General features: G+C 56.3%; 49 protein-coding genes (1 of these 49 only partly in view). 19 read left to right on the forward strand and 30 right to left on the reverse strand.

Going from position 1 to position 57,671, the window contains the following annotated elements; translation table 11 throughout:
* The 6 genes from U2949_RS09235 to U2949_RS09260 form a co-directional block, all read right to left on the reverse strand.
* On the reverse strand, positions 1–1,153 hold a 1,153-nt coding region (locus tag U2949_RS09235), incomplete at its 3' end, for a retention module-containing protein (RefSeq protein WP_321287288.1).
* 175 nt (positions 1,154–1,328) lie between these two features.
* Entirely contained in the window at positions 1,329–1,943 is a 615-nt protein-coding gene (locus U2949_RS09240) for a response regulator transcription factor (RefSeq protein WP_026484848.1), read from the reverse strand.
* Between the two features lie 108 nt (positions 1,944–2,051).
* Positions 2,052–3,338: an HlyD family type I secretion periplasmic adaptor subunit gene (locus U2949_RS09245; protein WP_230940577.1), complete on the reverse strand. Its 1,287-nt coding sequence runs from the start codon at positions 3,336–3,338 to the stop codon at positions 2,052–2,054.
* Between the two features lie 71 nt (positions 3,339–3,409).
* Positions 3,410–5,593 (reverse strand): type I secretion system permease/ATPase, encoded by a 2,184-nt coding sequence (locus U2949_RS09250; protein WP_338129240.1) that lies wholly within the window; start codon positions 5,591–5,593, stop codon positions 3,410–3,412.
* A complete protein-coding gene (locus U2949_RS09255) occupies positions 5,577–5,798 on the reverse strand; it encodes a hypothetical protein (RefSeq protein WP_022983326.1) in 222 nt (73 codons plus the stop codon). The genes U2949_RS09250 and U2949_RS09255 overlap by 17 nt, the downstream gene beginning before the upstream one ends.
* 43 nt (positions 5,799–5,841) lie before the next feature.
* Positions 5,842–7,359 carry a TolC family outer membrane protein gene (locus U2949_RS09260; protein WP_080655586.1) on the reverse strand — a complete coding sequence of 506 codons (1,518 nt, stop codon included), beginning with the start codon at positions 7,357–7,359 and terminating at the stop codon, positions 5,842–5,844.
* Between the two features lie 849 nt (positions 7,360–8,208).
* On the opposite strand from U2949_RS09260, the gene U2949_RS09265 reads away from it, so the two are divergent.
* From U2949_RS09265 to cysG, 12 genes are all read left to right on the forward strand, one after another.
* A complete protein-coding gene (locus U2949_RS09265) occupies positions 8,209–9,636 on the forward strand; it encodes an NAD-dependent succinate-semialdehyde dehydrogenase (protein ID WP_026484844.1) in 1,428 nt (475 codons plus the stop codon).
* Between the two features lie 106 nt (positions 9,637–9,742).
* On the forward strand, positions 9,743–10,396 hold the full coding sequence (locus U2949_RS09270) for a TetR/AcrR family transcriptional regulator (RefSeq protein WP_009462459.1): 654 nt from the start codon (positions 9,743–9,745) through the stop codon (positions 10,394–10,396).
* Positions 10,397–10,596: 200 nt separating this feature from the next.
* Positions 10,597–12,942: an acyl-CoA dehydrogenase gene (locus tag U2949_RS09275; protein ID WP_321287291.1), complete on the forward strand. Its 2,346-nt coding sequence runs from the start codon at positions 10,597–10,599 to the stop codon at positions 12,940–12,942.
* A complete protein-coding gene (locus U2949_RS09280; protein ID WP_022983329.1) occupies positions 12,939–14,234 on the forward strand; it encodes an acetyl-CoA C-acetyltransferase in 1,296 nt (431 codons plus the stop codon). Before U2949_RS09275 ends, U2949_RS09280 begins: the two co-directional genes overlap by 4 nt.
* A complete protein-coding gene (locus U2949_RS09285; protein ID WP_321287294.1) occupies positions 14,231–16,174 on the forward strand; it encodes a 3-hydroxyacyl-CoA dehydrogenase NAD-binding domain-containing protein in 1,944 nt (647 codons plus the stop codon). Before U2949_RS09280 ends, U2949_RS09285 begins: the two co-directional genes overlap by 4 nt.
* Positions 16,175–16,299: 125 nt before the next feature.
* Positions 16,300–17,625: an OmpP1/FadL family transporter gene (locus U2949_RS09290; protein ID WP_026484840.1), complete on the forward strand. Its 1,326-nt coding sequence runs from the start codon at positions 16,300–16,302 to the stop codon at positions 17,623–17,625.
* Between the two features lie 9 nt (positions 17,626–17,634).
* Positions 17,635–18,153 carry a DUF4442 domain-containing protein gene (locus tag U2949_RS09295; protein WP_026484839.1) on the forward strand — a complete coding sequence of 173 codons (519 nt, stop codon included), beginning with the start codon at positions 17,635–17,637 and terminating at the stop codon, positions 18,151–18,153.
* A gap of 19 nt (positions 18,154–18,172) precedes the next feature.
* Positions 18,173–18,745, forward strand: coding sequence for a chalcone isomerase family protein (locus U2949_RS09300; protein WP_026484838.1), 573 nt, complete (start codon positions 18,173–18,175; stop codon positions 18,743–18,745).
* A 23-nt stretch (positions 18,746–18,768) separates the two neighbouring features.
* Positions 18,769–20,433, forward strand: a complete 1,665-nt coding sequence (locus tag U2949_RS09305; protein ID WP_257723271.1) for an AMP-binding protein — start codon at positions 18,769–18,771, stop codon at positions 20,431–20,433.
* Positions 20,434–20,587: 154 nt separating this feature from the next.
* On the forward strand, positions 20,588–22,420 hold the full coding sequence (locus U2949_RS09310) for an assimilatory sulfite reductase (NADPH) flavoprotein subunit (protein WP_026484836.1): 1,833 nt from the start codon (positions 20,588–20,590) through the stop codon (positions 22,418–22,420).
* Positions 22,421–22,431: 11 nt separating this feature from the next.
* Positions 22,432–24,141 carry an assimilatory sulfite reductase (NADPH) hemoprotein subunit gene (cysI, locus tag U2949_RS09315; RefSeq protein ID WP_026484835.1) on the forward strand — a complete coding sequence of 570 codons (1,710 nt, stop codon included), beginning with the start codon at positions 22,432–22,434 and terminating at the stop codon, positions 24,139–24,141.
* A 1-nt stretch (position 24,142) separates the two neighbouring features.
* Positions 24,143–25,597 (forward strand): siroheme synthase CysG, encoded by a 1,455-nt coding sequence (cysG, locus tag U2949_RS09320; RefSeq protein ID WP_321287301.1) that lies wholly within the window; start codon positions 24,143–24,145, stop codon positions 25,595–25,597.
* A gap of 327 nt (positions 25,598–25,924) precedes the next feature.
* On the opposite strand, the gene U2949_RS09325 is transcribed toward cysG, so the two are convergent.
* From U2949_RS09325 to U2949_RS09345, 5 genes are all read right to left on the reverse strand, one after another.
* The gene (locus U2949_RS09325; protein WP_321287381.1) at positions 25,925–26,674 is read right to left on the reverse strand and encodes an ABC transporter permease; all 750 of its coding nucleotides are present in this window, start codon (positions 26,672–26,674) and stop codon (positions 25,925–25,927) included.
* Positions 26,675–26,751: 77 nt separating this feature from the next.
* The gene (locus tag U2949_RS09330) at positions 26,752–27,948 is read right to left on the reverse strand and encodes an ABC transporter substrate-binding protein (protein WP_321287304.1); all 1,197 of its coding nucleotides are present in this window, start codon (positions 27,946–27,948) and stop codon (positions 26,752–26,754) included.
* 10 nt (positions 27,949–27,958) lie between these two features.
* Complete coding sequence (locus tag U2949_RS09335; protein WP_257723275.1) at positions 27,959–28,768, reverse strand: ABC transporter ATP-binding protein; 810 nt, start codon at positions 28,766–28,768, stop codon at positions 27,959–27,961.
* Positions 28,765–29,856: an acyl-CoA dehydrogenase family protein gene (locus U2949_RS09340; protein ID WP_321287307.1), complete on the reverse strand. Its 1,092-nt coding sequence runs from the start codon at positions 29,854–29,856 to the stop codon at positions 28,765–28,767. Before U2949_RS09340 ends, U2949_RS09335 begins: the two co-directional genes overlap by 4 nt.
* Positions 29,841–30,401: a carboxymuconolactone decarboxylase family protein gene (locus U2949_RS09345; RefSeq protein ID WP_009462432.1), complete on the reverse strand. Its 561-nt coding sequence runs from the start codon at positions 30,399–30,401 to the stop codon at positions 29,841–29,843. The genes U2949_RS09340 and U2949_RS09345 overlap by 16 nt, the downstream gene beginning before the upstream one ends.
* 129 nt (positions 30,402–30,530) lie before the next feature.
* Between U2949_RS09345 and U2949_RS09350 the strand changes: the two genes are divergently transcribed.
* The gene (locus U2949_RS09350; protein WP_257723277.1) at positions 30,531–31,499 is read left to right on the forward strand and encodes an AraC family transcriptional regulator; all 969 of its coding nucleotides are present in this window, start codon (positions 30,531–30,533) and stop codon (positions 31,497–31,499) included.
* A 376-nt stretch (positions 31,500–31,875) separates the two neighbouring features.
* On the opposite strand, the gene rpsQ is transcribed toward U2949_RS09350, so the two are convergent.
* The 17 genes from rpsQ to rpsL form a co-directional block, all read right to left on the reverse strand.
* Complete coding sequence (gene rpsQ, locus U2949_RS09355) at positions 31,876–32,151, reverse strand: 30S ribosomal protein S17 (protein WP_009462428.1); 276 nt, start codon at positions 32,149–32,151, stop codon at positions 31,876–31,878.
* 1 nt (position 32,152) lies between these two features.
* A complete protein-coding gene (gene rpmC / locus U2949_RS09360; RefSeq protein ID WP_003803032.1) occupies positions 32,153–32,344 on the reverse strand; it encodes a 50S ribosomal protein L29 in 192 nt (63 codons plus the stop codon).
* A gap of 9 nt (positions 32,345–32,353) precedes the next feature.
* Positions 32,354–32,770, reverse strand: coding sequence for a 50S ribosomal protein L16 (gene rplP / locus U2949_RS09365; RefSeq protein ID WP_003803033.1), 417 nt, complete (start codon positions 32,768–32,770; stop codon positions 32,354–32,356).
* A 3-nt stretch (positions 32,771–32,773) separates the two neighbouring features.
* On the reverse strand, positions 32,774–33,547 hold the full coding sequence (gene rpsC, locus U2949_RS09370) for a 30S ribosomal protein S3 (RefSeq protein WP_321287323.1): 774 nt from the start codon (positions 33,545–33,547) through the stop codon (positions 32,774–32,776).
* A 9-nt stretch (positions 33,548–33,556) separates the two neighbouring features.
* Positions 33,557–33,886 (reverse strand): 50S ribosomal protein L22, encoded by a 330-nt coding sequence (gene rplV, locus U2949_RS09375; RefSeq protein ID WP_009462426.1) that lies wholly within the window; start codon positions 33,884–33,886, stop codon positions 33,557–33,559.
* A gap of 3 nt (positions 33,887–33,889) precedes the next feature.
* A complete protein-coding gene (gene rpsS, locus U2949_RS09380) occupies positions 33,890–34,165 on the reverse strand; it encodes a 30S ribosomal protein S19 (RefSeq protein ID WP_003803039.1) in 276 nt (91 codons plus the stop codon).
* Between the two features lie 12 nt (positions 34,166–34,177).
* A complete protein-coding gene (gene rplB, locus U2949_RS09385; RefSeq protein ID WP_003803041.1) occupies positions 34,178–35,005 on the reverse strand; it encodes a 50S ribosomal protein L2 in 828 nt (275 codons plus the stop codon).
* A 1-nt stretch (position 35,006) separates the two neighbouring features.
* Complete coding sequence (gene rplW / locus U2949_RS09390; RefSeq protein ID WP_003803043.1) at positions 35,007–35,303, reverse strand: 50S ribosomal protein L23; 297 nt, start codon at positions 35,301–35,303, stop codon at positions 35,007–35,009.
* Positions 35,300–35,920 (reverse strand): 50S ribosomal protein L4, encoded by a 621-nt coding sequence (gene rplD, locus U2949_RS09395; protein ID WP_009462425.1) that lies wholly within the window; start codon positions 35,918–35,920, stop codon positions 35,300–35,302. Before rplD ends, rplW begins: the two co-directional genes overlap by 4 nt.
* Before the next feature lie 3 nt (positions 35,921–35,923).
* Positions 35,924–36,598: a 50S ribosomal protein L3 gene (gene rplC, locus U2949_RS09400; RefSeq protein WP_003803046.1), complete on the reverse strand. Its 675-nt coding sequence runs from the start codon at positions 36,596–36,598 to the stop codon at positions 35,924–35,926.
* A 240-nt stretch (positions 36,599–36,838) separates the two neighbouring features.
* The gene (locus tag U2949_RS09405; RefSeq protein WP_321287326.1) at positions 36,839–37,681 is read right to left on the reverse strand and encodes an ATP-binding cassette domain-containing protein; all 843 of its coding nucleotides are present in this window, start codon (positions 37,679–37,681) and stop codon (positions 36,839–36,841) included.
* Positions 37,678–39,612: a glycine betaine ABC transporter substrate-binding protein gene (locus U2949_RS18765; RefSeq protein WP_257723278.1), complete on the reverse strand. Its 1,935-nt coding sequence runs from the start codon at positions 39,610–39,612 to the stop codon at positions 37,678–37,680. Before U2949_RS18765 ends, U2949_RS09405 begins: the two co-directional genes overlap by 4 nt.
* 272 nt (positions 39,613–39,884) lie before the next feature.
* On the reverse strand, positions 39,885–40,196 hold the full coding sequence (rpsJ, locus tag U2949_RS09420; protein WP_003803053.1) for a 30S ribosomal protein S10: 312 nt from the start codon (positions 40,194–40,196) through the stop codon (positions 39,885–39,887).
* A 146-nt stretch (positions 40,197–40,342) separates the two neighbouring features.
* On the reverse strand, positions 40,343–41,533 hold the full coding sequence (gene tuf / locus U2949_RS09425; RefSeq protein WP_009462422.1) for an elongation factor Tu: 1,191 nt from the start codon (positions 41,531–41,533) through the stop codon (positions 40,343–40,345).
* A gap of 77 nt (positions 41,534–41,610) precedes the next feature.
* Positions 41,611–43,713, reverse strand: a complete 2,103-nt coding sequence (gene fusA / locus U2949_RS09430) for an elongation factor G (RefSeq protein ID WP_257723279.1) — start codon at positions 43,711–43,713, stop codon at positions 41,611–41,613.
* A 17-nt stretch (positions 43,714–43,730) separates the two neighbouring features.
* Positions 43,731–44,201: a 30S ribosomal protein S7 gene (gene rpsG / locus U2949_RS09435; protein WP_003800875.1), complete on the reverse strand. Its 471-nt coding sequence runs from the start codon at positions 44,199–44,201 to the stop codon at positions 43,731–43,733.
* Between the two features lie 139 nt (positions 44,202–44,340).
* Positions 44,341–44,712, reverse strand: a complete 372-nt coding sequence (rpsL, locus tag U2949_RS09440) for a 30S ribosomal protein S12 (RefSeq protein WP_003800872.1) — start codon at positions 44,710–44,712, stop codon at positions 44,341–44,343.
* 420 nt (positions 44,713–45,132) lie between these two features.
* Here rpsL and U2949_RS09445 point away from each other — a divergent pair, with 420 nt between their 5' ends.
* The 6 genes from U2949_RS09445 (at position 45,133) to azu (ending at position 51,118) form a co-directional block, all read left to right on the forward strand.
* Entirely contained in the window at positions 45,133–45,837 is a 705-nt protein-coding gene (locus tag U2949_RS09445) for a response regulator transcription factor (RefSeq protein WP_009464199.1), read from the forward strand.
* A 5-nt stretch (positions 45,838–45,842) separates the two neighbouring features.
* Entirely contained in the window at positions 45,843–46,937 is a 1,095-nt protein-coding gene (locus tag U2949_RS09450) for a FecR family protein (protein WP_026484879.1), read from the forward strand.
* Positions 46,938–46,953: 16 nt separating this feature from the next.
* Positions 46,954–48,921 carry a CHASE2 and HATPase_c domain-containing protein gene (locus tag U2949_RS09455; protein WP_257723280.1) on the forward strand — a complete coding sequence of 656 codons (1,968 nt, stop codon included), beginning with the start codon at positions 46,954–46,956 and terminating at the stop codon, positions 48,919–48,921.
* Positions 48,911–49,705 carry a helix-turn-helix transcriptional regulator gene (locus tag U2949_RS09460; protein WP_321287338.1) on the forward strand — a complete coding sequence of 265 codons (795 nt, stop codon included), beginning with the start codon at positions 48,911–48,913 and terminating at the stop codon, positions 49,703–49,705. Before U2949_RS09455 ends, U2949_RS09460 begins: the two co-directional genes overlap by 11 nt.
* A 74-nt stretch (positions 49,706–49,779) precedes the next feature.
* Entirely contained in the window at positions 49,780–50,415 is a 636-nt protein-coding gene (locus U2949_RS09465; protein WP_026484876.1) for a LysE family translocator, read from the forward strand.
* 256 nt (positions 50,416–50,671) lie between these two features.
* Positions 50,672–51,118: an azurin gene (azu, locus tag U2949_RS09470; protein WP_009464188.1), complete on the forward strand. Its 447-nt coding sequence runs from the start codon at positions 50,672–50,674 to the stop codon at positions 51,116–51,118.
* 156 nt (positions 51,119–51,274) lie between these two features.
* Here the strand turns inward: azu and rpoC are convergent, their stop codons facing one another.
* Together rpoC and rpoB are read right to left on the reverse strand one after the other, a co-directional pair.
* Complete coding sequence (gene rpoC / locus U2949_RS09475; protein ID WP_022983338.1) at positions 51,275–55,537, reverse strand: DNA-directed RNA polymerase subunit beta'; 4,263 nt, start codon at positions 55,535–55,537, stop codon at positions 51,275–51,277.
* Positions 55,537–57,671 carry the 3' portion of a DNA-directed RNA polymerase subunit beta gene (gene rpoB / locus U2949_RS09480; RefSeq protein WP_026484875.1) on the reverse strand. The gene runs 1,978 nt beyond the window's last position, so the window shows 2,135 of its 4,113 coding nt (coding positions 1,979–4,113); its start codon lies beyond the right edge, outside the window; it ends in the stop codon at positions 55,537–55,539. Before rpoB ends, rpoC begins: the two co-directional genes overlap by 1 nt.

Below are 57,671 nucleotides of genomic sequence, written 5' to 3' on the forward strand. Positions count from 1 at the left end.
CATCACCGAACAGTGGCTCAGTAATCGTGATCTCGGCTTCAGGCAGATCGGTCTGTACGTCGTAAGGCTTCTCGTCGGTAGCGGTTGTGGTGTTGCCAGCGTCGTCAGTCGTGGTGACTTTGGCTTCAACCTTGTCGTTGTTGACCAGCTCGGAACCAGGAACGTCCACGCTCCAGGTTTTGCCGTCCGGGTTGACGGTGGTTTCGTATTCTTTACCGCCGACGGTCACAGTGACCTTGTCGCCGGGTTTGACGTCTTTACCAACCGTACCAGTGATAGTTACATCACCTTCGGACTCTTCCTTATTGATGACGCCGTCTTCAGTAATGGAGTCGATCGTGATTTCAGCTTCTGGGGGCAGAGTGTCGACCGTGGTCGTGTCTTCGCCGCCGTTACCTGGGGTACCGACTTCATTGGTGTAGCTGCCGTCAGGCACTTTGACGGTGATTTCACCTTCGTAGTTCGGTGGGGGAACCAGCGTACCGGTCCAGGTCTTGGGATCTTTGTTGTCTGGTGTCAGACCTTCGATGCGACCGCCGCCGGTGACCACGATATCTTCGATATCAAAGCCAAATGGCACTTCAGTAAATGTGAAGGTAACGGTGCCGTCGTCATTGATCTTGACAGTAACGGAGGGAGGAACCAGAGGACCGGCCTCTTCTTCGTCAGTACCGCTGTAGCCACCCAGACGCACGTTTTCAACGGTAGGCACGCCAGGACGTGGGTATTCCAGGGCCAGAGGGCGAGTGGTTTCCACAATGCTGACCAGGCGGGTGAAGCTGCTGCCACCGCCTTCGCCACCACCGGTCAATACGGCAGCGGTTGGGTCAAGTTGGGAGAATGGGTCATCACCAGCTTCCAGTGCGGCCAACACAGCCGTAATGGCTGGGTCGTTCGGGTTGGCCAGAGCAGCGGCTACTGGGTCCACATCGGTTTCTGCGATATCGCCGCTGACCAGAAAGGAGCGATTATCGGAAATGGTCATCGATGGGCTGCCAGGGATCTCAAGCTCGACGCTGGCGCCGGTCTCGGTGATGATCTCGGCATTAACAGGGACGCGCATCCCTTCTTTGACAGCTACTTTGGAGCCATCGGCGGTACGGATCCATGCCGTACCTTCAACTCGTGTCACTAAAACAGTATCCAGTGCCATGACTGTCTGATTCCTAAAAAAAGACTGCCGCCAAGCAGCAGTCAGAAATGGACTTTCTTTGATCAGAGAATAGCGAGTTGGCCCGCTAGTCGATATTGGCGTCGCCGCCAGTTCGCTGTTTTATTTATTGTTATTGACCTTACTTAACAATACGAACGGGACGGCGAGCAGGGGTTCAGGCTATGCCGTGTACTTTTAGCGCCAACATCAAACGATCTGTTACATCCAGCTTTTCAAAAACAGCCTGAAGATGGGCGCGAACCGTTCTCTCGGTGATGCCCAGGTCTTTTGCAATCAGCTGATTGGAGTGGCCCAGCGAGGCGCGTTGCGCAACCTCGACTTCACGGCTGGTCAGGGTGCTTTCCCAGCCCACCTTGGGTTCCAGGCGACGGGTAACGTCGCTGAGCAAACGGCTCAGCAAGGACTCCCCAACCCAAACCTGCCCGCTAGCCACGTGGTCCAGCGCCTGCACCAGCAAAGGCGACGAGCTGTAGGCGTGAATGTAACCGCGAGCCCCCAGGGCCAGTACGGCCTGACCTTCGCTATCCAAAGGACGTGGGCTAGCGACAATAATCTTCATGCCCTGCACAGCCTTGGACCATTGGGGATGATTCCACAAAGCCAGGGCACTATCGACCACCACCAGATCACGCTGCTGTTGTTTCCAACGCAATAAATCGTCCATGCCCTGCCCTCTGGCGGGCAGCCAGGTGACCGAATCCAGATGACGCCAATGCTGCCACAACGCCTCATCGGCAGTCAGAAATAAAACCGAATTTACTTGTCGCATACCGCTTTTCCCTTACTGGTAACACGAGCTATATGCCATCAGCTCTTGGTCTGACTCGGGTGTTACACCTCTATCGTCAGCGCTACTCCCCCAACGGACCAATCAGCCTTAACGCTCTCTGAATGCGTTGGATCTGGCCCTGAGAATAGGTTTGAGTAAGTACTGCATAACAGTCCGCTTGCCGGTCATGATGTGCACTTCGGCCACCATACCGGGCAAGATTGGACGGTTATCGTCACCGACATACACCGTGTCCGTACGTACTTTAGCTATATAGAATGAATTGCCTTTTTCATCGGTAATGGTGTCGGCACTGGTCTGTTCCAGCACGCCGGGCAAGCCGCCATAAACAGCAAAGTCATAGGCGGTGAATTTGACCTCGGCAGTCTGGCCCGAGTGCAGAAACCCGATATCGCGCGGATTGATGCGCACTTCCAACAGCAGGGTGTCGTCAGTGGGCACGATTTCCAGAATGTCTTTACCGGGCTGCACCACACCGCCGACCGTATTGGCGGACAGGGTCTTGATGGTGCCGCGCACGGGCGAGCGCACTTCAGCCAGGCGCACACGGTCGGCCAGGGCACGTTGGCCTTGCTCCAGGGAAGCCAGCTTGGCACGTGTTTCAGCCAGTTCGGTACGGGCCTGATTGCGGAAGGTAATTTCCACCTCGCCAATCCGGTTCTGGGCTTCCTGAATCGAGGCCTGAATACGGCTGATCTGTGCCGTGGCCGCTTTCTGCTCACCGCAATAACGAGCCACATCACGCTGCAGACGCAGCAAATCCACTTCGGACACCGCCCCGCTTTTGAGCAAAGGACGTGTCATTTGCAGTTCTTGCGAGGTCAGCCCGCAACTGGACGCGGCCTGATCACGATTGGCCTGCGTCTCACGCAATTCTTGTTGACGCTGGTTCAACTGTTCCTGAGCCACTGAAATATTGGAGCGCAGCTCTTCGGTACGAGCCTGCCAGACGCGGCGTTCCATTTCTGCCAGATCAGGGGCTTTTTCCAGCACTTCACTGGGCATATCAAAGGGCTGATCGGCAGCAATCGCTTCCAGTCGAGCTGCCTTGGCCATCAAGGACAAGGACTCGGCTTCGTTCTCGCCCAAGGAGGACGAGGCACGGGTAGGATCGATACGCAACAGCACTTCGCCCGCTTCCACGGACTGGCCTGGCCGCACCAGAATTTCTTCCACCACACCACCGTCCAGACTTTGCACAATCTGGACCTGGCGAGATGGCACAACCTTGCCCTCGCCACGCACCACTTCATCAATACTGGCAAAACTGGCCCAGACAATCAGCAGGCTGATGGCCAGCAAGGTCAACCAGATCAGCAGCGTGGAGCCCCGTACATCTTGGTAACGAGCCGTCCACGATGCGTTTTTGAGCATATTGCTACCAGGAGGCGGAGAATTGGTGTCCTGGAGTTGTGCACGCACCCAATTGGTCAGGTTCTTTATCTTCATGCTGCACTCCGGGCCTTACCAATCTGCCCACTACGCAAAGCGGCAATGACCTGATCCTTAGGACCATCCGCCACAATACGCCCCATATCCATCACGATCAGGCGATCCACCAGCTCCAGCAAGGCGGTGCGGTGGGTCACAAGCACAACTGTCTTGCCCTCACATTCTTTATGCAGGCTGCGACGCAAGGCCGATTCGCTCTGGTTATCCATATTGCTGCTGGGTTCATCCAGCAACAGAATGGACGGGTTACCGATCAAGGCACGAGCCACGGCGATAGCCTGACGCTGACCACCCGAGAGGGATTCGCCGCGTTCACCAATCATCATGTCGTAGCCATCAGGATGGCGTCGTGCGAAATCATCCACCCCCGCCTGACGAGCCGCCGCCAACATTTGATCGTCGGTTGCGTAAGGTGTACCCATCAACAAATTATGTTTCAAGGTGCCATAGAACAGCGTGGGGTCCTGCGAGACATAACCCATGGAGCGGCGCACGTCTGCCGGGTCAATCTGCTGGCTATCAATGCCATCGAGCACAACGGTGCCACCCGTCGGTTTGTACAGACCCAGAATCAGCTTGGACAAAGTGGTTTTGCCGGAGCCAATACGGCCGATAATCCCTATCTTCTCGCCAGCCTTCAAGGAAAAACTGACCTTATCCAGCACGTTCTGATTGGTGCCGGGATAGCTGAAACTGACGTTACGGAACTCGATAGAGCCTTCCAGATAAGGACGCGGCACAAAGTGACGCTCTTCAGGATGCTCTACCGGCATATTCATGTACGAATCCACCGAACCCAAGGAGGTACGTGCATTCTGATACTGCATCATCAAGCCAGCCACTTGCCCCAAAGGAGCCAGGCAACGGCCTGCAATCATGGAGGAAGCAATAATGCCCCCCATGGACAATTTGGTTTCCTGAACCAGATACACCCCGATGATCACCACGCTGATGGTGACCATCTGCTGCAGCATCTGCACCGTGTTCACGGTCAGGGTGGAAGTCATCTTGATGCGCGCACCCTGACGAGCCAGGTATTCGGTGGACTGCTCCCAGTCGCGCTGCGCATTGCTTTGCGCATTCAGGACCTTCAAGGTTTCCATACCAGCCAGGGATTCGACCAGGCCGGCGTTACGCTGGGCAGCAGCCTGGAAGGTCTGTTTGGTCAGGCGTTCCATACGTGCCTGAGCAAACCAGGAAATACCCAGAATGATCACAATGGCCACAACGGGCGGGATCAGCATCCAGGGCGAGATCCAGGCCAGCACAGCCAAAAACAGCAGCACAAATGGCAAATCGACCAGTGTCGTCAAACTGGCCGAAGCGATAAAGTCGCGCACCGATTCAAAGGAGCGCAGATTGGCAGCAAAAGAGCCCACCGACGGCGGTCGGTTCTCCATGCGCAAGTCCAGCACCCGCTCCATAATCCGTGCGGACAACTGAATATCTACCCGTTTACTAGCGGCATCAACCACATAGGCCCGCACACTGGAGAGCACCATGTTCATGACCAGCACCAGCCCGATCCCGATCGACAGCACCCACAGAGTTTCAATCGCTTTATTGGGAACCACCCGGTCGTACACGTTCATGGTGTAGAGCGGAATGGCCAGCGCAAACAGGTTGATCAGCAAGGCAGCGCCAATGGCGTCGCGATACAGACGCCAGTTTTGCACCACAGCTGTCCAGAACCAGTGCTTGCCCTTCATGGGGGCCACACCATCTTTGGCACGCGCTTCGACGCGGAAATCCGGCTGCACCACGGCCAACAGCCCGGAGTACTGCGCTTGCAGATCTTCCAGGCTGATTTCGCTGGGGCTACCACTTTCCGGGAAATGCACCCGGGCACGTTCTTCTTCCAGGCCCAACAAGACACATGCCCGGTTATTGTTCAGCAACAAAATAACCGGGAACAGATTGGTGTCGAGTTCGGTAAAGGCGCGGCGCCACACTCGGGCCGTGCAATGACCACGCGCGGCCGCTCGACTGAGCAAGGCAGGCGTCAAACGCCCACGCTGCAAAGGCAAGCCTGCAGACAAGTGCTGCGGCGTGCAAGGATTACCGTGGATACGGGTAATCTCTGCCAGGCAGGTCAGAAGAGGATCATCATGCGTCAGATGAGGCGGGATACTGTATTGCCCGCTTGCTTGTGTCGTGCTGTCAGATGAGTGGTTCATCGTCATTAATCAAATCCAGCGAATCCCGCAGGCGTTGACGGGTACGTTTGCGCTCGTTCAATTTGGCCAAGGCCTGGGGAGGCAGATCAGTCATACGAAGCACACCGTTAGCAACCAGTGCATCAATCAAATCCTCCAGCACTCGGATAAAACTGGCATCCGAGACTGAGAGCTCTTGTTTGTAGTCATCTTCGTTCTGACTCATACGTGCCTCCCTTCACTATCCAATAACGCCAAGAAGCAGCTACTTACAGCCCGGCTGGTTTCTCGCGCAGGACTGGCGGAGCCATCCCGTCGCGGTAATCAACAGAAACCGGGGTCAGGTTGCTGGTATCTGGAACAGGCGTCATGCATGCCTTGAATGCCTCTTCGGGGAAGTCCAGCTTGGCGGCTTCTTCAGGCTGCTCCGAGTAAGGCTGGGACAGGCCAACTGCCGACACCAGACGGTGCGACAAGGTCAGCCAACGGTATTCGGCTTGTTGCAGGTCGTAAGTGGCATTGGCCAGAGCACGACGCGCATCAAACAGTTCGTTCTCCGTATCCAGCAAATCCAGCAAGGAGCGCTGACCGATCTGGAATTGCTGCATGTAAGCAACGCGGACCTTGGACGTAGCCAGTTCGTGTTGTTTCAGGAATGGCAGCTGAGCACGCAGGCGCTCGATATTGTTCCAGGCCACGGCCAGATCCTGCTGTACGTTACGGCAGGTGTAATCGCGCACGTCGCGGGCAGCGTATTGCTGAGCCGTGGTTTGACGGATGCGCGCAGCATCGGCACCACCACGGAACAGGTTGTACGACAGCATCAACTGCACGTTGCTGCTTTGCGAATCGCGGTAAGCGGAACCTGGCGGATCGCTTTTGTCCTTACCGGTAGCTGCACGCAGTTCAAGCGTAGGCGACATGCGGCCTTGAGCCACGTGTTTGCCCGACTCAGCAGCTTGATACAAGGCCTGCTTGGCCAAAATCACAGGGCTGGTGCGCAAGGATGGCAAGAAGTCGGTGGTATTGGCAGGAATCGACTCGCTCAGGCTAGGGGCTGCCTGCATGACTTCAGGAGCAGCCACACCCACAATGCGACGGTAGCGTTGCAGCACGTCGTTCAGGTTGCCAGCCTCGGTCATCATGTTGCTTTGAGCCAGGGACTGGCGGCCATAAGCTTGTTCCAGGTCCACACCACGGCCCACGCCGGATGCCGAACGTTCCTGAATCTGGCTCAGGATGTTCATGTGCATGCCGTAGTTTTCACGGGCCAGCTTTTCCATTTCGCGGTAACGCAGCACATCGATGTGGGCGTTGGCCGCTTCCAGAGCCAGGGAATCTACCGAAGCCAGCAGCTCGTAGTAGGTAGCCAGTTTTTCGTAACCCAACTGACGAACCTGGTTGATCGAGGAGAAACCATCAAAAATCAACTGACGCAGTTGCAGGCTGTAGCCGCTGCGGGACCAGTCGGTAGACGGAGCACCAGAGGTGCTGCCACGCCACTCTTTGCCAACCCAACCCTGGGCATTGACCTCGGGCAACAGGGCGCCACGGCCAACGTTCTGACCTTCAAGCGCAGACTGGAAATCCTGGAAGCGAGCACCAAGTTCAGGATTGGACATAATTGCCCGCTCAATGCTGTCCTTGAAGCTCAAGCTGTTTTCCTGCTGGGCAAGCGCTGGTTGCGCCAGCAGTAGCGCTGTCAGCAGCGCACTTACCGTTAGAGTTTTCTTACCACGCACGTCGGCCTCCGTAAGATCCTGTGCCGCGTTCGCAACAGACGTCATTACGTCAGCGTTGCAACGCATTGCCAGATCAAATTTAAGTACAAAAATGAAAGAAGAATGGGTTCGGTGTGTCGCTCAAACAAAGCGAAAGAAACACCACCCGAGGGCCCAACACCTATGTATTGCACATGGGCTTTACACCTAAGACTGGTAAGTACATCGCCAGCCGCAGCAGTATGTTCATAATGGACCGGGGCAAGACAAGGCGGAGCTACAGGCTTCTGACCTGTATTCTTGGAGCATAACCTTGTGTCTGATTGTGACTGTTTACGTGACGCATAGTGAAACTCATCCCGTAGATCACGGGACAAATTGTATCTTAGATTACAAGGGGCTTCGTGGACGACAATGTTAAAAATGATAAATAGCCTGTGATAAAAAAGGCAACAATACACTGAAATTAAACGATTTCGGGCGATTAGGCGCTTAACCAATAACTGTTGCGCTTATCCCACGTGGCGCGATCGTTGGTAATAATCTACAAAAAACTTTCACCTTAATAAGCATTTAGGTTACATCAAGATGAAACCAGGTTATCAACAGGGGATAAAATTATTTTCATTGTTAAAAATATAACAATCACTCACATGCAGAATGCTGCACTTGTAACGATTTCTTATTGCAGCTTGATGTCGGCTTCCATCTCTTTTTCAGGCCTTCAAAAAGAGGTCTGAAATCAAAAACTTATAACGATTGCTTGAAGAGCTCCCTGTTTCGCGCCCGTTTGTTGCTTCTCTGAACAATCCGTTGCTGCAATATCCACCGCCCACGCTTGTCCCGTTTCTGCTCGCCCGATACCATCGAACGGTACGTATTTAGTTAGCAACACAGACAACTTGGAGGCCGTTCATGTATCAACACCTGGCCCTGTATATCAATGGTCAATTTCTGGATGGACAAGGTCGCCAGACCCAGGCCGTCATCAATCCTGCCAATGGCAGCACCTTGGGCCAACTGCCGCTGGCATCTCTGGCGGATCTGGACGCGGCTCTGAACGCCGCCCAGGACGCGTTCAAAAGCTGGCGTCACAGCTCGCCCATGGATCGCAGCGCGATCCTGCGCAAGGTCGCGGAACTGTCGCGTGAGCGCGCCCAGGAAATTGGCCGCAATCTGACACTGGATCAAGGCAAGCCCTTGGCCGAGGCGGTAGGCGAAATCATGTCCTGCGCGGACCATGCGGATTGGCACGCCGAGGAGTGCCGCCGTATTTATGGCCGCGTCATCCCCGCCCGCAACCCCAAAGTGCAGCAAATGGTTCTGCGCGAGCCCATCGGGGTCTGCGCCGCCTTTACGCCATGGAACTTTCCCTACAACCAGGCCATTCGCAAAATCTGCGCGGCTATCGGTGCTGGGTGCACGATTATTCTGAAAGGCCCCGAGGACTCTCCCAGTGCGGTCATGGCTATTGCCCAAGCCTTTCATGATGCGGGCCTGCCTCCGGGTGTGCTGAATATTGTCTGGGGTGTGCCACAGGAGGTGTCGGACTACCTGATCCGCTCGCCCATCGTGCGTAAAGTCTCCTTTACCGGATCTGTACCTGTAGGCAAGCAACTGGCTGCACTGGCCGGTGCCCATATGAAACGCATCACCATGGAATTGGGCGGTCACTCGCCTGTGCTGGTCCTGCCTGATGCCGATGTAGCCCGCGCTGCTCGTCAGCTGGCTCGTTTCAAAATTCGCAATGCTGGTCAGGTGTGCATTTCGCCCACGCGTTTTTATATCCACGACGATATCTACACTGCATTTGTGGACCGTTTCACCGAAGAACTGGCCAATGTAAAAGTGGGCGATGGTCTGGACCCGGATACGCAAATGGGGCCCTTAGCTCACGAGCGCCGCCTACCCATGATGCAAAAGTTTGTCGACAACGCCCGTTCTCTGGGTGGCAAAGTGTTGCTTGGAGGTGAACAGATCAAGCGCGATGGTTTCTTTTTCTCGCCCACGGTGCTGACGGATTTGCCCGACGATGCACTGGTCATGACCGAGGAGCCATTTGGCCCCATCGCCCCCTTGACGCGCTACAGCGATCTGGACGATGCCATCGCCCGTGCCAACAGTCTGCCCTACGGTTTGTCGGCCTATGCCTTTACGCAATCCTTGCAAGACGCACATCGACTGGGCACCGAACTGGAATCCGGTATGGTCAATATCAATCACTTCGGCAGTTCCCTGCCCGAGACTCCGTTTGGCGGCGTCAAGGACAGTGGCATTGGCAGCGAAGGCGGTGCAGAAACTTTTGACGGATACTTAGTCACCAAATTTGTAACCCAGATCTAAGACTGGCTCCTGGCCCCGCTTTGCGGGGCTAGGGTGAACCCCTACTGTACTAACTGCGCATTCCCGTTACATTATTCAAACACTCGTTTGAAATTAGGAAATAACGGTGAAACGCTCTGATCGGACACAGTCCGCCATTCTCGATGCAGCCGAACATCTTTTCGCGCTGTATGGCCACGAAAATACCTCCATGCGCCAGATTACGGCGCAAGCCAAGGTGAACCTGTCGGCTGTCAATTATCACTTTGGCAGTAAAGACGGACTGACACAGGCCGTGTTCCAGCGCCGCCTGAACAGCATCAATCAAGAGCGCCTGGAAAAGCTGGCGTTTTATCGCCAGCAAGCCGGTGAAGGTCCTTTGAAAGCATCCCAGGTGGTGGATGCCTTTTTTGGCCCACTGATCCGCCTGGCGGGTTCAGGCAACGGCGCCCCACGCTCGTTTATTCCTTTGCCGGGGCAGGACCGCCCGGCGCCGCAGGATTTCATTCAGTCCATCTGTTGGGACGAACAAGTCGCCATCTTCCTGCCCTTCAAGCAGGCTTTGCATGAAGCTCTGCCTACCGTGCCTGAAGAAGAAATCATCTGGCGATTCCATTTCATGCTGGGTGCCACCTCTTATGCCTTGATGGGCACCCAATCACTGCGTCGGGCTTTGCAATTACCCCTTAGCGACAGCCCGGAAAGTGAGCAACAACTGCAACAGCGCTTGATGAGTTTCCTGCTGGGTGGATTACGAGCTCCTTTACCCGCCAGCACCTGAGCTGAACGGTCCTGACCACCAAGCTACACCAAGGTGAACCACGCCCCCCCCTTTTAGGGGCAGCAAGTCGAAGGTGCAGCGTGGGGGTATTTTTTACCGCCGGGCCGCTCCCAAGGTAAAAAGCGCCCCCTCGGGGGGCAGCAAGCCGAAGGCGCAGCGTGGGGGCATTTTTTTCTTTTCTGAGCTAGTCCGGAGTTGCTATGTTTGTGACCTTGCTATTGATAGTGCTAGTGCTTGGCTGCGTCTACGTTCTCAAAAACCGGAATCTACGCACCAAGTGGCTAAGCCGCCCAATCTACCGCGCCTTTTCCAGCGTTCTGCCTGCCATGTCCCAAACCGAGCGCGATGCGCTGGAAGCAGGTACGGTCTGGTGGGAAAGTGAGCTGTTCCGCGGCAAACCCAACTGGAATACCCTGAGCTCTTATCCGGCCTACCGGCTCACCGATGAAGAGCGCCAGTTCATGGACAATGAAGTCAATGTGGCTTGCGCCATGATTGACGACTGGCAAGTCAGCCAGGAAGACTTCGACATGCCTGCCGAGGTCTGGAACTACCTGAAAGAAAACCGCTTCTTCAGCCTGATTATTCCCAAGGAATACGGCGGTCGCGGTTTTTCGGCGCAAGCGCACTCGGCGGTTGTCGCCAAGCTCTCCACCCGTAACTCGGCCTTGTCCGTCTCGGTCATGGTGCCCAACTCGCTGGGCCCGGCAGAACTGCTACTGCACTACGGTACCGACGAGCAGAAACAACACTATCTGCCCCGCCTGGCTGATGGCCGTGACATCCCCGCTTTCGCACTGACCAGCCCTTGGGCCGGGTCGGATGCCGCTTCCATTCCTGACGTAGGGATTGTCTGCAAAGGCGAATGGGAAGGTCAGGAAGTGCTGGGCATGCGCGTCACCTGGGACAAGCGCTACATCACGCTGGCTCCAGTTTGCACCTTGTTGGGTCTGGCCTTCCGCCTTTATGACCCGGACGGTTTGCTGGGCGGCGAAAAAGACATTGGCATTACCTGCGCCCTGGTTCCAAGCGACCACCCCGGCGTGGACACTGGCCGTCGCCACTTCCCCTTGAACGCCATGTTCATGAACGGCCCCACCCGTGGCAAAGACGTGTTCATGCCGCTGGAGTTCATCATTGGTGGCCCCGCCATGGCTGGCCAGGGCTGGCGCATGTTGATGGAATGTCTGGCTGCTGGCCGCTCCATCTCTCTACCCTCCTCCTTTACTGGCATGGCCAAGCTGACCAGCCGCGCCGTGGGCGGTTACTCCGCCGTCCGTACCCAATTTCGCAGCGCCATCAGCAAGTTTGAAGGCGTGGAAGAGGCTCTGGCCCGTATCGCAGGACACACTTACGCCATGGATGCGGCCCGCACCATGACGGCAGCCGCCGTGGACCTGGGCGAGAAACCTTCCGTGGTCTCGGCCATCGTCAAATACCATGTGACCGAGCGTGGCCGCATTGTCGTGAACGATGGTATGGATGTCATTGGTGGTAAAGGTATTTGCCTTGGCCCATCAAACTTCCTGGGCCGTGCTTACCAACAGATCCCCGTCGGTATTACGGTGGAAGGCGCCAATATTCTGACGCGCAGCCTGATCATCTTCGGCCAAGGCGCGATCCGTTGCCATCCTTTCATCCTTGAAGAGATGACAGCCGCCCTGAACCCTGACCGCGAAGCCGGTTTGCGTAAATTTGATCAGGCTTTCTGGGCGCACATCCGCTACACACTGGCCAATACAGGCCGCTCCTTCTGGCTGGGCCTGGGTGGCTGGCGCTTGCTAAGTGGCCCTACTGGCACCTCCAAGGCCATGCACACCTACTACAGCCAGGCCAGCCGTTACAGTGCTGCTTTCTCCCTGCTGGCCGATGCCTCCATGCTGGTTCTGGGTGGTTCCCTGAAAATGCGCGAGCGCCTGTCCTCGCGTCTGGGGGATGTGCTGTCCGAACTGTACATGCTAAGCGCCGTGCTCAAGCGTTACCAAGACGAAGGTCGTCAACAGGAAGATGCACCTTTGGCTCACTGGGCGGCTCAAGACGCCTTGATGCGCGCTCAACACGCTCTGGACAAAGTACTGGAGAACTTCCCGAACCGTCCTTTGGCGGCCGTGCTGCGCTTCCTGGTCTTTCCTCTGGGTCTGCGCCGTCTGGGCCCTGATGACAAGCTGGACCACACTGTTGCCAAACTTTTGACCAAGCCCGGCGCCACTCGTGATCGCCTGACTTACGACACCTACCTGCCTGACGACGATATGGAACCGGTCGGTGCCATTGAAGCGGCCCTGCTGGCTTCGCTTAACACCCGCGATATTGACGCCAAAATCCGTCAGTTCGAGAAAAGCGGTCAATTGCAGGACAACCCCAAAGCCAACGTACGCGATCTGGCCGAAGCAGTCTTCCAGGCAGGTGGCATCACCGCCCAGGAATACGAGCAAATCCAGGCCCGCGACATCATGCGTGATCGCGTTATTGCCGTGGATGATTTCCCCTTCGATTTGCGTCGGGAAAATCCTGCCGCTGAAGCCGCCAGTGGGAGCCAAGCATGAGTTTTCAACCGGTCTATATTATTGACGGCGCACGCAGCCCGTTTCTGAAAGCGCGTAATGCGCCCGGCCCCTTCTCTGCTGGAGATCTGGCCGTGCAAACGGGTCGCGAGCTGTTGCTGCGCCAACCCTTTGAGGCCCCGCAGCTAAGCGAGGTCATCCTGGGTTGCGCCGCCCCCTCGCCCGATGAAACCAATATCGGCCGGGTTCTGGGTCTGCGTCTGGGCACAGGCCACAAAGTGCCGGGCTGGACCGTGATGCGTAACTGCGCTTCGGGTATGCAAGCACTGGACTCGGGCGTACAGGCCATACAAACCGGCCGCTCGGATCTGGTGCTGGCCGGTGGCGTTGACGCGCTGTCTCACGCCCCCATCCTGTTCAGCGACGACATGGTGCGCTGGCTGGCCACCTGGGGCAAAGCGCGTAGCCTGGGTGCACGACTGAAAGCGCTGCGCAGTCTGCGTCTGTCCTATCTGAAACCAGTGATCGGCCTGCTTAAAGGGCTGACTGATCCCGTCGTTGGCCTGTCCATGGGGCAGACCGCTGAAATTCTGGCGCACGAGTTTGGTATCAGCCGTCAGGATATGGACGAGTTTGCGGCCCGCAGTCACCGTCTGGCTTTGCGTGCTCAGCAAGAAAACGCTTTTGAAGAAATCGTGCCGTTAAGCGACACGCGCGGTAATAACTACCCGCAAGATGATGGCGTACGCGAAGACTCCACGCCAGAGAAACTGGCCAAGCTGCGTCCGGTCTTTGATCCGCCTTGGGGCAATATCACGGCCGGCAATAGCTCACAGGTGACCGATGGCGCTGCCCTGCTGATTCTGGCCAGCGAAGCCGCCGTCAAGGAACATCAGCTCAAACCCATTGGCCGCATTGTGGATGCGCAATGGGCTGGCCTGGATCCGGCCACCATGGGCCTGGGCCCTGTTTTCGCCGCGACGCCTATTTTGGAGCGCAACCGTCTGGCCCTCAATGGCCCGGACTTGTGGGAAATCAACGAGGCTTTTGCAGCACAGGTACTAGCATGTCGTGCTGCATGGGACAACCAGGAGTGGTGTCAAAAACATCTGGGTCGTGATGCTTTGGGTTTGCTGGATATGGACAAGCTCAATGTGGACGGTGGCGCCATTGCGATCGGCCACCCGGTGGGTGCCTCCGGGGCCCGAATTGTGCTGCATTGCTTGAATGCCCTGCGTCGTCGCAACTTGCGTCTGGGCATGGCCGCTATTTGTATTGGCGGCGGACAAGGCGGCGCCATGCTGATCGAATCGCTGCAAGGAACTGAATCATGATGCCCGTCGCTACCCTGGATTTGCAAAACTTCACGCTGTACACGGACGATCAGCAAATTGCCTGGCTGAAAATCGATTGTGTGGGCAGCTCGGTCAATCGACTCTCGGCAGCCGTTCTACAGGAGCTGAACCAGGCGCTGGACTACCTGAGCAGCCATCCTCCTAAAGCACTGATCATTTACTCCGGCAAAGCTGCCGGTTTTATAGCCGGTGCGGACATTGACGAGTTTTCCGAACACAACAACAACCCTGAAAAGGGCTTGGCACTGGTCACACGCGGCTGGACCGTCTTCAACAAGCTGGCCAAGCAGAGCTACCCCACGTTGGCGCTGGTACAAGGCCACTGCCTGGGCGGTGGTCTGGAGCTGGCCCTGGCATGCCGTTATTGCCTGGCCGTAGATCAGGACGATACACGCCTGGCTCTGCCTGAAGTGATGCTGGGTATTTTCCCCGGTTGGGGCGGCATGTTGCGCTTGCCTGAATATATAGGCCCTGCCGCCGCCATGGACTTGATGCTGAGCGGCAAAAGCGTGGATGCTCGCAAGGCCGCCCGTCTGGGTATGGTCGATGCCTGCGTTCCCGTCCGTCTGGCCAAGCAAGCTGCTATCAAACAGGTGCTCAGTGGCAAGAAGCCGCGTCGCGCCAAGGGTCTGCCACGCCTGATGAATACCAAGCTGCTACGCCCCCTGGTTGCTAATCAGGTACGCAAGCAGTTGGCAAAGCGCGATCCCTATCAGCACTATCAGGCGCCCCGCGCCATCCTGGAGATCTGGGAAAAGCACAACGGCAATGCCTTGAAGGCACCCGAGCTGATCGAACAAATCACCCGCTCCAACACCGCAGCCAATCTGCTGCGTGTCTTCCATTTGCAAGAGCGTCTGAAAAGCGTAGGCAAGCATTCGTCGACTCAGGAGATCAAGCATATTCACGTGGTCGGTGCTGGTGTCATGGGGGGCGATATTGCCGCCGTATGTGCGCTGAAAGGCATGCGTGTGACGCTGCAGGATCAGGACCGCAAGCGTATCGCCCAGGCACAAGGTCGTGCCGCCAAGCTGTTCCAGCGCCGTCTCAAAGACCGCAGGCTGGTACAAGCCGCCTTGGACCGATTGATCCCGGACCCGGACGGCCACGGCATCCCGTCGGCAGATCTGGTTCTGGAGGCCATTTTCGAGAACGTCGATGCCAAGCGCAGCCTGTACGCCACCATTGAGCCCTTGCTAAAGCCCGGTGCTGTGCTGGCGACAAACACCTCCAGCCTGCCCCTGTCCGAGCTCAGCCTGAACCTGATCAATCCGGAACGACTGGTGGGCATTCACTTCTTTAACCCGGTCTCTCGTATGCCCTTGGTTGAAGTGGTGGAAAGCGAGTTACTGGCCCCGGAAGTGCGCAGCGCTGCCTACGCCTTTGTGAACCAGATTGGCAAGCTGCCCTTGCCCGTTAAAGACAGCCCCGGCTTTCTGGTCAATGCGGTCCTGGCTCCCTATATGTTGGAAGCCATGCGCTGCGTGGACGAGGGGCTGGACCCGGCCACCGTGGACAAAGCCATGGTGCAATTCGGTATGCCTATGGGCCCGCTTGAGTTGGCCGACACCGTGGGCCTGGATATTGCCCGTGATGCAGGCGCACAACTTAGCCAGCAGGCGGCCATGCCAGCCTGCCTGAAAACCCATCTGGATCGTCAGGAACTGGGTCGCAAAACAGGCCAGGGTTTCTACACCTGGAAAGATGGCAAAGCCCAGAAATCCCCTGCAGGAACAGTCCCAAGCGGTCTGGCAGATCGCTTGATTAAACCGCTGATCGAACAGACCGAACACCAGGTTCGCATCGGTGTTGTGGAGAACGACGATCTGGCTGATGCAGGCGTGATTTTCGGTACCGGCTTCGCTCCATTCAGAGGGGGCCCTCTGCATTACAAAGCAACACAAAAACAACGCAATTAGTTCGGATTGGCACAAATACCTATACGCCGATTGGCCTAGGTCATGCACCATAGAAAACAAACAGGTGTTTTAAAACTTGTCATAAGCCTCTGTCAGACGTCGCACCTATACCTTGGAGAAGAGACATGAAAAAGACGGTTGTAGCTTTGCGTACCATCCCCGCCTTGCTGATTCCTCTGGGAATGAGCATGGGAATGGGTCAAGCCCATGCGGCTGGTTTTAACTTGCTCGAACAGAATGCGAGCGGCCTGGGCAATGCCTACGCAGGCTCGGCCGCCATTGGTGACAATGCCAGCACGATCTACTTCAACCCGGCCGGCATGACCTTGTTGCCCGAGACCAACTTCTCGGCAGGTTTCAACGCGATTAAACCTACCTTCAAGTTCTCCGATAAAGGCAGTACCGACCCCCTGGCCCTGACGGGTGGCGCCAGCCGTCCCGCCACTGGCGGCTCAGGTGGTGATGCCGGTAAAGTCGCCGCCGTTCCCAATATTTATCTGTCCCATCAGCTCTCGCCCAAGTGGTGGGTGGGCCTGGGTATTGGTGTCCCGTTTGGTCTGACAACTGAATATGACGAAGGCTGGGTTGGCCGTTACCACTCCGAAAAATTTGCCATTGAAACCATCAACGTCAACCCGTCGGTGGCCTACAAGGTCAACGATCAGTTGTCCTTCGGTGTGGGTGTGAACTGGTTGCACATTGATGCCGACTACCGTCTGGCTACCCCCGTCGGCTATCACCCGGCATTGGGCCCACTGGACATGGACACCCGCGTCAAGATGAAAGGCGACGCCTGGGGCTGGAACGCCGGTTTGCTATACCAAATTACCCCCAGCACTCGTTTGGGCGTTTCCTATCGCTCGCAAATCAAGGTCACGGCTGACGGCGACACCAAGCTGCGCAACCGCAACGTACCAGCAGGCATTCCTGCTCCCAACATCAACTGGGATGCCGAAGCCACCATCAAGCTGCCTGACACCGCCATTGTCAGCTTGGTGCACGACCTGAATTCGCGCTGGCAGTTGCTGGCCGACGTGTCCTGGACAGGCTGGAGCAGCATCCCGCGCCTGACCATTGAAAACAGCGGCCCCGGCGCCAAGAATTCCGGCCTGGAACTGAAATTCAAGGACGCATGGCGCGTCGCCCTGGGTGCGAACTACCACTACAACGAGCAGTGGACCTTCAAGGGTGGTATTGCCTGGGACCAATCCCCCGTTCGCGACAAGAACTACCGCCCAACCGCCCTGCCTGACAGCGACCGCTACTGGGTGTCCCTGGGTGCTCAGTATCGCGCCAGCAAGAACGCCACCTGGGATATCGGCTACACCCACTTGTTCCTGAAAAACACCGACATGAACAACAATACGGATCCCGCTGGTCGTGGTCTGACACGCGGTACTTACAAAAACAGTGGTGACATCCTGGGCGTGCAGTTCAGCTATCGCTTCTAAGGATGCACTATGGCCCGCAGTCGCCGCATGGAGCTGCTCGCACGCCTACCCCCCACATGGCGTGCGCGCTTTTTGCAGCTGGGCTTTAACTGGCACCCCGCCTTCCGGGCAACCGGCGGGCGGGTCCACAAAGTTTCAGCGAACTTGCAACACATCGTCGTACGCCTGCCATTGCGTCGTCGCACTCGCAACATCAATGGCTCTCTATTTGGCGGCTCCCTGTTTGCCATTACAGACGGCGTGCACGCCACCATGCTTCTGGCTGGGCTGCAACGCCATGTGATTGTCTGGGACAAGAATGCAGAGATTCAGTATCGCCGCCCCGGCTACCAAACTCTGTACGCCAATTTTCAAATCAATCCAGATGAACTGGACGCAATACGAGGACAGCTAGACCAATACCACGAGGCTGAAGCCACATTTACCGTGCAGATCCAGGACCCCGAAGGCCAGATCTACACCACGGTGGAACGCACCATCTATATCGCCGACGCCCACTTCTACAAGCAGAAATCACAATCACGCTAATTTGCCGGAGGACCGCTTCATGTTTACCCCCCGCTGTGCCGCCCTGATTTTAAGTCTGTCCCTGGGGCTACCCGCCGCCCAGGCCGCTACTGTTGCGAATGTCACCGTGCCAGACACGGTCACCGTCGAGCAGCAAAGCCTGAAACTGAATGGGGCAGGCCTGCGCAAGAAAGTTGTTTTTGATGTGTACGTTGCCGCCCTGTATACCGCTTCACCTTCCCAGGATGCTGAAGCCATTATTCAATCCCCCGGACCGCATCAAATCCGACTGGTCCTCAAACGCGACCTGGATGCCCAAACCCTGATCGATGCCCTGAAAGACGGCATTCACAGCAACCTGACTGATCCTGAAAAACAAGAACTGGACCCCGTCATCAAGCAATTTGAAGACTTGATGCGCCAGGTGGGTGAAGCCAAGGAAGGCGACGTTGTGGTGCTGGACATGCACACCCCTCAGGTCAAGATCCTGTTCAACGACAAGACGCTGGGCGAGCTCTCTCACCCTGATCTGACCCCTGCTTTGTTGAAAATCTGGCTAGGCAAGAAGCCTGCCCAAGAATCGCTCAAAAAGGCCCTGCTGGGATTGTCTTGAACCTACACGCCTCGGAGCGCTTCATGGATAAAGTCTGGCTGCAGAACTACCCCGCCGGTATTCCTGCCACTATCGAAGATCAGGCCCAGCAGTACTCGTCCTTGCTGGATGTATTTGAACAAAGTTGTACCGAGTTCGCGCAGCGCACTGCCTATATCAGCATGGGCAAACGCATGAGCTACCGCGAACTGTCGACCAATGCCCTGGCACTGGCCAGCTGGCTGCAAAGCCAAGGCGTGAAAAAAGGCGACCGTGTCGCCCTGATGATGCCCAATATGCTGCAGTACCCCATCAGTCTGTATGGGGTGTTGCGCAGCGGGGCCACCATTATCAATACCAACCCGCTGTATACGGCCCGTGAACTGCGCCACCAGCTGCAAGACAGCGGCGCGGAAACCATCATCATTGCGGAGAATTTTGCCCACGTGCTGCAGGAAATCCTGCACGAAACACCCATCAAGCGAGTCATTGTGACCAGCGTGGGGGATTGTCTGGGCGGCTTCAAGGGCTGGCTGGTCAATCAAGTGGTGCGCCACGTTAAAAAAGGTGTGCCTGCCTGGTCCTTGCCTGGCTCCGTCTCTTTCAAAGCCGTACTGGCACAGGGGCGAGGCCGCGCACCGGCCCCGGTCAAGCTGACCCATGATGATATTGCCTGCCTGCAATACACCGGGGGCACGACAGGCGTTGCAAAAGGGGCCATCCTGACCCACGGCAATCTGGTGTCAAACCTGAGCCAGGCGCTGTCCTGGATTCGCCCGTATTTGAAAGAAGGCCAGATCGACTGCGTGGTCACCGCCCTGCCGCTCTACCATATCTTCGCTTTCACCGCGAACCTGCTGGTGTTTCTGCGTCTGGGTGCGGAGAACCTCTTGATCATTAACGCACGCGACATTCCCTCCATGATCAAGGACATGTCCAAGCTGCGTTTTACTGCCATTACGGGGGTGAACACCCTGTTCAATGCCATGCTGAACAATGCCGAGTTCCGCAAGCTGGATTTTTCCTCCCTGCGCTTTACCTTGGGCGGCGGTATGGCCGTACAGGAAGTGGTCGCCAAGCGCTGGCTGGAAGCGACCGGCAAACCCTTGGCCCAGGCTTATGGACTGACTGAAACTTCACCAGCGGCCACGATCAATCCGCTGGATAAAAAAGAGTTCACCGGCTCAATCGGGCTGCCCGTTCCTTCTACCGACATACGCATACGCGACGAAAACCAGAACGACTTGCCTTTGGGCGAAACGGGCGAGCTATGCATTCGCGGGCCGCAAGTTACTCCAGGCTACTGGCAACGTCCCGATGAAACCGCCAAGGTCTTTGATCACGACGGCTTTTTACGCACGGGCGACATTGGCTATATGAACGAGCAAGGTTATGTCTTCCTGCTGGATCGCAAAAAAGACATGATTCTGGTCTCGGGCTTTAACGTCTACCCCAATGAGGTGGAAGCCGTCGCTGCCCAGCACCCGGATATTGTCGAAGCTGCTGCCGTCGGTGTACCGGATGAGAAAGCAGGCGAAGTCGTCAAACTCTATGTCATCAGCCGTAATCCCGAGCTGACTGAAAAAGACGTAATTGCCTTTTGCCGCAAGGAGCTGACCGGCTACAAGGCCCCGCGTATTGTCGAATTCCGCGACGATCTGCCCCGCACCAATGTGGGCAAAATCCTGCGTCGGGAACTGCGTCCATAACACGTATTTCGCACGCGCTTAGACCAAGATGAAAGGGGCTTATGCCCCTTTTTCATTAACCGGAGTATTCATAAACAAATAAGAATCAGATCGTTCGTAGCCCTGATACCGCTCTTTAGAATGGGACAAACTATTTATATAAGCGAGTGTCAGAATGCACGCCCTGTCCCGCCTCTCGGAGTCCAATCGCACGGCGATTGCCCAAATTACCGACGAGCTCGATCCGCTGTCCCTGAACTGGCTGTCCGGCTATCTTGCCGGTGTCGCGCAAGTGCGCCATGCCGGCCTTCCCGCTCAAGCGCCTGTTTCCCCTGAACTGTCGTTGGTGCCCGCCGCCGCTGCGCCCGCCCAACGGCCTGCCACCATTGTGTTTGGCAGTCAGACAGGCAATGCCCAACGCGTCGCCGAAGCCTTTGCCCAACGTTGCGAAGCCGCCGGCATCCCCGTGCGCCTGCTGCGCGCCGACCGTTACCCCACGCGCGAGCTGAAAGAAGAACGTCTGCTCTACGTCATTATCAGCACCCAGGGTGAAGGCGATCCGCCAGACGATTCCATCGCGTTTTTCGAATTCCTGTCCGGTGCCCGTGCCCCCAAGCTGCCCGCACTGAAATTCGGTGTGCTGGGCCTGGGTGATTCCAGCTATCCCCTGTTCTGTGGGATCGCGGAAAAGATTGATCAACGCCTGCTGGCTCTGGGTGCGGAACGCATTCTGGACGCAGGGCTGGCTGATCTGGATATTGATACGGTTGCCGCCCCCTGGCAGGACAAAGCCTTTGGTTTTCTGGAAACGGATCACCAGGCCCACGCCGCAGCGGCCGTTCCTGCCGCCCAATCCAGCAACGTTACGGTGCTGGAAACCCAGACCCGCAGCAGCTTCACCCGCGACAATCCATTCCGGGCCACCGTGCTGCAAAGCCAAAGCATTACGGGCCGCGACAGCACCCGCAACATCTATCACTACGAGTTGTCGCTGGAAGGCAGTGGCCTGAAGTACCAACCCGGTGATGCATTGGGTGTCTGGCCTACACAAAACGCCAAACTGGTCGAAGCGGTTATCCAGACGTTGAAGCTGGACCCGCAAGAGACCGTCACCATTCAGGACAAGTCGCACACGCTGCAAGAATGGCTTAGCCACTACCGCGAGCTGACACAACTTACCAAGCCTTTCCTGATGGAACTGGCCAAGCGCAATAGCGATGCCGTGCTACAGACAGCCGTAGGCCCAGAGGGTTTGAGCACTTTGCAAGAGCTGCTGAAAACCCATCAAGTGCTGGACGTATTGGAACGCTTCCCGGCCACCTGGAGCGCCGCCGAACTGGTGCAAGCCTTGCGCCCTCTGGCACCCCGCATGTACTCCATCGCCTCCAGCCAGTCCGAGGTGGACGAAGAAGTACATCTGACCGTGGCCAATGTGCATTACCAATTCAACGAGCAGGATCGTTGGGGCGTGGCTTCCGACTATCTGGCCCGCCTGAACGAAGGCGATACCGTGCCGGTCTTTATCGACCCCAATACACGCTTCCGCCTGCCTGAAGATAGCAGCCGTGACGTGATCATGATTGGTCCCGGCACCGGCGTTGCCCCTTTCCGTGCCTTTGTGCAGGAACGCAGCGTTCAGGGTGGTGAAGGCCGCAACTGGCTGTTCTTTGGCAACCCGCACTTTCACTCCGATTTCCTCTACCAGACCGAATGGCAACGTGCCTTGCAGGACGGTCAGTTGCAACACCTGGATCTGGCCTTCTCGCGCGATCAGGAAAACAAGGTTTACGTCCAGCACCGCTTGCTGGAAAAAGCAGCCGAGGTCTATGCCTGGATTCAGGGCGGCGCCCACATTTATGTGTGCGGTGATGCCAATCAGATGGCCAAGGACGTACACCAGACCCTGCAGGAAATTGCCCGCCAGGAAGGTGGATTGGACGCAGACCAGGCTCGCAGCTGGTTGGAAGAACTCTCGGCGCAGGGCCGCTACGCCCGCGACGTTTACTGAGAAGCAAGGACATGACAGAAAAGAAAATCGCCGCTATCGAGCAAGTAAAAATTGATAGCCGCTATCTGCGCGGCGGCATTACCGAGGGTCTGGCAGACCCGATTACCGGCGCCATCAGCGAAGACGACAACAAGCTGCTGAAATTTCACGGCAGCTATCAGCAAGACGACCGCGACCAGCGTGAAGAGCGTCGCAAGCAAAAGCTGGAACCCGCTTTCAGCTTCATGATTCGCGCCCGCTTGCCCGGCGGCGTGGTCACGCCCGCCCAGTGGCTGGCCTTTGACCAGATCGCCTGTGACTGGGCCCAGTTTGGCCTGCGCATCACCACCCGCCAGACCTTCCAATGGCATGGCGTCCGCAAGCCCTTTTTAAAGCCCACCCTGCAAGCCATCAACAAGGCCATGTCCACGACATTGGCCACTTGCGGTGATGTGAACCGTCAGGTGGTCAGCGCCACCAATCCCTTGCTGTCCGAGCAGCATGGTCTGGTTCAGGAATGGGCTGACAAGATTTCCGAAACCTTCCTGCCCAAAACCCGCGCCTATGCCGAGATCTGGCTGGACGGCAAGAAAGTCGAAGACGCCATTGACGGCGAAGACTTTGAACCGATTTACGGCAAGACTTACCTGCCCCGCAAATTCAAGATCGGCATTGCCGTGCCTCCCTTGAATGATGTGGACGTATTTGCGCAGGACATCGGCCTGATCGCGATTATTGAGAACAATCAGTTGCTGGGCTTTAACGTCGCCATTGGTGGTGGCATGGGTGCCACACATGGCGACGACACCACCTATCCACGGCTGGGCAGCGTGATCGGCTTTGTACGCCCCGAGCAATTGCTGGCCGTTTGCGAAGCCGTCATCACCACACAACGTGACCATGGCAACCGCGACGAGCGCCGTCATGCCCGTCTGAAATACACCGTGGATAAGCTGGGCGCCGACTGGTTCCTGGAAGAAGTGCAAAACCGCAGTGGTCAAACGCTGGAGCCATCACGCCCCTACCATTTTGACCACAATGGCGACCGCTTCGGCTGGACCCAGGGCAGCAATGGCCGCTGGCACCTGAGCCTGCGCATAGATTCGGGCCGCATCATGGATACCGAAGTCGGTCCCTGGCTGACGGGTATGCGTGAAATTGCCAAGATTCACCAGGGACAGTTCCGCCTGACTTGCAACCAGAACCTGATCATTGCCGATGTGCCTGAAGAAGATAAGGCCAAGATCGACAAGCTGGTCGCAGATCACAAGCTGGATGTGTACCAGACACAAAGCGGCATACGCAGCAGCACGATTGCCTGTGTCTCTTTGCCTACCTGCGGTTTGGCCATGGCCGAGAGCGAACGCTACGCCCCCATCCTGCTGCCCAAGCTGGAAACATTGCTGGACAAGTACCAACTGCGCGAGGAGCGTATTGTGCTGCGTATCTCCGGTTGCCCCAACGGCTGCGCCCGTCCTTACCTGGGTGAAATTGCCCTGGTTGGCCGTGCTCTGGGTCGCTATGACTTGCGTCTGGGTGCGAACTTCAGCGGCGAGCGCCTGAACGTAATCTATCGTCAAAATATTGCCGAACCTGAAATTCTGAGCATTCTGGATGAGCTGTTTGGCCGCTTCGCTGCCGAGCGTCTGGAAGGCGAGCACTTTGGCGATTTTCTGGTTCGCGCTGGCGTGGTTGCCGAGCCTTCAAGCCGCTTGATTCCTTTAGTTTTACAGCCAGCCTGACATGAACCTCTTTCCTTTATTCGCCAACTTGAAGCAGCGCGCGGTATTGGTGATCGGCGGTGGAGAAATCGCCGAGCGCAAAGTGCGCCTGGTCCTGGCTGCCGGTGCCCAGGTCACGCTGGTCGCCCCCTATGTGGTGGACAGTCTGGAAGAGCTGGCGAATCAAGGGCGCATCACCCTGATTCGGGAGCGCTATCAGGCCCAGCATCTACAAGGGGCCTGGCTGATTATTGCCGCCACTGACAAACGGGACGTGAACCAGATCATTGCCCAGGACGCACAAGAAGCACGCATTCTGGTCAATGTGGTGGACGACCCAGAATTGTCCAGTTTTCAGGTGCCTGCCATTGTGGATCGCTCACCGCTGATTATTGCGATTTCCTCAGCGGGATCAGCCCCCATGTTGGCACGGCGAGTACGGGAGCAATTGGAAACCATGTTGGACCACAGCCTGGGTGCGATCAGCCGTCTGGCGCAGGAATATCGCGGTGCCATTCGGCGCGCCCGCCCCGACCTGGGTGCGCGCCGCCGTTTCTACGACTGGCTGCTGGATGGCCCGGTGGGTGCCGCCCTGCGCAGTCAGCAAGCCGAGCAAGCCCGCTTGAGCCTGGAGAGCGCACTGCAACAGCCTGAATCACCCCGTGCCACACAAGGCCGCGTGATTCTGGTGGGCGCCGGTCCAGGCGATCCAGGTCTGCTGACCCTGCATGCCCTGCGTGCACTGAATCGTGCTGATGTGATTCTGTACGATCGTCTTGTATCCGATCAGGTGATGGAGCTGGCTCGTCGTGATGCCCACCGTATTTTTGTAGGCAAGCAATTGGGCGAAGATCATCACCAGACCCAAAACCGCATTCATCAGTTGATGATTGAACACGCCCGAGCAGGTCAAACCGTGGTGCGCCTGAAAGGCGGCGATGGCTTTATTTTTGGCCGTGGCGGTGAAGAACTGGAATATCTGGCCGAGCATGGCATCGCATTTGAAGTGGTACCCGGCATCACGGCTGCCATCGCATGTGCGGCTTATAGCGGTATTCCTCTGACCCATCGTGACCACGCGCAGTCCGTGCAGTTTGTGACGGCTCACCGCAAAAGCGGTCATGGTATTGAGGACTGGAACCCGCTGCTGGATACCAGCCAGACGGTTGCTGTCTACATGGGTTTGCAGCAGATTCTGGGCTTTAGCCATGAGCTGGTACAACGGGGCCGCAGTGCCACTACGCCCTGCGCCTTGATTGAAAATGGTTCGCGCCCTGAGCAGCGCACCTTGCTGTCCACGCTGCAAAACATTGCCCAGGATGCGCAGCAGCATCAGTTTGCCAGCCCCTGCATTCTGGTGATCGGTCAGGTAGCTACCTTGGGCAGTACCTTGTCCTGGTATGGCGAGCTAATCGACCAGCTCAGTTCACGTACAGCAATTACGCAGGATGCGGACAATACCCTGGTCGCTGCATGAAGGCAGTGATCAAGGCCTAGCTAGAGTCTCGTCTCAAGATCACTTTTCTATACGTACATACCCACTAAGGCTCCAGTCAGTGCGGGATTAGCATCCTTGAATACCGCTTCAAACTGAATCTAAAAAGGCCCTCAACATCTCAAATGTTGAGGGCCTTTTTTATCTTTCTGCAGCTTCTGAAAAGCCACTAAGCACCAGGTAAAACTGCCAGCGCCTACAAGAACAAAACTGGCAGCGGCAGATAGCCTGAGCATGCTCTGTCACTTGTCTTTCCTGGAAATACAAAACAGTCAAAGCTCTTCGCCTGTCGGCCCAAGAGCTGATTATTTAGCGCTGTCCCAAGGCCGCAAATAAGGCTCGCAAAGCGCTATCCAGCAGATAGCCAATCAGACCAATCAAGACAATTACGGCCATCAGTTCGGAATACGCCATACGGTCGCGCGTATCCAGAATCAGGTAACCCAAACCGGCCGACACACCCAGCATTTCGCAAGGTACCAGCACAATCCACAAGACGCCGATTGCCAGTCGGCTACCCGTCAGCACCGAGCCTACAATGCCGCGCAGAATCAAGTACAACAGCGTTTCCAGCTTGGTGGCCGCCAGACTGCGACCCAGCATCAGCCATCGCGGATTCAGATGCCGTACGCCCGAGGCTGTATTCAGCAAGACAGGCCAGACACCGGCCACACCCAACAGAAAATAAATCGGTGCATCCCCAATGCCAAAGGCCATGACGGCAATAGGCATCCAGGACAGGGGCGAGATCATGCGCAGGAACTGGAACAAGGGAGTCAATGCGGCGTGAGCTCGGGCTGACAAACCCAGCAGCAAACCGGCGGGCACGCCGACACCCAATGAGATCGCCAGCCCTACAAAAATACGTTGCAAGCTGGCGCCTACATGCATCCAGGTCTCGGACCAGCCCAGTATCTCCAGCAAGCTATGAAATGCAGCTGCTGGTCCGAATTGCTGCATTAATGGGCTGCTGGACCAGGCCGTGGCCAGGTACCACAGCACAACTCCCGCCAACAAACCGCCCAAACCCCACAGGGTGCTGGCAATCCAGGCATTCATTTTGGGACGTCGCAAAGATGCAGTCGATCGCGGATCGGACTGCGCCAATGGCGGAGAAGAAGCAGAGGCACTCAAACTCATACAACAATGCTCTCGTTGCGGGTGTATTGCCCGGACAAGCCAAACTGCGCCAGGCCACCCTGTTTTTCCAAAGCGGCACGGACAAAGCGGTCATCCACCAGATCGCTGGCTACGTGTTCAGGAGACAGCCCTTCCAGAAAACCACGCTCGCCCTGAATCAAAGTCCCTTGCAGCATTTGCACCAAGGACTCGGTGTAGCTGGGGAAGGGATAAGGTTGAAAATCGATACGCTGGTCGTCCCAGTCCGGATGACGAATTACGCCAGACTTCACGTATTGCGCGCGATCAGCCGGGTCCGGGGACAACACTTTCAACAGGTTTTCCTGAGTGTGCGGTGTATAGCGGTTCCCGCCTTCACGCGACAGGATCTGAGCCGCCTCGGTACGGTGACTACGTATCCAGATCTGTGCCTTGACCAGGCCATCCACCACGCCTTGCGACCATTGGGGGCGAGTCTGCAAATCCTGCTCGTGCATGAAGGCCACGCAACAGGCGTGATCGCGCCAGACGTCGCCAGTAAAGCGCAAGATGCGGCCCATGCCCTGAGTTTCTGCCAAGGCATTGAAAGGTTCGGCCACCGTAAAACCGGCAATTCGCCCCGAGGCCAAGGCCGGCGGCATATCAGCAGGCGCCATCACCACCAGATTGACCTCATTGGGTGCCAGCGCACCGTCGTTTTTCACGACAGGCGTCAGGCCATGTGCTTTGAGCACATGCTGCAGCACCACGTTGTGAATCGAATACCAGAAAGGAATCGCCACCGTCTGCCCGCCCAATTGCTCGGCCGAGCTGATGTTCTGCGCCACCGTGATAGCAGAGCCACTCATGTGATTCCATGCCACCACTTTTGCAGGGACTTTGCTGCCGTAGCGCGCCCACACCGTCATGGGAGAGAGCAAGTGCACCAGATTGACCTGACCGGAGATGAAAGCCTCGATCAACTGAGACCAACTGCGCACCATCACGGGCTTTTCAACCGCAATACCCGCTTCTTCAAAATATCCATTGTGATGCGCCACCAACATGGCGGTGGCATCGGTAATCGGCAAATAGCCGATACGCAAAGGCGCATTCGACTCGCTTTGTGCACGGGCAGCCCCTTGGGCCAGCAAGGGCGCAGCACCCGCAACGGTCAGCAAAGACGCCAGTTTCAGCAAGTCGCGACGGGTACGAGACGTAGGAGATTCAATCATGACGTGCACCTTACAAAACAGAAGCGTGAACCGCCTGGGAGAGGCTTTGCTCCAGGCTGGCCACAATTTCCAGGCGTATGGCCTGAAGCCAGTTATCCAGATGAGATCGGGGGTGGGCCGGGCAGCTCCATTCACGCTGCAAACCGGCAGGACGGCCACCTAACAGCAGGACACGGTCCGCCAGCAAAAGGGCCTCATCAATATCGTGAGTGACCAGCACAATGGCGCAGCCGGTCTGATCGCGTATCGACAGAATCAGCTCCTGCATCTGGCGACGAGTTACTTCATCCAGGGCGCCAAAAGGTTCGTCCATCAGCAAGACTTGTGGGCGTCGAGCCAGACAACGCGCAATGGCAACACGCTGTGCCATACCGCCCGACAAGGCACCAGGACGCTGATGACGGCTTTCATACAAACCAACCTGACGCAGCGCCTGTTCAACCCGCAGGCGGCGCTCGGCGGCGGATACGGAAGGTTGGCGTGCAAAGCCCAGACCAAAACCGGTATTGGCCTGCACATTCAGCCACGGCAAGAGAATGGCTTCTTGAAACGCCATGGCCAAAGCGGGGTGAACCCCACGCACGGGCTGCCCCAGAAAGGACACCTCGCCTTGGGTAGGCGTTTGCAAACCGGCCAGTACCCGCAACAAAGAGGATTTACCCACTCCGCTGGGGCCCAGCAGCGCCACGATCTCGCCCGCGCGCACGCCCAAGTCCAGGTTCTGCAAGATCGTCTGGCCACCGTAGGCCAGATTGATCCCCCGAGCGGACAAGAGTCCGGCCCCTTCAGAATCGGTATGCGAGGGGGCGGCGGAACTCATACGGCATCCTGCCCAAGTTCGGCTTTCAGTTGCGCCACCGTGGGTGAAATCAAAGGCACCAACATGGCTTCGCGATAACGACGCAACAGTTGGGGATGCTTGCCCTGCATATAGGCCGCCCCTCCAATCGCAGAGCTTTCCAGGGCCACAGCCTGCGACGCCAAACTACTTAGCTCGATACGGACTTTGAACAAATCAGGCGGCGTGGCCGAGCCGGGTTTACGTACGGCATCAACCAGCACATCCGACAATTCCTGCACACGATCCAGCAAGCGGCGGGCGGGCTGCTCCTGTACCCATTGGCAACGTGGCGCATCCAGCACTTGCTTCAAGGAGCGACGTGCCAAGCCCATGGTCATGCCGCATTGCAGCGCCATGAAACGGGGGCGTACCGAGCGCACAAAGTGGCCTGCATCGGGATGCAACAAACGCTCTTGTCCCAGACGCACGGCATTGAACTTCAAAGCGGCGGTATTGCTGCCACGTAGTCCGACCAGATCCAGATCTGCGGAACGCTCCAGGCCTGGATCGCCCAGTTCTGCGACCCAAATACCGGCTTGCTCTTCAGGCATGGCGGCCACAATGGCGACCAGGCAGTTGCCGGGACGCAGATTGGTAATCCAGGGCAGGCGGCCCTCAAGCTGCCAATGCCCTTGTTCAGGCTGGGCACGCACTTGCAGCTCTTCAATGCCACCCAAAAACTTGATGGCATTGGACAGACCCGTCGCACCCGCAATACTGCCGTCCAGTAAACCCGGCAGATAGCGCTCGCGCATGGCGGGGTCCTGAACGTCACGCAGGTATTCAATAAAGGTACGCTGGCTCCACAGGACAAAACCTGCCGTCAGCGAATGCTCGGCCACTTCCACGATGGATTGAACGGCATCACCGAAGTCGGAAAAATCCGCTTTCAGGCCCAGGCTCAACAAACCGTCTTGCGCCAGGCGAGGCAACAAGGCCTGCGCCTGGGATGCATCGCTATCCAGCGAGAGGGCATGCTCTTCCAGCCACTGGGCCAAGCCAGGCGACAAAACAGGCCGCTCTGAGGCCAGCACAGGCTGCTCAGCGCGCTTTAAGGCGTTTCCCATGCGTAGGCCTCCAGCTGGCTATTGAGCGGCGTACGAGCCAGGTTATTGGCAAAGTTGCAGATCGTCGCCAAGCCAATACCAGTAATCACTTCCAGAGCCTGCTGGTCGCCGTAACCGGCAGCGCGGAAATCGGCCAGAGCCTGATCCGACACCTGACCACGGGTGTCAATCACGGCGCGGCTGAACAGAGCCAGAGCCTGCAGGCGCTCGTCGTTGATCTGGTCAAAGCCACGCGCACGCAAAGCGGCCAGAATTTCCGGGTCCAGTTTGGCTTTATTGGTCGCAATGGCGGTGTGACCGGCCACGCAGAAGCGGCAACCGTGAGTAGTACCGGCAACCAGTTGCACGACCTCACGCTCGACCAGCGACAGGCTGGCGGTAGCGTTCAAGGCAGACATATCCTGATAGGCTTGCAGGGCAACGGGCGCATTAGCCAAAATAGCCAGCAAATTGGACAAAAAGCCGCTACCACGCACAGCTTTTTCAAGGGCTGGTTTGACCGCCTCCGGTGCGGAATCCACAGTATGCAAAGTTAAGCGAGTCATGATGGCGACAATTCCTTAGTTAATCCGAGAAGGTTTCATTGTCGATTGACTGGCGCCTTATCTCCATGTGCGAACATAGCGGTATTCATATTAAAAATATCCACGAAAAGAAATAAGCATATTTTCTGCATGAGCGACTCTGCCTTTCCTGACAGCCATTGCGCCGTCGACTCCAAAGACACAGGACACCCTGTGGAAGAACTGCTCTTGTCCGGGCTGGAGATCTCGGCCAGCCTGTTTCACTTGGGCCAGTACTGCAATCAATGGGAAAGCAGCCTGCACGGGCACCAACGAGCAGGCTTTCATGTGGTCTTGCATGGGCCGTGCTGGCTGCATATTCAGCATCAGGACGCCTTGGCCTTGCAGGCGGGCGATGCAGTGTTCTTCTTGCGGGATGTGCCCCATCGCTTAAGCTCCTCGCCCACGCCGCCAGACTGGAATGCGGCCATGCGGCGACAAACCATGCAGAGCCTGGAGCCACAAGTGCAACACAGTACGGGCTTGCTCTGTGGTTTTCTGGATCTGGGCCGTGGTTTGAGCGAATTGCTGCTGGCAACCGTGCCTGATGTTTTGTTGATTGATGGTTCTCAGACAGATGCAGATTCAGGACGCCCTTTGCTGGACTTGATCCAGGCCGAAATGCGACGCCAGCCGCAAGCCAACTCCAGCCTGCTGGAAAAGCTGGTGGAGCTGTTGTTGTTCTATACCTTGCGCCAACAAATTGGGCAGACCCCGGCCGAAGGGGCCCTGCCCGCGGGCTTGATTCATCTGGCCAGCGACTCTGCCTTTGGTGGCCTGATCGAGCAGTTGCTACGTGAACCCGCCAAGGCCTGGTCGGTGGACGATATGGCCGCCTATCTGAATATGTCTCGTGCCGCCTTTCACCGCCGCTTTACCTTGCTGTGCGGGATGGCGCCAGCCCAAGTACTGTTGCAACTACGTATGCAGCTGGCCAAGCGTCAGCTGGAACAGGGGCTGACCATGGAACAGATTGCCGAGCGTATCGGTTATAGCTCTGCGGCCGCATTCAGCGCCGCGTTCAGGCGTAGTGTGGGTGTCAGTCCTGCACAATGGCGCAAACAAGAACCACGTCGGTAAGTCGCCAGATATCCGACTAACGGTCGCAGCCAGCCTCTGTTTTAAGCTCGATCCCATGCAAGCAAATGGCCCGAGCCATAGGGCATAGGACATAGGGCATAGGACATAGGGCATAGGGCATAGGGCATAGCCGATGTCATGCGCAAAATGCCGTATTGTCCAGGCAGGAGTAAAACTCACGTAGCACTCGGAATCAAAAGCCAGTCTCGGTCTGTACGCTTGCAACGGGCAGCAGTCAACAAGCACACCATACGATCACTCTTCTGTTCCAGTGCTCGCCGGTAAACAAGCGGGCATAAAAAAACCCCAATCTGTAAACAGATCGGGGTTTTAGACCTACCAGAGCCAGGCCGAAGCCTGGCATCTGAGCAAGCGTTTAGATCACGCGGGCTGCTTCGATCAGACGCACAACAGTCCAGGACTTGCTGCGGCTGATAGGACGGCCTTCGGTAATCTCAACGGTATCGCCTTCGTTGTACTGGTTGGTCTCGTCGTGCGCTTTGTATTTATTGGAGCGGACGATGATCTTGCCATACAAGGGATGTTTAACGCGGCGTTCAACCAGAACGACGACAGTTTTGTCCATCTTGTTGCTGACAACTTGACCGATCAGGGTACGTTGACGTTTTGCGGTAGTTTGAGTTTCGCTCATCTTACTTTCCTGCGGTCTCAGCCATGACGGTACGGACGCGAGCGATGTCGCGACGTACTTTGCCCAATTGGCTGGTGTTGGAAAGCTGTTGAGTAGCACGCTGCATGCGCAGGTTAAATTGTGCTTTCAACAGGCTCTCGAGCTCTTTTTGGAGCTCGGCGGCATCTTTAGTACGGAGTTCGCTGGCTTTCATGACGTCTCCTTAAGCACCGATCTGACGCGTTACGAACGTCGTCGAGATAGGCAGCTTGGCAGCGGCCAGACGGAATGCTTCGCGTGCCAGCTCTTCGCTAACACCTTCCATTTCGTACAGGACCTTGCCTGGTTGAATCTCAGCGACCCAGAACTCTGGATTACCCTTACCGTTACCCATACGAACTTCGGCAGGTTTCTGCGAAATTGGCTTATCGGGGAAGATGCGGATCCAGATGCGGCCACCACGTTTGATGTGACGGTTAATTGCACGACGTGCTGCTTCGATCTGGCGAGCAGTCAGACGGCCACGGTCAGTGGCTTTCAGACCAAATTCGCCAAACGAAACTTGCGCACCGCGAGTAGCCAGACCGGTGTTACGGCCTTTGTGCTCTTTGCGATACTTTCTGCGAGAAGGTTGCAGCATGTTTTATTCTCCTTCGGACGCAGCAGGAGCAGCGTCTTTACGAGGACCGCGGCCACGACTACCTGGACGGCGGTTTTCAGGGCGGTCACCACGTGGACGACGTGGGCGGCGCTCTTCAGGGGCTACGGTGTCAACAGGCATTTCGCCGTTAGGCAGCATGTCGCCCTTGTAGACCCAGACCTTGATACCGATGATCCCGTACGTCGTGTGCGCTTCGGAAGTACCGTAATCGATGTTAGCGCGCAGGGTGTGCAGAGGCACACGGCCTTCGCGGTACCATTCGGTACGAGCGATTTCGATGCCGTTCAAGCGACCCGAGCTCATGATCTTGATGCCTTGGGCACCCAGACGCATGGCGTTTTGCATGGAACGCTTCATCGCACGACGGAACATGATGCGCTTTTCCAATTGCTGAGCAATGGAGTCGGCGATCAGTTGAGCGTCGGTTTCAGGTTTGCGAATTTCTTCGATGTTAACGTGCACTGGCACGCCCAACAGGCGCTGCAGGTCAGCCTTCAGGCTTTCGATATCCTCGCCGCGCTTGCCGATCACCACACCAGGACGAGCCGAGTAAATAGTGATGCGAGCATTCTTGGCAGGACGCTCGATGACCACACGGCCAACGGACGCACTTTTCAGCTTGCGTTTCAGGTATTCGCGCACACGGATGTCGTCAGCCAACATCGTACCGAACTCAGCACCGTCAGCGTACCAACGCGAGCTCCAGTTACGGTTAACAGCCAGGCGGAACCCAATTGGGTGGATTTTCTGTCCCATTGTGACTCCTTAAGCGCCGACTTTGACCACAATGTGGCAAGTCTGCTTCTCAATACGGTTACCGCGGCCTTTGGCTCGTGCAGAAAAACGCTTCAACGACTGAGCCTTGTCCACGTAAATGGAGGTGACTTTCAGTTCGTCGATGTCGGCGCCGTCATTGTGCTCAGCGTTGGCAATAGCCGATTCCAGAGCTTTCTTGATGATGCCAGCGGCTTTCTTGGGAGTGAAAGTCAGCGTATTCAGAGCGTGAGCGACGGACTTGCCGCGGACCATGTCCGCAACCAGACGTGCTTTTTGCGCCGAAATATGGACTCCACGAATAATTGCTGTAGTTTCCATCACTTATCTCCGGGCCTTTTTGTCCGCAGCGTGACCCTTGAAAGTACGGGTCAAAGCGAACTCGCCGAGCTTGTGGCCAACCATGTTCTCGTTGATGTAAACGGGAATGTGTTGACGGCCATTGTGAACGGCAATCGTCAGCCCAATGAACTCGGGCAGGATGGTAGAGCGGCGCGACCAGGTTTTGATTGGTCGCTTGTCGTTACCCACAACGGCTGCATCAACCTTTTTGATCAGGTGAGCATCAACGAATGGGCCTTTTTTGATCGAACGTGACATAGTGTTCGCCCCTTACTTGCGCTTACGGCGCGAAACAATCATGTTGTCTGTGCGCTTGTTACGACGGGTGCGGTAGCCCTTGGCAGGAGTACCCCATGGGCTGACTGGCTCACGGCCTTCACCCGTACGACCTTCACCACCACCGTGCGGGTGATCGACTGGGTTCATCGCCACACCGCGAACGGTAGGACGAATACCACGCCAGCGAACAGCACCGGCTTTACCGATTTGACGCAGGCTGTGATCGTGGTTGCTGACTTCGCCAATCGTGGCGCGGCAGTCGATGTGAATGCGGCGAACTTCACCGGAACGCAGACGCACTTGAGCGTACGTGCCTTCACGAGCCAGCAACACAGCGGAACCACCAGCGGAACGAGCGATTTGAGCACCCTTACCAGGCAGCATCTCGATGCAGTGAATGGTTTGACCCACAGGAATGTTGCGGATAGGCAAAGTGTTGCCGGAACGGATAGGAGCTTCCGCGCCAGACACAACCGTTGCACCCACTTCCAGACCACGAGGGGCGATGATGTAACGACGCTCGCCGTCTGCGTAGCACACCAATGCGATGTGAGCGCTGCGGTTAGGGTCGTATTCCAGACGTTCTACTTTCGCAGGAATACCGTCCTTGTTGCGACGGAAGTCGACAATACGATAGTGCTGCTTGTGACCGCCGCCACGGTGACGAACCGTGATGTGGCCGTTGTTGTTACGGCCAGCACTGCTGGATTTCTTTTCCAGCAAAGCCGCGTAAGGAGCGCCTTTGTGCAGTTCAGGGTGAACCACTTTGATCATGCCACGGCGACCTGGCGACGTTGGTTTTACTTTTACCAATGCCATATTAGTTCACCTCAGAAAAGTCGAGTTCCTGACCGGGCTTGAGCGAGACATATGCCTTGCGCACACTGCGGCGGCGACCCATGAAACGGCCAAAGCGCTTTTCCTTGCCCTTCTGATTGAGCACCTGCACCGACTCAACTTCTACTTTGAACAGCAGTTCAATAGCAGCTTTGATTTCAGGCTTGGTAGCATCAGGAGCGACGCGGAAAGCGATTTGCTGATTTTTTTCGGCAACGTACGTGGCTTTTTCAGTCACGACAGGAGCCAGAATTACTTGCAATAGACGTTCGGCGTTCATCCCAACATCTCCTCAAACTGAGCGACAGCCGCTTTGGTGACCAACACTTTTTTGTAGTGGATCAGGGACAGCGGGTCGGCGTAGCGTGGTTCAACCACAGCAACGTGAGGCAGGTTACGCGTAGCCAGGTACACGTTCTCGTCCAGCGCGTCGGTGATGATCAGCACGGATTCCAGGCCCAGGTCTTTCAGCTTGTTGGCTGCCAGACGGGTCTTGGGTGCTTCCAGAGTGAAGGAATCAACAACCAACAGACGCTCGTCACGGACCAACTGAGACAGAATCGCGCTGATACCGGCGCGGTACATCTTCTTGTTGACCTTGTGTGCGTAGTTTTCTTCACCGGTGTTGGGGAATGCACGACCGCCTCCACGCCACACGGGCGAGGATGTCATACCAGCACGAGCGCGGCCGGTGCCTTTCTGGCGCCATGGCTTCTTGGTGCTGTGGTTGACTTCGGCACGAGTCAATTGCTTGCTGTTACCGCTGCGAGCATTGGCTTGGTATGCAACAACGATCTGGTGAACCAGTGCTTCGTTGAATTCACGACCGAAAACAGTTTCGTTGGCCTGCAATGTGGATGCAGCTTGGCCTTGTTCGTTCAGGAGCTTCAGTTCCATGGATTAGGCTCCTTTCACAGCAGGGCGCACAACGATATTGGCATTCTTGTGACCTGGGACAGCGCCCCGGACCAGCAACAAGCCACGCTCGGCGTCGACGCGGATCACGTCAAGATTCTGAACCGTACGGGTAACGTCACCCATATGGCCCGACATTTTTTTACCTTTGAACACACGGCCTGGATCCTGGGCTTGACCAATGGAACCGGGTACGCGGTGCGAGCGCGAGTTACCGTGGCTGTTACGCTGGCCGCCAAAATTGTGGCGTTTGATGGTACCGGCAAAGCCTTTACCGATCGTGGTGCCCGTAACGTCAACCTTCTGACCCGCTTCGAAAATGCTTTCCACAGCAACTACGGAACCGGCGGAAAGCTCGGCGATAGCAGCGGGGTCGAGGCGGAATTCTTTCAGGATGCTGCCAGCTTCAACGCCAGCTTTTGCATAGTGCCCTGCCTGGGGCTTGGTAACGCGTGTTGCACGACGGGTGCCAAAGGCAACCTGTACAGCAGCGTAACCGTCAACTGCGGGCGTCTTGACCTGGGTGATGCGGTTGTTGGACACGTCCAGCACGGTCACAGGGATGGACTCGCCTTCCTCTGTAAACACACGGGTCATGCCAACTTTACGCCCAACAAGGCCCAGCCGCCACGCGGCAGGCGTAGGTGTCGAGTTCGACATCGTTTTCTCCATTCCTGACTACGATTGGTCAGGGCTAACTGAGAGTACACGCAATAATTTGCGCGACGACCATAACCAAAACTTTTTGGCTAAGCTAGTAAATATAGCACGCAGCTGTAAAGCCAAGCAAGATTTACTGCAAAAATCCGCCCTAAACTGCTTGATTGACAACAGTTTTTTTGAATTCGGGGTGCTTGGCTACACAGTCTGAATCAGAAAAATTGATCTGCCGCGCATTTTCTATTGGTATGCCTTATTGACAAAACGAGCCACGTATTCGTTCACCGGTTCATCACGAATTTGAGCCGGAGTACCGCTTTGTTCCACCCTGCCCTCACGTAGCACCACAATATGCTGGCCCAACCGTAATGCCTCATCAATATCGTGAGTAATAAAGATGATGGTTTTGTTCAGGCTGCTTTGCAGGCGTAAAAGCTCATCCTGCATCTCGTAGCGAATCAAGGGATCCAGGGCCGAAAAGGCTTCGTCCATCAAAAGAATGTCGGCATCAACGGCCAAGGCTCGGGCAAGTCCTACTCGTTGCTGCATCCCGCCTGACAATTCGTCCGGATAGTTATCGACATAATCATGCAGACCCACGCGCTCCAGCCATTGCCGAGCCTGCTCTCTGGCCTGTGAACGCTTGTCTCCACGCACCTCAAGGCCGAAGGCGACATTCTCCACCACCGTCAAATGAGGCAGCAAGCCAAAGGCCTGAAAGACCATGCTGATCCCATAGCGACGAAATTGTCGCAAGCTGGCCATGTCCAGCTGCAATATGTCCTGCCCATCCACCAACACCTGCCCGGCACTGGGGTCAATCAAACGGTTGATGTGGCGCACCAGCGTGGATTTGCCTGAACCGGATAAACCCATGACGCAGGATATCTGCTGCGCGGGAAAGCAGGCATCGACCCCCGCCAGGCCTACGATGCAATCCGTCTGCTTTTGCACGGCCTGCTTGTCGGCCCCCTGCTTTAACAGCTCCACGGCTTCAGCCGCCCGGTTGCCAAAGACCTTATAAACGTCTCGCAGTTCTATCTTGCAGGCCTGCTTACCCGAGGGGGTAGGAATGGTATTCATGCTTGCCTCCTGACCATGCGACGGTGACGCTGAGAACGGCCAAAGGATTGAGAAATGCGGTCAATAACAATGGCCAGGATCACAATCGCCACCCCTGCCTGCAAACCACGCCCTATATCCAGTGTCTGAATACCAGCCAGCACGTCCTCACCCAAACCCTGAGCCCCAATCATGGAAGCGACCACCACCATGGACAAGGCCATCATGGTGGTTTGATTAATACCGGCCATGATGCTGGGCCGCGCCAGGGGCAAGGTGACCTTGGTCAGCATTTGCCAGCGTGTAACCCCGTACGCCTGGGCTGCTTCCATCACATGTTTGTCCACCTGTCGCAAGCCCAGGCTGGTCAGGCGAATCAAGGGCGGGACGGCATAGACAACAGTGGCCAAAACGGCGGGAACCTTACCCAGACCGAACAGCATCAGTACCGGGATCAGATACACAAAACTGGGCATGGTTTGCATCACATCCAGTACGGGCGTCAGCACTTTTCTAAGCAGGCGGCTACGAGCACTAAGAATGCCAACCGGGACGCCGATCAGCACAGAAAAGACCGTGGCCACCAGTACCAAGGTGAAGGTTTGCATCAGCTTGTCCCACAGGCCCATAGCGCCTATCAAGTACAGGCCAGCTACATAGAGCAGAACAGGCAAAAAGCGCCGTTGTCCCCACCAGGCCAGCAAACCGGTCAAGGCCAGAATCGCCCAGGCAGGCACCTGCTGCAAGACACGCTCCACCGGCAAAATGGCATGCGTCAGAATCCAGGCGCTGATCTGACGAAAACCTGTGCCCCAATCCTGCACGGCAACCAACAACTGACGGTTAACCCAGTCTGCAGCTGACCACTCCGGGAAGAAGCGGGACTGCGCTGCGGCTACCGGCTGTATTGCCTGAGGTTCCAAAGCTGCCTGCAAGCGATCTGCCTGGGCCATTGGCATCCACTGACGCCATTGCTCTGCATTCTCTTTCAGGAACTGCTGTACCTGGGTGCTGGCGTTCTGCCCACCCTCTGTCATGCCCAGAATAATCTTGTTCATCTGTTCGGGCTCTAGCTGGATCTTTTCAAACAAGGTCACCAGCTCGGGGTGGGACTCTACGAAAGGAGTAGAAGCCGCTACGCCTATATGCGCCAGGATAAAGTCCGTTGGGCAGATCTTGCCCTTGCCCGACACAGCGGCTTCCCAACAGCTTTCATTGAAGGGTGCGCTAGCTAACTTCTTGAAGGAATACTTGGCCATCAGACCCGCAGGCTGCCAGTAATAGAACAGGATCGGTTCACGCCTGTCATAGGCAGCGCTGATTGCCGCATCCAGAGCCGCACCCGTACCGGGCCGAAAGTTTTGATAGTGCTCGCCCAAACCATAAAGGTCGAACAGGCGGCTATTGAAGGTTTCACATACCCAACCGGAGGGACAGTTATAGAAACGGCCTTTATTGGGCTGTTCCGGATCACTAAAAACAGTGGCGTAGCGTCCTAAATCCTCAACTTTCTGTAGATCGGGTGCAGTTGACTTGATTCCCTTGTCCGGGTCGCCATCAACGACATAGTCCGGCACATACCAGCCCTGTTCTGCCCCACCCTTCAGGGTATTGCCAAGGACCTGCACCTGGCCGGCTTCAATGGCTTTTTCAATGATCTCGGTACGCCCCGACCAGATCTCGCCAATTACTTGAATATCATTTTGCGCCAGCGCACTTTCCAAAGCTGCCGACGAGCCCGGAACCCGTTCGGTCTTGCAACCGTAGGCCTTCTCCAGAATCTGCTGATACAGCTCGGTGCTGAATGCTGCGCTTTCCCAACTCAGGTCCGCCAGCCGTATGGGTTTGTCGTCCGCACACGCTTGCGCTGATGCGCTGCTTCCCCACAGACATAGCCAGAGCGCCAGGAAATACCACAGGGCCAGGAACGGCTTTCGTCTCCGATTTATCATTCTTGTCCTCCTTCAACCCTGCTCATCGTCGCATTTGTAGCCCTGACAAAGTGTGTCCGGTCGTAAAAAGTAGACCAAAACCCGCTTTTTCCCAATAACGACACCGTGCTGAACTAGCCATGAAGCACCTGAGAGCAAAGCTCTTGTTCTGTTCAGGATAAACGGTCAATCGCCATTACCCCTGCAGCGTCAGAAGGAAACTTGCAGACGAAAAAAAACGCCATGCAGTTGCATGGCGTTTCTTTCGATGTAACTCGAACAGCTAGGCAGAATTACTGCAGAGCGATTTCAACGTCAACACCGGCTGGCAAATCCAGACGCATCAGAGCGTCGACGGTCTTGTCGGTAGGATCGACAATGTCCATCAAGCGCTGGTGGGTACGCATTTCAAACTGATCGCGCGATGTCTTGTTGACGTGCGGCGAACGCAGAATGTCGTAGCGACGGATACGTGTTGGCAGTGGTACTGGACCACGAACAACAGCGCCGGTGCGCTTGGCGGTTTCTACGATCTCAGCAGCAGACTGATCGATCAACTTGTAATCGTAAGCCTTCAGACGGATGCGGATTTTCTGGTTTTTCATGGGTAATCCTAAAGAACGATATAAGTGGGGGCTTTTTGACCGGGTTTATCGATTACTCGAAGAAACGCTGACTAAAAAGCACCCCTTTTGGGGGTAGCAAAGACGCGGCGGGAAGGTTTGCACCTTCACACCGCGATCAAGGCTTATTACTTGATGATTTTTGCAACCACGCCAGCGCCAACGGTACGGCCGCCTTCGCGAATAGCGAAGCGCAGACCTTCTTCCATGGCGATAGGAGCGATCAGGGACACTTTCATCGAAATGTTGTCGCCTGGCAGAACCATTTCCTTGTCTTCTGGCAGCTCGATGGTGCCGGTCACGTCAGTTGTACGGAAGTAGAACTGAGGACGGTAGCCCTTGAAGAAAGGAGTGTGACGACCACCTTCTTCTTTGGACAGAATGTACACCTCGGCGTCGAAGTCCGTGTGTGGCTTGATCGAACCGGGCTTGGCCAGAACTTGACCACGTTCCACGTCTTCACGCTTGGTACCACGCAGCAGCAGACCGACGTTATCGCCAGCTTCGCCCTGGTCCAGCAGTTTGCGGAACATTTCAACGCCGGTACAAATGGTCTTGACCGTGTCTTTGATACCCACGATTTCGATTTCTTCGCCGACCTTGATGATGCCGCGCTCAATACGACCGGTCACAACCGTACCACGGCCGGAGATCGAGAACACGTCTTCAACAGGCATCAGGAAGGTACCGTCAACGGCACGCTCAGGCGTAGGAATGTAGCTGTCCAGCGCTTCGGCCAGAGCCAGAACGGCTTGGCTGCCCAGTGGGCCTTCATCGCCTTCCAGAGCCAGTTTGGCCGAACCCTTGATGATCGGGGTGTCGTCGCCGGGGAAGTCGTACTTGGACAACAGTTCACGAACTTCCATTTCAACCAGTTCGATCAGTTCTTCGTCATCAACCATGTCGGCCTTGTTCAGGAACACGATGATGTAAGGAACGCCAACCTGACGGCTCAGCAGGATGTGCTCGCGAGTCTGGGGCATTGGGCCGTCAGCGGCCGAGCAAACCAAGATAGCGCCGTCCATCTGGGCAGCACCGGTAATCATGTTCTTGACGTAGTCAGCGTGGCCGGGGCAGTCAACGTGAGCGTAGTGACGGTTAGGCGTTTCGTACTCAACGTGCGACGTGCTGATGGTGATACCACGTGCTTTTTCTTCAGGGGCGTTGTCGATCTGCGAGTAATCGCGCGCTTCGCCGCCGTATGCCTTGGACAGAACCGTGCAGATTGCAGCGGTCAGAGTGGTTTTACCGTGGTCAACGTGACCGATAGTACCGACGTTGACGTGCGGTTTAGTCCGTTCAAACTTACCTTTTGCCATGATTTATCCCAATTATGTTTTACAGGAAAACAAAAAAATTGTTGAGCAGCCCGCCATAGGGCGGGCTGATATTGCTATTACTTACCGCGAGCGCTGATCACTTCGTCAGCCACGTTCTTTGGAGCTTCAGCATATTGCTTGAATTCCATCGTGTACGTAGCGCGACCTTGTGTTTGCGAACGCAGGCTGGTCGAGTAACCGAACATCTCGGCCAGAGGAACCTCGGCCTTGATGACCTTGCCACCACCAACCATATCGTCCATACCCTGAACCATACCGCGACGGGAGGACAAGTCACCCATCACTGTACCGGCGTATTCCTCAGGGGTTTCAACTTCTACAGCCATGGTCGGCTCCAGCAGAACTGGGGCAGCCTTGCGCATACCATCCTTGAAGGCCATCGAAGCGGCCATACGGAAGGCGTTTTCGTTCGAGTCCACATCGTGGTACGAACCGAAGAACAACGTAGCCTTGACGTCAACCACTGGGTAGCCAGCAACCACACCTGCGGACAGGGTTTCGCGGATACCTTTTTCAACGGCAGGGATGAATTCGCGAGGAACCACACCGCCCTTGATGGCGTCAACGAACTCAAAGCCGCCGCCTGCTTCCAGGGGCTCCAGCTTGAGGACAACGTGACCGTACTGACCACGACCACCGGACTGTTTGACGAATTTACCTTCGATTTCGTCGCAAGTCTTGCGGATGGTTTCGCGGTAAGCCACTTGTGGTTTACCCACGTTGGCTTCCACGCCGAATTCACGGCGCATGCGGTCTACCAGAACTTCCAGGTGCAGCTCGCCCATACCGGAAATAATGGTCTGGCCGGATTCTTCGTCGCTGCTGACACGGAAAGAAGGATCTTCCTGAGCCAGACGGGACAAGGCCACGCCCATTTTTTCCTGGTCGGACTTGGTTTTTGGTTCCACGGCCTGCGAAATCACGGGCTCTGGGAACTCCATGCGTTCCAGAATGATGTGCTGACTGGCGTCACACAGGGTTTCACCTGTGGTCACGTCTTTCAGGCCCACCACGGAAGCGATGTCACCAGCAACCAGTTCTTTCAGCTCGGCACGGTTGTTTGCGTGCATCTGCAAGATACGGCCGATACGCTCTTTCTTGCCCTTGATAGGGTTGTAGACCGTGTCGCCCGAACGCAGAACGCCCGAGTAAACGCGTACGAAAGTCAATTGACCAACAAAGGGGTCAGTCATCAGCTTGAACGCCAGAGCGGACATAGGCTCTTCGTCGTTGGCTTTACGATGAATGACTTCACCGTCATCGTCCGTACCTTCGACAGGAGGAATATCCACTGGCGATGGCAGGTAGTCGATCACGGCGTCCAGCATGCGCTGTACACCCTTGTTCTTGAACGCGGTACCGCACAGCATTGGCTGAATTTCGCAGGCAATGGTACGTGTACGCAGACCCAGGTTGATGTCCTCTTCGGAGAGGTCACCGTTTTCCAGGTACTTGTTCATCAGGTCTTCGCTGGCTTCAGCAGCCGACTCGACCATTTTTTCACGCCATTCTTCGGCCGAAGCTTGCAGCTCGGCTGGAATGTCGGTGTATTCAAATTTCACGCCGTTGCTGGCTTGATCCCAGATGATTGCTTTCATCTTGATCAGGTCAACCACGCCTTGGAAATCTTCTTCAGCGCCGATCGGGATAACGACAGGCACGGGGTGGGCTTTCAGACGCAGCTTGAGCTGGTCGTAAACCTTGAAGAAGTTAGCGCCAGTACGGTCCATCTTGTTGATGAAAGCCAGACGAGGCACACCGTATTTGTTGGCTTGACGCCATACGGTTTCCGACTGAGGCTGAACACCACCCACCGCGCAGTACACCATGCAAGCGCCGTCCAGCACGCGCATGGAACGCTCAACTTCAATAGTGAAGTCAACGTGGCCGGGGGTATCAATGATGTTGATACGGTGTTCTGGGTAATTGCCCGCCATACCACGCCAGAAAGCAGTGGTAGCAGCCGAGGTAATGGTGATCCCGCGCTCTTGCTCTTGCTCCATCCAGTCCATGGTGGCCGAACCTTCGTGGGTTTCGCCCAGTTTGTGGTTCACACCGGTGTAGAACAGGATGCGCTCGGTAGTGGTCGTTTTCCCGGCGTCGATGTGAGCCGAGATACCGATGTTGCGATAGCGCTGAATAGGGGTTTTGCGGGCCATGGTTATATGTCCTCAGATTACCAACGGAAATGGCTGAATGCTTTGTTAGCATCGGCCATCTTGTGCGTGTCTTCACGCTTTTTCATTGCACCGCCACGGCCTTCAGCCGCATCGGACAATTCGCCGGCCAGGCGCAAGTCCATCGATTTTTCACCGCGCTTTTTAGCGGCTTCACGCACCCAGCGCATGGCCAGAGCCAAACGACGCACGGGACGCACTTCGACAGGTACCTGGTAGTTAGCGCCACCAACACGGCGGCTCTTCACTTCAACAACAGGTTTTACATTATTGATGGCAGCATTAAACACTTCGAGCGGATCTTTGCCGGTTTTCTGCGCAATTTGTTCCAGCGCGCCATAAACAATACGTTCGGCAACAGCTTTCTTGCCGGACAGCATGACCACGTTCATGAACTTGGCCAGCTCAACGCTGCCAAATTTCGGGTCAGGTAGGATTTCACGTTTGGGTACTTCGCGACGGCGAGGCATTTTTATTTCCTTGTGACTATTCAGTTGAACCGCGTTATGCGGTCTCGGCCATTCATGACAAATGACCACTTACCTACCATGGCGCTCAGGCCACGGTTGCACGGATCCAGACCAGGGAACTGATCAATGGATACATGGATTACTTGGGACGCTTGGCGCCGTACTTGGAGCGGGCTTGTTTACGATCCTTGACGCCTTGCAGGTCAAGAGCACCGCGAACAATGTGGTAACGCACACCTGGCAAGTCTTTAACACGACCACCACGGACGAGAACGACCGAGTGCTCTTGCAGGTTGTGGCCTTCACCACCGATGTAAGAAATGACTTCGAAGCCGTTGGTCAGGCGCACTTTGGCGACTTTACGCAGAGCGGAGTTAGGCTTCTTGGGGGTCGTGGTGTATACACGGGTGCAAACACCGCGGCGTTGTGGGCAGTTCTCGAGCGCAGGGCTCTTGCTGCTAACGCGGCTGACTTCGCGCGGTTTACGCACGAGCTGGCTAATGGTTGGCATGACCTTTACGTATCCTATAACGTACTTTACGTACTGGTTGACGTATATGTTTTGAAAAACGCCGTCCAGTTGGCGGGTGTTGAAACCCTGGACCGGAAGCGGCATTGCGCAATACCACTCCCCATAAAACACGAAAAAGAGCGGTCTTGCACATGGCTTGGGCTTGATTTCAAGCACTAAAAAAGTGCCCGCAGCCCCTAAATTCAGGGCTGCCATCAAATTACTGCAAGGTGTACCGGCAAAGGATCCTTAAAGTAAGCTCTAAAATTTACCACAGTAAACCCTTATAGGTCAACGATTTGGACACCAATCCGGCAGTTTCCCGTTGTCACGGCACACGCATGGAAGCACTTGGTCACTCGCTATCTACATATCGTTATACTGCAGGGCTATTGCACTTCTGCGACAAGGACAATACCCATGATCATCGCTTCCCTGGAAGACGACCTCGTCCAGGCTGAACTGATTGCCCGGATCCTGACCGAGGCTGGCTATGAATGTCGCTCCTTTCATCAAGGAAAGGACTTGCTGGCCGCTCTGGCCAAGCCACATAATTTCGGTTTATTGCTACTGGACTGGGAACTGCCGGATGTCAGCGGCCTGGATGTGTTGCGTTGGGTTCGCACCACACTGGGTCATGCCCTGCCCGTCATATTCCTGACCAGCCGTACCCAGGAGGAGGATCTGGTCACGGGTTTGCAGGCCGGAGCCGACGACTATATTAATAAGCCCGTGCGCAAGGGAGAGCTGGTTGCGCGCGTCAATGCCGCTGTGCGCCGTCTGGATCTGAGCACCTCGGCCACTCAGGACAGCCGCTTTTCGTTTGCAGGCTACGATATCTTTCCTGAACAAGGCCATATTGTGCTGAACGGTGAAACCGTTACCCTGGCGCCCAAAGAATTTGAATTGGCCCTCTTGCTGTTTCGCAACCCCGGCCGCCTGTTCTCGCGTGATGTTTTAAGCTCCGCGGTCTGGAACCGGGAAATTCCGGCCACCTCCCGTACGCTGGACACTCACCTGTCCAACATACGCCGTAAACTCCAGTTGCGACCCGAAAACGGGGTGCGCCTCACGGCATCCTACGCCCTGGGCTATCGCCTTGAACTTCTGACCGACCCTAGCTGATTTCTATGATTACTTTGCGTATCGCCGCGCCTCTCGTTTGCGGCCTGATTTGGGGTGGCGTCGTGTCAGCCCAACCTTCTGGTGCCCGCGGCGAAAATTTTGTCTATAAAGTGCTGGCCGGTGACACCTTGCTGGGCATCTCCCAGACCTACACCCGCCAGGACCGCAACTGGTCCGAAATTCAGCGACTGAACGCGGTGGCCGATCCCTACCGTCTGCCCATTGGCAAAGAACTGCACATCCCATTTCGCATGATTCCGGAAGTGCCCGCCCCCGCCCGTATCACGCACCAGACCGGCCAGATTCTTGTGAACGGTCAAGCACTGGGTGCAGGAACGACTCATTTGCAAGAAGGCGACTTGATCCGCACAGGTAGCAATGGCTACCTGACGCTGGAGTTGCAAGACGGCAGCCAACTGAGCGTACCCGCACAGGCATCCTTGAGCGTGGCCCGCATGCGTGCCTTTGAAGGCACCGGCCTGACCGACTCGATCATCGCTCTGGACGATGGCGATGTGGAATCGCGCGTTTCCCCGGAGAAAACCGGCGTAGGTCGCTTTGAAGTCCGCACCCCTGTCAGCATTACTGGTGTACGTGGCACCGAATTGCGTGTGCGTACTCAACAAGGCATGGCTCACAGCGAAGTGCTGGAAGGCCGCGCAGAATTGGGAACCCAGCAACGCAGCACCCCCACCGCCCTGAAGCAGAATCAAGGGGCCGCTGTGGGCACTGATGGCAATATCATGGCGCTGGAGCCTTTGTTGCCCGCTCCGCAGATCTCCACACCCGAGCGTCGCGGAGGCCAATGGAACAGCACGATTCAGGCCGTGCCCGGTGCCCAGGCCTATCTGGTCCAGACCTCCACCGATCCGCAAGGCGCCAAGTTGCTGTCGCGCGACATCACGACGGATACGAATATTCAGTTTGGTGCCTCGCGCCCTGGCACCTACTACGTTACCGTTCGTGCCATTGACCGCCATGGTCTGATGGGCCCGGACACGATCGAAAGCTTTGAAGGCGCAGCCAGCCTGACCAGCTCGGATGGCCAAGCCGTGGTCAGCAATTTTGGCGACCCCATCCTGCTGTCTCAGTTCGAGTAGCTAAACGGCGTACGGCATGAGCAGCCCGGCCCCCAGAAACAACAAGCTACTCTCTGACCGTATCCGGAAAGAGTGGCATCTGGTTTCAGGCTTGCTGATGCTGCTGACCTTATTGTTCAGCTCCCTGCGTGACGACTTCGCGCTGGGCAAGCTGAACAACCTGATTTACGACTTCACCATGGCGGCCGCTCTTCCACAGGCTGCCCCCCCGGATATTGTCATTGTCGCCATAGACGACTACAGCATTGCCAATCTTGGCTTTTGGCCCTGGCGACGCATCAGCCATGCACAACTGCTAGGCCGACTTGAACAGGCCCGCGCTGTCGGCATCGATCTGGTTTTTCAGGAACCCAACCCGGCCTACCCCGATGATGACCTGGCACTATCCGAGGCCATACATCATCACGGGCGCGTTGTGCTGCCAATGATCTATGACACTCAGCGTCACGTTGTGAATACCGCCATTCCCATGCTCAGCAAGGCGGCCACAGCCTCGGGCTATATCAATATCGAACCGGATTCAGATGGTGTGGTCCGACGTATCGCCTTGCAGCAGACCACCCCCTCCGGCCGTATGCTGCCGCACTTCTCGATTGCCATGCTGATGACGGGCGGAGATGTCGATCTGGCCCTGCAAGCGCTGGGTTCCAGCCAAACAGACATTCCCCACATTCCCTTTCTGGGCCGCAGCGGTCACTTCAAGACCGTGCCTTACTTCAATGTCCTGAACGGCGATATTCCGCCCTCCTTCTTCAAGGATAAATATGTACTGGTAGGCGCCTGGGGCAGTGGACTGGGTGATACCTTTCCTACTCCTTTGTCCAAAGCCGGCATGAGCAGCATGTCGGGCGTGGAGATCCTGGCCAATACCCTCCAAGCGGTGCGCAGCAATCAATGGGTACGCACGCCACCGGCCTGGTTTATTGCGCTGGCCAGCTGCCTGCCCGTTCTGCTGGCATGTCAGGTTCTGATCTATCTGTCACCACGCGCCACCTTGCTCAGCCTGATCGGGCTAGTCTTTGCGATCTTGCTGGTGAACTGGATCGCCATGCATGGCTTCAATCTGTGGATTCCGCCGCTAGCCAGCCTGATTACTGTTCTGTTGGCCTACCCGCTATGGCACTGGCGCAGTCAGGAGGCTGCCCTGAATCAGGTCACCGAAGAACTGAACAAGCTGCAGCTGGAGTACCCGGATGTCAAAACTGCTCTGAACGAGCGCCTATCGGGCTTAAGTACACGCAATCTGCCTCATCGTCTGACCCAGCTACATAAATCCATCAATCTGTTGCGCCAGGCCCAGACCAAACGTGAAGAGACCTTGCGCTTCATTTCGCATGATATGCGGGCGCCCCAGAACTCCATCCTGGCACTAACGAGCTTGCAACGTCAGGATGACAGCAAGCTGCCGCCAGATCAGTTTCTGCACAAGATGGAAGGCTATGCCGAGCAAACGCTGGAACTGGTGGACAACTTCATCAGTCTGGCACGGGCCGAAGCCATGGAAATGGTACTGAGCCCGCTGAACCTGTTTGATCTGCTGGCAGACTGTCTGGATGACGCTTGGGCCAGCGCCAGCAAGCGCTCTATCAGCTTGAACTTGAATGACTCGGAGCTGGTCTGGGTGAACGGCAATGCGCCCATGCTGCGCCGCGCCTTTACCAACCTGATTCAAAACGCCATCAAGTACGGCCCGGATGGCAACCAGATTGATATAGACCTTGTGCTGGGCAACAACAGCGTTCAGGTATTCGTCAAAGATCAGGGCTGGGGAATTCCGGCAGAAAATCAGGCGACTATTTTTGAGCCTTATCATCGAGCCCACGAAAATACTGAAGGTGCACCTTCGGGTAGCGGACTAGGTTTGGCCTTTGTGAAAACCGTGATCAACAAACACGGCGGGGATATTGTCCTGGACAGCACGCCTGAGCAAGGCTGTACCTTTATCGTCTCCCTGGCCACGATTGCTATCTCCGATGAAGACTGAATTCTGGCGCGATGCCGCCCTGCCCTATGTAGAAAGCCGACGTGCCTGCGACAGCCGGATCTGCTACCAGGAACACAGCCACCCCACCTACTCGATTGGAGCCGTTGATGGCGGTGGCAGTGTCTTTACAGGCGCACCCGGCGGCCCGGTCCAGCTTGCACCTGGGTCTGTGGTCTTTGTCCCCGCGCACCGCAGCCATGCCTGCAATCCGTTGCCAGATCAGTCCTGGAGCTATCAGATGCTGCATCTGGATGCGGGGTGGCTGGAGCAGCTTTGGCAGGAAAGTACAGGACTCAGGCTGGAGGCCCAGGAGCCTATCCGTGTTAGCCACGAACCGCAGCTTTATGCGGCCTACTGCGAGTTGAACACCCTCTTGTTTTCAGCCGCTCCGATACTGAGCAAAGAAGCAGCGATGATCGACTTTTTGCTGCACCACGGCTCAGCCCAATCCCAGCCCTTGGCCCCCGCTCCCCCACCTAGCGCCGTTTTGCAGAAAGCCCTGGATCGCTGGGTTGAAGGCCAATTAGCCACTATCCCCCTGCAAGAACTTGCTCGAGAAACCGGTTTGAGCCGCTACCAGCTGATTCGCGCCTTTCGTCGCCATACCGGCCTGACTCCACAGCGCTGGCAATTGAATCAACGTATCAACCTGGCCCGAAACGCCCTGCTCCAAGGCGACGAGCTGGCTGATATTGCCTATCGCCTGGGCTTTGCCGACCAAAGTCATTTTCAGCGTGTCTTCAAGCATTACACCGGTGTCACTCCGGGCCAGTACCGCAGCTAAAGCGCGCGCACTTTTATTCAATACGGCACCCACGCTTCTGGTCACACTGCAGTTTTGCTCCTGGACGTACCGCCGTGTCCTTGTTCTTCCTGATCGCCAGCACCCATTTCCTGGCCCTGCTTTCCCCCGGCCCCGATTTTTTCCTGATCGCCCGCAGCACCCTGGCCCATGGTCGCTGGGTCGCAAGCGGAGCGTGTGCCGGTGTCGCCCTGGCCAATGGTCTGTACATCAGCCTGGCACTAACGGGCTTTGCCCGGATAAACACTGGCAGCCCTCTCTTTGTGCTGCTACAGGGCGCTGGAGGACTGTATTTACTGTACTTGGGCGTGAAATTCCTGCAGGTGGCCCATCATACTACTGGGCAAAGGATCAAGGCCTCTGAAGCCTCTACAGGCGGCTGGTGGCATCACGCTCTGCTTGGCCTGCTCTCGGGGCTGCTGAATCCCAAGAACGCCTTGTTTTACGCCAGCCTGGCCTCCGTACTGGCCAGTAGCCGCGCTGGAACGGGCCTGCATATCTTGCTGGGTCTGTGGATGTTTTTAATTGTTTTACTCTGGGACTTGTTCATCACCGTTCTGATCGGGCACCCGCTCTGGCAGCAGCGTATACAAAAGCACTTGCCACGTATCGAACAGCTCTGTGGCCTGCTGTTGTGCCTGATTGCCACTGCCGCCCTCTTCAACGTGGCTCAACACTTGGTCACAAACTAAACATCCCGAAAAGTGAAACCTGATCTGCACCGCCGTCAAGCTCCCTGAAGGTGATAGAGTGAGGCTGTTAGAGCCACATCAAACGATGGGAAAACAAATCATTTACGGTCTCGGACGCGGCGATATAAGCCGGTAAAATAGTCCGGGTCTTTGTTTTGTTAAGCACCTTGAGTGCGCTACAGTCTATGCTGTAAGACCGGAACAACACCCCCCGTGTCCCGTTCCTTTTTTTGTCAGTTTTCAAGGAGTTACTAGAATGTTTGCCAAAATCGCTTTCACAGCCGTTCTTGGATTGGCCAGCGTGCCTGCTTTTGCTGCTTGCGACGTTACCATCGAAGGCAATGACTCCATGCAGTTCAACACCAAGAGCATCGTTGTTGACAAGACATGCAAGGAATTCACAATCAACCTGAAACATACTGGCAAGCTGCCTAAAGCAGCCATGGGCCACAACGTCGTTATCTCGAAGAAAGCCGATGAAAGCGCTGTTGCTACCGATGGCATGAAAGCCGGTCTGGACAACAACTACGTTAAAGCCGGTGACGAGCGCGTGATCGCTCACACTGACGTGATCGGCGGCGGTGAAAGCACTTCCGTAACCTTTGACGTCTCCAAGCTGAAAGAAGGCGAAGACTACGCATTCTTCTGCTCCTTCCCAGGTCACTGGAGCATCATGACTGGCGAAATCAAGCTGGGTAGCTAAGCGCATCCGCTTGTAGCCGCCAGGCGGCCATAAAAAATCCCCACGTGGCCTGGCCATGTGGGGATTTTTTTTAGCTCGAACTATCTGGTTTTAACCGACTACCTGAAGGTAGCGGCCCACCCTGGATAAACAGGGTGGGGAACCACTAAGTCTTGCTTATTCCTGATCGCCTTCTGGGGCTGCAGGTTGCTGCTCGGGCTCGGAGGCACCGGACACAAAGACCGGGTCTTCCGAAGGCTCAGGAGCCGACGCAAACGGGTTTTCCAGCTCACGGGCTGCTTTGCGCTCTGCCACTTCAAAGGCTTCTTTTTCCTTGCGGGCGGAATGGAAGGCCATACCGGTACCAGCAGGAATCAGACGACCCACGATCACGTTTTCTTTCAGACCACGCAGATCGTCGGTTTTGCCCATGATGGCCGCTTCGGTCAACACGCGGGTGGTTTCCTGGAAGGAAGCCGCCGAGATGAAGGAGTCGGTCGACAGCGAGGCCTTGGTAATACCCAGCAGCACGTTTTCGTACGTAGCTGGAATACCGTTTTCAGCCAGGACGCGATCGTTCTCGTTCAGCAGTTCGGAGCGTTCAACCTGTTCACCCGTGATGAAGTTGGTATCACCGGCATCCACAATGTTCACGCGGCGCAGCATCTGACGAACAATCACTTCAATGTGCTTGTCGTTGATCTTCACACCTTGCAGACGGTAAACGTCCTGCACTTCGTTAACAATGTAGTTGGCCAGCTTCTCGATACCCTTCAAGCGCAGGATGTCGTGCGGATCGGCTGGGCCGTCCACAATCATCTCGCCCTTGTTCACCACTTGACCGTCGTGAGCCAGAACCTGTTTTTCCTTCGGAATCAGGAACTCGTGGCTGACGCCGTCCAGGTCGGTAATGACCAGACGCTGTTTGCCCTTGGTGTCCTTACCGAAGGAAACCGTACCCGTAACTTCGGCCAACAGACCGGCGTCCTTGGGCGAACGAGCTTCGAACAGTTCGGCCACACGTGGCAGACCACCGGTAATGTCTCGAGTCTTTTGCGATTCCTGAGGAATACGCGCCAGAATCTCACCCACGGACACTTGCTGACCGTCGCGAACGGTAATCAGCGCGCCCACCGGGAAGGAGATATTAACCATGTGATCGGTACCAGCGATCTTGATCTCCTGCCCTTGCTCGTTCAGCAGCTTGATCTGAGGACGCATGGTGATCTTGCCACCACGTGTCTTGGGAGTGATCACAACCAGAGTCGACAGACCGGTCACTTCGTCCACCTGACGAGCCACGGTCACGCCTTCTTCGATGTTCTCGAAGCGAACGGTACCGGTGTACTCGGACACGATAGGACGGGTCAGCGGATCCCAGCTTGCCAGACGCTGGCCAGCCTTGATGGCTTCACCATCGCCCACCGTAATGGTGGCACCGTAAGGCACTTTGTGGCGTTCACGTTCACGACGGTTGTCGTCAAAAATGACGATTTCACCGGAACGGGAGATCGCAACACGTTCGCCCTTGGCGTTGGTCACATAGCGCAGACCAATTTCAAAACCGACCGTACCAGCCGTCTTGGTTTCCACCGAGCTTGCCAGCGCTGCACGCGAAGCCGCACCACCAATGTGGAACGTACGCATGGTCAGCTGGGTACCCGGTTCACCGATGGACTGAGCAGCGATAACACCGATGGCTTCACCACGGTTAACCAGCATACCGCGGCCCAGATCGCGACCGTAGCAGCTTGCGCACAAGCCGTGACGGGTTTCGCAAGTCAGCGGAGTGCGGATCTTGACTTCATCAATACCCAGGTTGTCGATCAGGTCGACCAGGTCCTCGTTCAGCAAGGTGCCGGCGGGGATAACCAGTTCCTGATTGTCAGGGTTGACGATGTCGGTCGAGGCCACACGGCCCAGAATCAGATCGCGCAGGGGCTCGATAACCTCACCACCATCCAGGATGGCTTTCATGGTGTAGCCGCCCTTGGTACCGCAATCGTCTTCGGTAATAACCAGATCTTGAGTCACGTCGACCAGACGACGAGTCAGGTAACCGGAGTTAGCCGTCTTCAACGCCGTATCGGCCAGACCCTTACGAGCACCGTGAGTCGAAATAAAGTACTGCAGTACGTTCAGACCTTCACGGAAGTTCGCGGTAATAGGCGTTTCAATAATGGAGCCATCAGGCTTGGCCATCAGACCACGCATACCAGCCAGCTGACGAATCTGTGCAGCCGAACCACGAGCACCGGAGTCCGCCATCATGTAGATGGAGTTGAAGGACTCTTGACGTACTTCTTCACCAAAACGGTTGATCACTGGCTCGGAAGCCAGTTGCTCCATCATGGCCTTACCCACGCGGTCACCGGCTTTGCCCCAGATGTCCACTACGTTGTTGTAGCGTTCCTGAGCGGTCACCAGACCCGAGGAGTACTGCTTGTCAATTTCTTTAACTTCGTTGCTAGCCTGAGCCAGGATGCTTTCCTTGACGACAGGCACAACCATGTCATTCATGGCGATGGAAATACCACCACGAGTTGCCAGACGGAAACCGGACTGCATCAACTTGTCGGCAAAAATCACGGTGGCACGCAGGCCGCAGCGACGGAAGGACTGGTTGATCAGACGCGAAATTTCTTTCTTCTTCAACGCACGGTTCAGTGCGGTGAAAGGCATGCCCTTGGGCAGAATTTCGGACAGCAAGGCACGGCCAGCAGTCGTTTCGTAACGCTTGATGGTCTTGACCCACTCACCGTCTTCGCCCTTCTCGAATTCTTCGATACGGACGGTCAGACGAGTTTGCAGCTCGACTTCCTTGTTGTCGTAGGCGCGCTGAACTTCAGCCACGTCGGCCATGAACAAGCCTTCGCCCTTGCCGTTTACCAGTTCGCGGGTCGCATAGTACAGACCCAACACGATATCCTGGGAAGGAACGATGGATGGTTCGCCGTTGGCGGGGAACAGCACGTTGTTGGAGGCCAGCATCAAAGTGCGCGCTTCCAGCTGGGCTTCCAGCGACAGCGGCACGTGAACGGCCATCTGGTCACCGTCAAAGTCAGCGTTAAAGGCGGCACACACCAAGGGGTGCAGCTGAATCGCTTTACCTTCGATCAGGACCGGTTCAAAAGCCTGAATACCCAAACGGTGCAGCGTAGGCGCACGGTTCAGCATCACGGGATGCTCGCGGATCACCTCTTCGAGGATGTCCCACACCACAGGTTCCTGGCTTTCCACCAACTTCTTGGCTGCCTTGATGGTCGTAGCCAGACCCATCAATTCCAGACGGTTGAAGATGAAAGGCTTGAACAGCTCCAGCGCCATCAGCTTGGGCAGACCGCACTGGTGCAGCTTCAACTGAGGACCCACCACAATCACGGAACGACCGGAGTAGTCCACGCGTTTGCCCAGCAGGTTCTGACGGAAACGACCGCTCTTGCCCTTGATCATGTCGGCCAGGGACTTCAGTTGACGCTTGTTGGCGCCGGTCATGGCTTTACCGCGACGACCGTTATCCAGCAAGGAGTCCACGGACTCTTGCAGCATACGTTTTTCGTTGCGCAAGATGATGTCCGGAGCCTTCAGTTCCAGCAGACGCTTCAAACGGTTATTACGGTTGATAACGCGGCGGTACAGATCGTTCAGGTCGGAAGTTGCAAAGCGGCCGCCGTCCAGTGGTACCAGCGGACGCAGGTCCGGTGGCAGCACGGGCAGCACTTCCATGATCATCCAGTCTGGCTTGATGCCGGATTTCTGGAAGCCTTCCAGTACTTTCAGACGCTTGGAGATCTTCTTGATCTTGGCATCCGAACCTGTGGCTTTCAGTTCGGCACGCAGGCGCTCGACTTCGCGATCGATGTCGATCGTACGCAGCAGTTCGCGCACGGCTTCCGCGCCCATCAGGGCGTGGAAGTCGTCACCGTATTCTTCGGTCTTGGCCAGGAAATCGTCGTCGGACATGATCTGACCGCGCTTGAGCGGGGTCATGCCAGGTTCGATTACGCACCAGGCTTCAAAGTACAGCACGCGCTCGATGTCACGCAGGGTCATGTCCAGCACCATGCCCAGACGGGATGGCAGGCTCTTCAGGAACCAGATGTGAGCAACCGGGCAGGCCAGTTCAATGTGACCCATGCGCTCGCGACGCACCTTGGAGACGGTGACTTCAACGCCACACTTCTCGCAGATGACGCCACGGTGCTTCAGGCGCTTGTACTTGCCGCACAGACATTCGTAGTCCTTGATGGGACCAAAAATCTTGGCGCAAAACAGGCCATCGCGCTCGGGTTTGAACGTGCGATAGTTGATGGTCTCTGGCTTGCGGACTTCTCCGAAAGACCAGGACCGGATCTTCTCGGGCGAGGCGATGCCGATCTTGATGGCATCGAACTGCTCGTCCTGAGTGACTTGTTTAAAGAGATCGAGTAGCGCTTTCATTATTTACGCTCCAAATCCATGTCCAGGGACAAGGAACGGATTTCCTTGACCAGAACGTTAAAGGACTCCGGCATACCGGCGTCGATCACGTGGTCACCCTTGACAATATTCTCGTAGACCTTGGTACGGCCGGCGATGTCGTCGGATTTAACCGTGAGCATTTCCTGCAGGGTGTAGGCGGCGCCATACGCTTCCAGCGCCCAGACTTCCATCTCCCCGAAACGCTGACCACCGAACTGCGCCTTACCACCCAGCGGCTGCTGAGTAACCAGCGAGTATGGTCCAGTCGAACGAGCGTGCATCTTGTCATCGACCAGGTGATGCAGCTTCAGGTAGTGCATGTAGCCTACGGTGACCATACGCTCAAAGGCTTCGCCGGTACGACCGTCAAACAGGCGAACCTGCGTGCGGTGTGGTGCCAGCTGCAGTTTCTCGGCGATGTCGTCAGGGTAGGCCAGACGCAACATCTGGTCGATTTCCTGCTCGGTTGCACCGTCGAACACTGGCGTTGCCAATGGCAGACCTTTCTGCAAGTTGGTGGCCATGTTCATCACTTCGTCGTCAGTCAACTCGTTGATGCGAGTCTTCTTGCCGGCAGTGTTGTAGACCTTGTCCAGGAACGCGCGCAGTTCGGAAACCTGCACGTTCTTTTCTTCTTGCATCATGTCGTTGATGCGGTGGCCAATACCCTTGGCAGCCCAACCCAGGTGAACTTCCAGAACCTGACCCACGTTCATACGCGAAGGCACGCCCAGCGGGTTCAGAACGATGTCCACAGGGGTACCGTCAGCCATGTGCGGCATGTCTTCCACGGGAACGATGCGGGAAACCACACCCTTGTTACCGTGACGGCCAGCCATCTTGTCACCAGGCTGCAGACGACGCTTAACAGCCAGGTAAACCTTGACCATCTTCAGCACGCCAGGGGGCAACTCGTCGCCTTGGGTGAGCTTCTTGCGCTTTTCTTCAAAAGCCAAGTCGAACTGGTGACGCTTTTGCTCCAAGGATTCCTTGGTGTGCTCCAGCACCAGTGCGTGTTGCTCGTCAGCCAGACGAATGTCGAACCACTGCCAGCGATCCAGATCGTTCAGGTAGTCAGCGGTCAGCTCGGTGCCCTTGGGCAGCTTACGTGGACCACCGTTGACGGTTTTGCCGACCAGGAACTTCAAGGCACGGTCAAAGGCGTCGTCTTCAACGATTTGCAGCTGGTCGTTCAGGTCCTGACGGTAGCGACGCAGTTCATCATCAATGATGGACTGAGCACGCTTGTCACGCTCGATACCTTCACGGGTAAAGACTTGAACGTCGATCACCGTACCGACCATGCCCGAAGGCACGCGCAGGGAGGTGTCTTTAACGTCAGAGGCTTTTTCACCAAAAATGGCGCGCAGCAGCTTTTCTTCCGGAGTCAGCTGAGTTTCACCCTTGGGTGTCACTTTACCGACCAGCACGTCGTCGGCACGCACTTCGGCGCCGATGTAGACAATGCCAGAATCGTCCAGACGGTTCAGCTGAATTTCGGACAGGTTGCTGATATCGCGGGTGATATCCTCAGGTCCCAGCTTCGTGTCACGGGCAACAACCGTCAGCTCTTCGATGTGAACCGACGTGTAGCGATCATCAGCCACGACCTTCTCGGAGATCAGAATCGAGTCCTCGAAGTTGTAGCCGTTCCAGGGCATGAAGGCGATCAGCATGTTCTGACCCAGAGCCAACTCGCCCAGGTCAGTCGATGCGCCGTCAGCCAGCACGTCACCACGAGCCACGATATCGCCACGTTTGACGATAGGACGCTGGTTGATATTGGTGTTCTGGTTGGAACGGGTGTACTTGGTCATGTTGTAGATATCTACACCGACCTCGCCAGCCACGTTCTCATCATCGTGCACGCGAATAACCACGCGTTGTGCGTCAACGTCTACAACCACACCGCCACGACGGGCTTGTACGGTGGTACCCGAGTCAACAGCAACAGTACGTTCGATACCGGTACCGACCAAAGGCTTCTCAGGGCGCAGGCAAGGAACTGCCTGACGCTGCATGTTGGCGCCCATCAGTGCTCGGTTGGCGTCATCGTGCTCCAGGAACGGAATCAGCGAAGCAGCCACAGACACGATCTGCGAAGGAGCCACGT

Origin of the sequence: Alcaligenes phenolicus, assembly GCF_032063905.1 — a bacterium.
GTDB lineage: Bacteria > Pseudomonadota > Gammaproteobacteria > Burkholderiales > Burkholderiaceae_B > Alcaligenes > Alcaligenes phenolicus.

Bases quoted from the DNA above. Each gene is read 5' to 3' on its own strand.
- rpsJ (WP_003803053.1), bottom strand. From the start codon at position 40,196: ATGAAAAACCAGAAAATCCGCATCCGTCTGAAGGCTTACGATTACAAG.
- U2949_RS09275 (WP_321287291.1), top strand. From the start codon at position 10,597: ATGTTTGTGACCTTGCTATTGATAGTGCTAGTGCTTGGCTGCGTCTAC.
- U2949_RS09280 (WP_022983329.1), top strand. From the start codon at position 12,939: ATGAGTTTTCAACCGGTCTATATTATTGACGGCGCACGCAGCCCGTTT.
- rplP (WP_003803033.1), bottom strand. From the start codon at position 32,770: ATGCTGCAACCTTCTCGCAGAAAGTATCGCAAAGAGCACAAAGGCCGT.
- U2949_RS09445 (WP_009464199.1), top strand. From the start codon at position 45,133: ATGATCATCGCTTCCCTGGAAGACGACCTCGTCCAGGCTGAACTGATT.
- rplW (WP_003803043.1), bottom strand. From the start codon at position 35,303: ATGAACGCCGAACGTCTATTGCAAGTAATTCTGGCTCCTGTCGTGACT.
- rplV (WP_009462426.1), bottom strand. From the start codon at position 33,886: ATGGAAACTACAGCAATTATTCGTGGAGTCCATATTTCGGCGCAAAAA.
- U2949_RS09455 (WP_257723280.1), top strand. From the start codon at position 46,954: ATGAGCAGCCCGGCCCCCAGAAACAACAAGCTACTCTCTGACCGTATC.
- U2949_RS09350 (WP_257723277.1), top strand. From the start codon at position 30,531: ATGAGCGACTCTGCCTTTCCTGACAGCCATTGCGCCGTCGACTCCAAA.
- U2949_RS09460 (WP_321287338.1), top strand. From the start codon at position 48,911: ATGAAGACTGAATTCTGGCGCGATGCCGCCCTGCCCTATGTAGAAAGC.
- fusA (WP_257723279.1), bottom strand. From the start codon at position 43,713: ATGGCCCGCAAAACCCCTATTCAGCGCTATCGCAACATCGGTATCTCG.
- U2949_RS09345 (WP_009462432.1), bottom strand. From the start codon at position 30,401: ATGACTCGCTTAACTTTGCATACTGTGGATTCCGCACCGGAGGCGGTC.
- U2949_RS09405 (WP_321287326.1), bottom strand. From the start codon at position 37,681: ATGAATACCATTCCTACCCCCTCGGGTAAGCAGGCCTGCAAGATAGAA.
- U2949_RS09285 (WP_321287294.1), top strand. From the start codon at position 14,231: ATGATGCCCGTCGCTACCCTGGATTTGCAAAACTTCACGCTGTACACG.
- U2949_RS09300 (WP_026484838.1), top strand. From the start codon at position 18,173: ATGTTTACCCCCCGCTGTGCCGCCCTGATTTTAAGTCTGTCCCTGGGG.
- U2949_RS18765 (WP_257723278.1), bottom strand. From the start codon at position 39,612: ATGATAAATCGGAGACGAAAGCCGTTCCTGGCCCTGTGGTATTTCCTG.
- U2949_RS09240 (WP_026484848.1), bottom strand. From the start codon at position 1,943: ATGCGACAAGTAAATTCGGTTTTATTTCTGACTGCCGATGAGGCGTTG.
- U2949_RS09310 (WP_026484836.1), top strand. From the start codon at position 20,588: ATGCACGCCCTGTCCCGCCTCTCGGAGTCCAATCGCACGGCGATTGCC.
- tuf (WP_009462422.1), bottom strand. From the start codon at position 41,533: ATGGCAAAAGGTAAGTTTGAACGGACTAAACCGCACGTCAACGTCGGT.
- U2949_RS09250 (WP_338129240.1), bottom strand. From the start codon at position 5,593: ATGAACCACTCATCTGACAGCACGACACAAGCAAGCGGGCAATACAGT.
- U2949_RS09260 (WP_080655586.1), bottom strand. From the start codon at position 7,359: ATGACGTCTGTTGCGAACGCGGCACAGGATCTTACGGAGGCCGACGTG.
- rplC (WP_003803046.1), bottom strand. From the start codon at position 36,598: ATGTCGAACTCGACACCTACGCCTGCCGCGTGGCGGCTGGGCCTTGTT.
- U2949_RS09450 (WP_026484879.1), top strand. From the start codon at position 45,843: ATGATTACTTTGCGTATCGCCGCGCCTCTCGTTTGCGGCCTGATTTGG.
- rplB (WP_003803041.1), bottom strand. From the start codon at position 35,005: ATGGCATTGGTAAAAGTAAAACCAACGTCGCCAGGTCGCCGTGGCATG.
- U2949_RS09290 (WP_026484840.1), top strand. From the start codon at position 16,300: ATGAAAAAGACGGTTGTAGCTTTGCGTACCATCCCCGCCTTGCTGATT.
- U2949_RS09245 (WP_230940577.1), bottom strand. From the start codon at position 3,338: ATGCTCAAAAACGCATCGTGGACGGCTCGTTACCAAGATGTACGGGGC.
- cysG (WP_321287301.1), top strand. From the start codon at position 24,143: ATGAACCTCTTTCCTTTATTCGCCAACTTGAAGCAGCGCGCGGTATTG.
- U2949_RS09265 (WP_026484844.1), top strand. From the start codon at position 8,209: ATGTATCAACACCTGGCCCTGTATATCAATGGTCAATTTCTGGATGGA.
- rplD (WP_009462425.1), bottom strand. From the start codon at position 35,920: ATGGAACTGAAGCTCCTGAACGAACAAGGCCAAGCTGCATCCACATTG.
- U2949_RS09335 (WP_257723275.1), bottom strand. From the start codon at position 28,768: ATGAGTTCCGCCGCCCCCTCGCATACCGATTCTGAAGGGGCCGGACTC.
- cysI (WP_026484835.1), top strand. From the start codon at position 22,432: ATGACAGAAAAGAAAATCGCCGCTATCGAGCAAGTAAAAATTGATAGC.
- U2949_RS09325 (WP_321287381.1), bottom strand. From the start codon at position 26,674: ATGAATGCCTGGATTGCCAGCACCCTGTGGGGTTTGGGCGGTTTGTTG.
- rpsG (WP_003800875.1), bottom strand. From the start codon at position 44,201: ATGCCTCGCCGTCGCGAAGTACCCAAACGTGAAATCCTACCTGACCCG.
- rpsS (WP_003803039.1), bottom strand. From the start codon at position 34,165: ATGTCACGTTCGATCAAAAAAGGCCCATTCGTTGATGCTCACCTGATC.
- rpsC (WP_321287323.1), bottom strand. From the start codon at position 33,547: ATGGGACAGAAAATCCACCCAATTGGGTTCCGCCTGGCTGTTAACCGT.
- rpsL (WP_003800872.1), bottom strand. From the start codon at position 44,712: ATGCCAACCATTAGCCAGCTCGTGCGTAAACCGCGCGAAGTCAGCCGC.
- azu (WP_009464188.1), top strand. From the start codon at position 50,672: ATGTTTGCCAAAATCGCTTTCACAGCCGTTCTTGGATTGGCCAGCGTG.
- U2949_RS09295 (WP_026484839.1), top strand. From the start codon at position 17,635: ATGGCCCGCAGTCGCCGCATGGAGCTGCTCGCACGCCTACCCCCCACA.
- rpoC (WP_022983338.1), bottom strand. From the start codon at position 55,537: ATGAAAGCGCTACTCGATCTCTTTAAACAAGTCACTCAGGACGAGCAG.
- rpmC (WP_003803032.1), bottom strand. From the start codon at position 32,344: ATGAAAGCCAGCGAACTCCGTACTAAAGATGCCGCCGAGCTCCAAAAA.
- U2949_RS09255 (WP_022983326.1), bottom strand. From the start codon at position 5,798: ATGAGTCAGAACGAAGATGACTACAAACAAGAGCTCTCAGTCTCGGAT.
- rpsQ (WP_009462428.1), bottom strand. From the start codon at position 32,151: ATGAGCGAAACTCAAACTACCGCAAAACGTCAACGTACCCTGATCGGT.
- U2949_RS09330 (WP_321287304.1), bottom strand. From the start codon at position 27,948: ATGATTGAATCTCCTACGTCTCGTACCCGTCGCGACTTGCTGAAACTG.
- U2949_RS09305 (WP_257723271.1), top strand. From the start codon at position 18,769: ATGGATAAAGTCTGGCTGCAGAACTACCCCGCCGGTATTCCTGCCACT.
- U2949_RS09340 (WP_321287307.1), bottom strand. From the start codon at position 29,856: ATGGGAAACGCCTTAAAGCGCGCTGAGCAGCCTGTGCTGGCCTCAGAG.